The organism is Streptomyces sp. NPDC014727, from assembly GCF_043083485.1.
GTDB lineage: Bacteria > Actinomycetota > Actinomycetes > Streptomycetales > Streptomycetaceae > Streptomyces.
Genome location: NZ_JBIBYR010000016.1, coordinates 115,344 through 173,014, shown reverse-complemented (window position 1 = coordinate 173,014; position 57,671 = coordinate 115,344). Strand labels below are relative to the sequence as shown.

General features: G+C 68.6%; 43 protein-coding genes and 1 pseudogene (2 of these 44 cut by a window edge). 24 read left to right on the top strand and 20 right to left on the bottom strand.

Features of this window, described 5'->3' with window-relative positions:
* The 3 genes in view from ACF1B9_RS24700 to ACF1B9_RS24690 are tightly spaced (at most 25 nt apart) and all read left to right on the top strand, a layout consistent with a single transcriptional unit that may run on beyond the window.
* On the top strand, positions 1 to 862 hold the 3' portion of the coding sequence (locus ACF1B9_RS24700) for a carbohydrate ABC transporter permease (protein ID WP_391743451.1). The gene continues 41 nt to the left of window position 1, outside the view; only the last 862 of its 903 coding nucleotides appear in the window; the start codon falls outside the window, past its left edge; its stop codon occupies positions 860 to 862.
* Entirely contained in the window at positions 862 to 1,782 is a 921-nt protein-coding gene (locus ACF1B9_RS24695; RefSeq protein WP_391743453.1) for a carbohydrate ABC transporter permease, read from the top strand. Before ACF1B9_RS24700 ends, ACF1B9_RS24695 begins: the two co-directional genes overlap by 1 nt.
* A gap of 25 nt (positions 1,783 to 1,807) precedes the next feature.
* Entirely contained in the window at positions 1,808 to 4,693 is a 2,886-nt protein-coding gene (locus ACF1B9_RS24690; protein WP_391743455.1) for a fibronectin type III domain-containing protein, read from the top strand.
* A 62-nt stretch (positions 4,694 to 4,755) separates the two neighbouring features.
* On the opposite strand, the gene ACF1B9_RS24685 is transcribed toward ACF1B9_RS24690, so the two are convergent.
* Positions 4,756 to 5,739 carry a LuxR family transcriptional regulator gene (locus tag ACF1B9_RS24685; RefSeq protein WP_391743457.1) on the bottom strand — a complete coding sequence of 328 codons (984 nt, stop codon included), beginning with the start codon at positions 5,737 to 5,739 and terminating at the stop codon, positions 4,756 to 4,758.
* Between the two features lie 218 nt (positions 5,740 to 5,957).
* On the opposite strand from ACF1B9_RS24685, the gene ACF1B9_RS24680 reads away from it, so the two are divergent.
* The 6 genes from ACF1B9_RS24680 to ACF1B9_RS24655 all read left to right on the top strand — a co-directional run bounded on the left by ACF1B9_RS24680 (position 5,958) and on the right by ACF1B9_RS24655 (position 13,730).
* On the top strand, positions 5,958 to 7,370 hold the full coding sequence (locus ACF1B9_RS24680; RefSeq protein ID WP_391743458.1) for an aminopeptidase P family protein: 1,413 nt from the start codon (positions 5,958 to 5,960) through the stop codon (positions 7,368 to 7,370).
* 440 nt (positions 7,371 to 7,810) lie between these two features.
* Positions 7,811 to 8,848, top strand: coding sequence for an ABC transporter ATP-binding protein (locus ACF1B9_RS24675; protein ID WP_391743459.1), 1,038 nt, complete (start codon positions 7,811 to 7,813; stop codon positions 8,846 to 8,848).
* Positions 8,849 to 8,942: 94 nt separating this feature from the next.
* A complete protein-coding gene (locus ACF1B9_RS24670; protein ID WP_391743460.1) occupies positions 8,943 to 10,154 on the top strand; it encodes an ABC transporter substrate-binding protein in 1,212 nt (403 codons plus the stop codon).
* Positions 10,155 to 10,216: 62 nt separating this feature from the next.
* The gene (locus ACF1B9_RS24665; RefSeq protein ID WP_391743462.1) at positions 10,217 to 11,101 is read left to right on the top strand and encodes an ABC transporter permease; all 885 of its coding nucleotides are present in this window, start codon (positions 10,217 to 10,219) and stop codon (positions 11,099 to 11,101) included.
* Positions 11,102 to 11,154: 53 nt separating this feature from the next.
* Positions 11,155 to 11,970 carry an ABC transporter permease gene (locus ACF1B9_RS24660; protein ID WP_391743463.1) on the top strand — a complete coding sequence of 272 codons (816 nt, stop codon included), beginning with the start codon at positions 11,155 to 11,157 and terminating at the stop codon, positions 11,968 to 11,970.
* A 419-nt stretch (positions 11,971 to 12,389) separates the two neighbouring features.
* Positions 12,390 to 13,730 carry a phosphatase PAP2 family protein gene (locus ACF1B9_RS24655; RefSeq protein WP_391743464.1) on the top strand — a complete coding sequence of 447 codons (1,341 nt, stop codon included), beginning with the start codon at positions 12,390 to 12,392 and terminating at the stop codon, positions 13,728 to 13,730.
* A gap of 828 nt (positions 13,731 to 14,558) precedes the next feature.
* On the opposite strand, the gene ACF1B9_RS24650 is transcribed toward ACF1B9_RS24655, so the two are convergent.
* The 3 genes from ACF1B9_RS24650 to ACF1B9_RS24640 all read right to left on the bottom strand — a co-directional run bounded on the left by ACF1B9_RS24650 (position 14,559) and on the right by ACF1B9_RS24640 (position 18,589).
* A complete protein-coding gene (locus ACF1B9_RS24650) occupies positions 14,559 to 15,122 on the bottom strand; it encodes a CGNR zinc finger domain-containing protein (RefSeq protein WP_391743465.1) in 564 nt (187 codons plus the stop codon).
* Between the two features lie 123 nt (positions 15,123 to 15,245).
* Positions 15,246 to 16,874, bottom strand: a complete 1,629-nt coding sequence (locus ACF1B9_RS24645) for an ABC-F family ATP-binding cassette domain-containing protein (protein ID WP_391743467.1) — start codon at positions 16,872 to 16,874, stop codon at positions 15,246 to 15,248.
* A gap of 80 nt (positions 16,875 to 16,954) precedes the next feature.
* Entirely contained in the window at positions 16,955 to 18,589 is a 1,635-nt protein-coding gene (locus ACF1B9_RS24640) for an ABC-F family ATP-binding cassette domain-containing protein (RefSeq protein ID WP_391743469.1), read from the bottom strand.
* 382 nt (positions 18,590 to 18,971) lie between these two features.
* Between ACF1B9_RS24640 and ACF1B9_RS24635 the strand changes: the two genes are divergently transcribed.
* Positions 18,972 to 19,778 (top strand): methyltransferase domain-containing protein, encoded by an 807-nt coding sequence (locus ACF1B9_RS24635; RefSeq protein WP_391743470.1) that lies wholly within the window; start codon positions 18,972 to 18,974, stop codon positions 19,776 to 19,778.
* A gap of 185 nt (positions 19,779 to 19,963) precedes the next feature.
* On the opposite strand, the gene ACF1B9_RS24630 is transcribed toward ACF1B9_RS24635, so the two are convergent.
* Positions 19,964 to 21,799 carry a glycoside hydrolase family 15 protein gene (locus ACF1B9_RS24630; protein ID WP_391743471.1) on the bottom strand — a complete coding sequence of 612 codons (1,836 nt, stop codon included), beginning with the start codon at positions 21,797 to 21,799 and terminating at the stop codon, positions 19,964 to 19,966.
* A 762-nt stretch (positions 21,800 to 22,561) separates the two neighbouring features.
* Here ACF1B9_RS24630 and ACF1B9_RS24625 point away from each other — a divergent pair.
* From ACF1B9_RS24625 to ACF1B9_RS24615, 3 genes are all read left to right on the top strand, one after another.
* A complete protein-coding gene (locus ACF1B9_RS24625; protein WP_391743473.1) occupies positions 22,562 to 24,376 on the top strand; it encodes an ABC transporter ATP-binding protein in 1,815 nt (604 codons plus the stop codon).
* 467 nt (positions 24,377 to 24,843) lie between these two features.
* Positions 24,844 to 26,310, top strand: a complete 1,467-nt coding sequence (locus ACF1B9_RS24620) for a phenylacetate--CoA ligase family protein (protein WP_391743474.1) — start codon at positions 24,844 to 24,846, stop codon at positions 26,308 to 26,310.
* A complete protein-coding gene (locus ACF1B9_RS24615; protein WP_391743476.1) occupies positions 26,307 to 27,350 on the top strand; it encodes a hypothetical protein in 1,044 nt (347 codons plus the stop codon). The genes ACF1B9_RS24620 and ACF1B9_RS24615 overlap by 4 nt, the downstream gene beginning before the upstream one ends.
* 89 nt (positions 27,351 to 27,439) lie before the next feature.
* On the opposite strand, the gene ACF1B9_RS24610 is transcribed toward ACF1B9_RS24615, so the two are convergent.
* From ACF1B9_RS24610 to ACF1B9_RS24570, 9 genes are all read right to left on the bottom strand, one after another.
* Positions 27,440 to 28,204 (bottom strand): ABC transporter ATP-binding protein, encoded by a 765-nt coding sequence (locus ACF1B9_RS24610; RefSeq protein WP_391743478.1) that lies wholly within the window; start codon positions 28,202 to 28,204, stop codon positions 27,440 to 27,442.
* Entirely contained in the window at positions 28,201 to 29,001 is an 801-nt protein-coding gene (locus ACF1B9_RS24605; RefSeq protein ID WP_391743480.1) for an ATP-binding cassette domain-containing protein, read from the bottom strand. The genes ACF1B9_RS24610 and ACF1B9_RS24605 overlap by 4 nt, the downstream gene beginning before the upstream one ends.
* On the bottom strand, positions 28,998 to 29,825 hold the full coding sequence (locus ACF1B9_RS24600; RefSeq protein ID WP_391743481.1) for an ABC transporter permease: 828 nt from the start codon (positions 29,823 to 29,825) through the stop codon (positions 28,998 to 29,000). Before ACF1B9_RS24600 ends, ACF1B9_RS24605 begins: the two co-directional genes overlap by 4 nt.
* Positions 29,822 to 30,787, bottom strand: a complete 966-nt coding sequence (locus ACF1B9_RS24595) for an ABC transporter permease (protein WP_391743483.1) — start codon at positions 30,785 to 30,787, stop codon at positions 29,822 to 29,824. The genes ACF1B9_RS24600 and ACF1B9_RS24595 overlap by 4 nt, the downstream gene beginning before the upstream one ends.
* Positions 30,787 to 32,304 carry an ABC transporter substrate-binding protein gene (locus ACF1B9_RS24590; RefSeq protein WP_391743484.1) on the bottom strand — a complete coding sequence of 506 codons (1,518 nt, stop codon included), beginning with the start codon at positions 32,302 to 32,304 and terminating at the stop codon, positions 30,787 to 30,789. Before ACF1B9_RS24590 ends, ACF1B9_RS24595 begins: the two co-directional genes overlap by 1 nt.
* A 45-nt stretch (positions 32,305 to 32,349) precedes the next feature.
* The gene (locus ACF1B9_RS24585; protein ID WP_391743485.1) at positions 32,350 to 33,090 is read right to left on the bottom strand and encodes a DUF1684 domain-containing protein; all 741 of its coding nucleotides are present in this window, start codon (positions 33,088 to 33,090) and stop codon (positions 32,350 to 32,352) included.
* Positions 33,091 to 33,392: 302 nt separating this feature from the next.
* Positions 33,393 to 33,983: a DUF4232 domain-containing protein gene (locus ACF1B9_RS24580; RefSeq protein WP_391743487.1), complete on the bottom strand. Its 591-nt coding sequence runs from the start codon at positions 33,981 to 33,983 to the stop codon at positions 33,393 to 33,395.
* A gap of 153 nt (positions 33,984 to 34,136) precedes the next feature.
* Positions 34,137 to 34,313, bottom strand: a complete 177-nt coding sequence (locus ACF1B9_RS24575; protein ID WP_391743488.1) for a hypothetical protein — start codon at positions 34,311 to 34,313, stop codon at positions 34,137 to 34,139.
* Positions 34,310 to 34,912 carry an ABC transporter permease gene (locus ACF1B9_RS24570; protein WP_391743489.1) on the bottom strand — a complete coding sequence of 201 codons (603 nt, stop codon included), beginning with the start codon at positions 34,910 to 34,912 and terminating at the stop codon, positions 34,310 to 34,312. Before ACF1B9_RS24570 ends, ACF1B9_RS24575 begins: the two co-directional genes overlap by 4 nt.
* Positions 34,913 to 34,932: 20 nt before the next feature.
* On the opposite strand from ACF1B9_RS24570, the gene ACF1B9_RS24565 reads away from it, so the two are divergent.
* Positions 34,933 to 35,121 (top strand): substrate-binding domain-containing protein, encoded by a 189-nt coding sequence (locus ACF1B9_RS24565; protein WP_391795943.1) that lies wholly within the window; start codon positions 34,933 to 34,935, stop codon positions 35,119 to 35,121.
* Between the two features lie 7 nt (positions 35,122 to 35,128).
* Here the strand turns inward: ACF1B9_RS24565 and ACF1B9_RS24560 are convergent, their stop codons facing one another.
* Both ACF1B9_RS24560 and ACF1B9_RS24555 read right to left on the bottom strand, forming a co-directional pair.
* Positions 35,129 to 36,763 (bottom strand): amidohydrolase, encoded by a 1,635-nt coding sequence (locus tag ACF1B9_RS24560; protein ID WP_391743623.1) that lies wholly within the window; start codon positions 36,761 to 36,763, stop codon positions 35,129 to 35,131.
* A 286-nt stretch (positions 36,764 to 37,049) separates the two neighbouring features.
* Positions 37,050 to 37,187, bottom strand: a complete 138-nt coding sequence (locus ACF1B9_RS24555; protein WP_391743490.1) for a hypothetical protein — start codon at positions 37,185 to 37,187, stop codon at positions 37,050 to 37,052.
* Between the two features lie 103 nt (positions 37,188 to 37,290).
* On the opposite strand from ACF1B9_RS24555, the gene ACF1B9_RS24550 reads away from it, so the two are divergent.
* The 3 genes and pseudogenes from ACF1B9_RS24550 to ACF1B9_RS24540 all read left to right on the top strand — a co-directional run bounded on the left by ACF1B9_RS24550 (position 37,291) and on the right by ACF1B9_RS24540 (position 42,992).
* Positions 37,291 to 38,319, top strand: coding sequence for a helix-turn-helix domain-containing protein (locus ACF1B9_RS24550; RefSeq protein WP_391743491.1), 1,029 nt, complete (start codon positions 37,291 to 37,293; stop codon positions 38,317 to 38,319).
* A 90-nt stretch (positions 38,320 to 38,409) separates the two neighbouring features.
* Positions 38,410 to 39,241 (top strand): annotated as a pseudogene (locus tag ACF1B9_RS24545) (NAD(P)H-binding protein).
* A gap of 364 nt (positions 39,242 to 39,605) precedes the next feature.
* Entirely contained in the window at positions 39,606 to 42,992 is a 3,387-nt protein-coding gene (locus ACF1B9_RS24540) for a S8 family serine peptidase (RefSeq protein ID WP_391743492.1), read from the top strand.
* Between the two features lie 549 nt (positions 42,993 to 43,541).
* On the opposite strand, the gene ACF1B9_RS24535 is transcribed toward ACF1B9_RS24540, so the two are convergent.
* The 3 genes from ACF1B9_RS24535 to ACF1B9_RS24525 form a co-directional block, all read right to left on the bottom strand.
* Positions 43,542 to 43,913, bottom strand: a complete 372-nt coding sequence (locus ACF1B9_RS24535; RefSeq protein WP_391743624.1) for a DUF4440 domain-containing protein — start codon at positions 43,911 to 43,913, stop codon at positions 43,542 to 43,544.
* 325 nt (positions 43,914 to 44,238) lie between these two features.
* Positions 44,239 to 45,744, bottom strand: coding sequence for a long-chain fatty acid--CoA ligase (locus tag ACF1B9_RS24530; protein WP_391743493.1), 1,506 nt, complete (start codon positions 45,742 to 45,744; stop codon positions 44,239 to 44,241).
* 32 nt (positions 45,745 to 45,776) lie between these two features.
* A complete protein-coding gene (locus ACF1B9_RS24525) occupies positions 45,777 to 46,862 on the bottom strand; it encodes a TauD/TfdA family dioxygenase (RefSeq protein ID WP_391743494.1) in 1,086 nt (361 codons plus the stop codon).
* A 362-nt stretch (positions 46,863 to 47,224) separates the two neighbouring features.
* On the opposite strand from ACF1B9_RS24525, the gene ACF1B9_RS24520 reads away from it, so the two are divergent.
* The 7 genes from ACF1B9_RS24520 to ACF1B9_RS24490 all read left to right on the top strand — a co-directional run bounded on the left by ACF1B9_RS24520 (position 47,225) and on the right by ACF1B9_RS24490 (position 55,825).
* Positions 47,225 to 48,247 (top strand): AraC family transcriptional regulator, encoded by a 1,023-nt coding sequence (locus ACF1B9_RS24520; protein WP_391743496.1) that lies wholly within the window; start codon positions 47,225 to 47,227, stop codon positions 48,245 to 48,247.
* Positions 48,248 to 48,629: 382 nt separating this feature from the next.
* Positions 48,630 to 49,688, top strand: coding sequence for a 3-keto-5-aminohexanoate cleavage protein (locus ACF1B9_RS24515; protein WP_391743497.1), 1,059 nt, complete (start codon positions 48,630 to 48,632; stop codon positions 49,686 to 49,688).
* An 81-nt stretch (positions 49,689 to 49,769) separates the two neighbouring features.
* Positions 49,770 to 50,741, top strand: a complete 972-nt coding sequence (locus tag ACF1B9_RS24510) for a quinone oxidoreductase family protein (RefSeq protein WP_391743498.1) — start codon at positions 49,770 to 49,772, stop codon at positions 50,739 to 50,741.
* A gap of 39 nt (positions 50,742 to 50,780) precedes the next feature.
* Positions 50,781 to 51,698, top strand: a complete 918-nt coding sequence (locus ACF1B9_RS24505; protein WP_391743500.1) for a TauD/TfdA dioxygenase family protein — start codon at positions 50,781 to 50,783, stop codon at positions 51,696 to 51,698.
* 111 nt (positions 51,699 to 51,809) lie between these two features.
* A complete protein-coding gene (locus ACF1B9_RS24500) occupies positions 51,810 to 53,060 on the top strand; it encodes an MFS transporter (protein ID WP_391743501.1) in 1,251 nt (416 codons plus the stop codon).
* A complete protein-coding gene (locus tag ACF1B9_RS24495; RefSeq protein ID WP_391743503.1) occupies positions 53,057 to 53,641 on the top strand; it encodes an RBBP9/YdeN family alpha/beta hydrolase in 585 nt (194 codons plus the stop codon). The genes ACF1B9_RS24500 and ACF1B9_RS24495 overlap by 4 nt, the downstream gene beginning before the upstream one ends.
* A gap of 168 nt (positions 53,642 to 53,809) precedes the next feature.
* Positions 53,810 to 55,825, top strand: coding sequence for an acetoacetate--CoA ligase (locus tag ACF1B9_RS24490; protein ID WP_391743504.1), 2,016 nt, complete (start codon positions 53,810 to 53,812; stop codon positions 55,823 to 55,825).
* A 206-nt stretch (positions 55,826 to 56,031) separates the two neighbouring features.
* Here ACF1B9_RS24490 and ACF1B9_RS24485 read toward each other — a convergent pair whose 3' ends face one another.
* Positions 56,032 to 57,671, bottom strand: the final stretch of a protein-coding gene (locus tag ACF1B9_RS24485) for a S8 family serine peptidase (RefSeq protein WP_391743505.1). Its footprint extends 2,590 nt past the window's final position; the window shows 1,640 of its 4,230 coding nt (coding positions 2,591–4,230); its start codon lies off the right edge, out of view — the gene reads right to left on this strand; its stop codon occupies positions 56,032 to 56,034.

Genomic DNA, 57,671 nt, shown 5'->3' with positions numbered 1-57,671 from the left:
CCGGCGAGCCGCGCCCTTCGTCCTGCCGTTCCTCCTGCTCTTCGTCATCGTCTACCTGGTACCCACCGGGTACTCCGTGATCCAGAGCTTCTTCGCCGAAAAACGCTCCGGCCTCGGCCTGTCCGGAGCCGAGTCCGTCTTCGCGGGCTTCGACAACTACCTCCGGGTCTTCCATGACACGGACTTCATCTCGTCCCTGGGCCGAGTGGCATTCGTCGGTGTCATCCAGGTGCCCGTCATGCTCGCCCTCGCACTCTTCCTCGCCCTGCTCATCGATTCGTCCGCCACGAAGGGGCGCCGGTTCTTCCGGATCGCCTACTTCATCCCCTACGGGCTGCCCGGCGTGATCGCCGGTCTGGTGTGGTCCTTCCTGTACGCGCCCTCGCTGAGCCCCATCACCGGATACCTCGGGTCGATGGGCGTCCACTTCAGCTTCGTCACCGACGGCGCCCTGCCCTTCTCGATCGCCAACATCCTGACCTGGGCATGGACCGGCTACAACACCATCCTGCTCTTCGCGGCCCTGCAGGCGGTGCCCGAGGAGACCATGGAGGCCGCCGCGCTCGACGGCTGCTCCGGCTGGAAGGCCGCGCTGCTCATCAAGGTGCCGCAGATCCGACCGGCCCTGCTGCTCACTCTCGTCTTCTCCATCATCGGCACGTTCCAGCTGTACAACGAGCCGGCCACCATGAAATCCGTGGCACCGAACCTGTCGTCCACCTACACACCGATCATGGCCGCCTTGCGGTCGCTGTCGGCCAACGACTTCAACTACGCCGCCGCGCAGTCCGTGGTACTCGGCGCGCTGATCTGCGTGCTGTCCGTCCTTGTCTTCCGCGCATCGGCCAGGAGCGTCGACTGATGACCGCCACTGTGCAATCGCCCACCCGAACCGCGCCCGTGGCCCGGGAACCGAGGCCACGGCGCTCCCGGGCCCGGACCCTCACGACGGTCAACCCGGCATCGCGCCTCTTCGTGCTGGGCGTCATGACCCTCTTCGCCGTCTACTTCCTGCTCCCGGTGTGGTGGCTGGTCGTCTCCGCCACCAAGGGCACAGGAGAAATCTTCTCGGGCAACGGCTTCTGGTTCGGAGGGCACTTCGCCCTCTTCGACAACATCCGGACCCTGTTCGAGGCGCAGGGCGGCATCTACGCGCGCTGGCTGCTCAATTCGCTGCTGTACGCGGGCGGCGGCGGGATCGTCTCCACGGTCCTGGCGTCCATGTGCGGTTACGCGCTCGCCAAGTTCCCGTTCCCGGGGCGCGAGGCCGTCTTCGGCACGGTACTCGCAGCCGTGCTGCTGCCCGCACCCGTGCTCGCCATCCCCCTCTACCTCGTCTTCAGTTACACGGGGACCATCAACACCTTCTGGGCCGTGTTCATCCCGAGCATCGTCAGCCCCTTCGGCGTGTACCTCAGCCGGATCTACGCAGCGTCCTCGATACCGGACGCCCTGATCGAGTCCGGGCGCATCGACGGAGCCGGCGAGCTGCGCATCTTCGCGATGTGCGCGCGGCTCATGGCACCCGCGATGGTCACGATCTTCCTGTTCCAGTTCGTCGCGATCTGGACGAACTTCCTCCTGCCCTCGCTCATGCTCGCCGACACCTCGCTCCAGCCGGTGACGGTGGGCCTCGTCGGCTGGCGTGAGCTCCAGGGCTATCCCGTCAGCTACACCACCGTCGTCACGGGCGCGCTGGTGTCCGTCGTGCCCGTCGTCGCCATGTTCGTGTCGCTGCAGTCGTTCTGGAGCAAGGGCCTCGTCACGGGGGCCGTCAAGTAGCCCATCCACCCCGAAAGGATGATCCATGAACATCCTGACGCGAAGAGTGGCAGCCGTGTGTGTCGCTCTTCTTCTGGCGGTACCAGGCACCACCGCCGTAGCAGCCGACGACCCGCCGACGAACCTGCTCGCCGCGGACCTGGACACCGGATTCGACAGCGGCAAGAGCCCGCTGACCACGTCCAGCCCGACATCGGGGGGCATCCAGCAGATCGTGCAGGTCGACGGCGACAACGCCCTCGAACTCCGCGACGCCTCCCAGGGCACCAACCTCTCCAGCTACTTCTACCACCGATGGTCTACCGGCGCGCTGAAGGACCGTATCAACGCCGTCTACAGCGAGCCGGTCGGCAGCCCCGCCCGGCAGTTCGTCCTCCAGTACGACCTGGCGCGGAGCGCGGCCAGTGACAAGCCCGTCGCCAAGGACATCTACGCGCAGATCCAGTTCGGCAACTTCGACAACAACCTCGTGCCGCGGTTTCCGGTGCCCGCGGTGAGCATCACCACCACCTCCGCGTACACCGGCACCTCCGGCCACCTGTCGCGGGTCGACGACACCGCCCTCCCCGCGTACCGCTTCACGATCGTGCCCAACGGCGGGCAGCGGCTCATCTCCACGGTGGAGCTGGGCGTTTCGGTGCGCGTCGACACCGGCGGCACCGACGAGGCGATCACCGTCGACAACCTCGGAGTCTACGAGGTGGCCGGGGGCGTCACCGACACGGAGCCGCCCACCGCCCCGACCCGGCTGACCGCCGGCGTGACGTCCAGCAGTGTCTCGCTCGGTTGGGCCGCCTCGACCGACAACCTCGGTGTGACCGGGTACGACGTCCTCCGCGACGGCTACCAGGTCGCCTCCGTCAGCGGCACCACCACCTCGGCCGTCGTCACCGGCCTGATGCCCGCCACGCGTTACGACTTCACGGTGCGGGCCAGGGACGCGAGCGGCAACGTCAGCGCGCTGAGCGCGCCGCTCAGGACATCGACCGGGCCGTACGTGCCCGAGTCGCCCGCCCCGTACCCCGGCACCCAGGAGTCCCGGACGCAGTGGCTGTGGAACAAGACGAAGGCCATGAAGGAGGAGAGCGGCGCCGTCAACGTGGCCCAGTACACCGCGCAGCTCGCCGACCACGAGAACGTGACGACGAACCTCTCCAAGCTCGACGCCCAGTTCCAGAGCTACGACTACGAGCAGTACAAGACCGTGGCGAAGATGTACTCCTACCTCATGGTCGGAGACCAGTTCAGCCCGGACATGCTGGCGCACGTGCGCGGTTACTTCGCCTCGTACGGCTACGGGAAGCTCCCGCAGACCGAGAACCTGCGGATGAGCAACTACGTCACCGGATACCTCGTCGGCCAGTACTTCCCCGACCTCGCCGACCTCAACGGCAACTCCGGGGCACAGCTGAAGGCCGCCAACAAGGCGAACATCCTTGAGATGGTGAACGCGGGCGTGCGCAGCGGATGGGCGGAGTACCAGAGCCCCGAGTACACCTTCATGACGTACTTCTGCCTCAACGCCCTGTACCAGTGGGCCGACGACGCCCAACTGCGCCGACAGGTGAGGATGGCGATGGACGTGATGTGGTTCGAGTGGGCGAACGACTGGATCGACGGCTACATGATCTCGTCGGAGAGCCGCGCCAAGGGCGACCTGTCCTCCGTCAACGATCCGACCTGGCGGCCCGCGGACCACTCGACGCTCGCCTGGACGTACTTCGGCGCCCACCGTGCACAGCAGGGGGTCGGCGAATCCGACAACCCGGCGCCGTCGGCGTACCGTCCGAACCTTGAGTACGCCGGTCTCGTGGCCTGGTCGGGGACGAAGTACACGCCGCCCCCGACGGCGGTGGAGATCGGCCGGAAGACCGACAAGTCCTACACCGCACACAAGGCCAATCTCCAGAACTCCAGTGGCCACGCGATGGACATCTACCGCACCAGCTACGTGCGTCCCACTTGGGGCCTCGGCACCGAGGTCCACTACCGTCGCGTCGACAACTGGATCGAGGATCTGCCGGTCGTGCTCCGCTGGCACTCCGACGCCGCGAATCCGTTGTTCCGGCTGTCGGTCGACCAGGGCAACGCCTCGATCGGCGCCTATGACCAGCCTGCCAACCAGCGGGTGATGCAGGACGGTCCCACGGCGGTCGGCGTCTACAAGTCGTCGGGCGACCAGACCTCGAACTACATCAACGCGCTGTTTCCCGCCAACGGTTCGATTCGGGAACGGCGTGAGGTCGACGGATGGACGGTCGCCGACACGGGGCCGATGTACTTCGCGTACAAGCCGGCGAAGCCCGGAACCTGGTACCACCAGACACCGAACGACCCCGCGAACAAGGTGAAGACGACAGCCCAGAACCATCCGACGGCCACCCTCAGCTACAGCTATGACATTCTGCGCAGCCAGGCCGACAGCAACGGCTGGGTGCTGGAATCGGCGGACGCGTCCGAGTACGCCGATCTCGGCGCGTTCGCGCATGCCCTCACCACCTCCACCAGCCTTGACGTGAGCCATGTCGAGGAGGCGGATCCGCGGCTCGTGTACCACAGCCTGAGCGGGGACGACCTGGACATCACCTTCGACTCCGCGTCGGCGGCGCCGGGCGCCACCCATCTCGTGAACGGCTCACCTGTCGACTACGACGCGTTCAAGCTGTTCGACACCCCGTGGCTGCAGCAGGACAAGCGGGGCTCGACGTTCACCGCCTCGGTCGGTGGCGCATCCGTCGTCTACGACTTCGACCACTGGACCGTGACCGCCGTGGACCGCAAGGACCAGCACCGACTCGGCCGCCCCCGGTCCGACGACGCTCCGCGGATGGAGCGTGGACCCGGGCAGTGTCCGCAGGGTCACGGAGGGAGCCGGAGCTGCGAACGGACGAGGGGGACCACGGGTCGGTAGGGGACGGCTCGTCTGACGGATTCCTTGGCCAGGTCCTCGGCGTGGCCGGGAAGGGGTGCCGGTCACAACCATCCGCTGCGCTGGGCCTGCAAGGCCAGCTGGAAGCGGTTCTCGGCGCCCAGCTGGGCCATCAGGATCTGCAGGCGGCGGGACAGTGTGCGGCGACTGATTCCCATCTCACGGGCGATGACGTCGTCGTTCGCTCCACCCGCGAGGAGCCACAGCACGCGGCGGTCGGCGGGCGGCAGACCGCCTGGACGGGTGGTGCGGCCGTGGAACGGCAGGGCGCTCTGCCAGGACTGCTCGAACAGTGCCACGAGCGCGGAGAGCAGGCCGCACGGCTGCACGACCAGCATGGTGTTGTGTACGTCGGCCTCTTTGATCGACAACGACACGAGCGCGTACGCCTCATCGATGATCACGAGTTTGACCGGCACCGACGGCACCACCCTGGCCTGCTCGCCGGCCTTGATGCACGGTTCGATGACCTCCTTCAGATGGCCCGGATGCTCCAGCGACTCCCGGGAGTACACGACACGCTGCGTCACCCCTCGGGCGAGCGTGGCCAGCGCGTCGTCCGTGGCCCCGGACAACGGGAAGTACGGTGGTGACTCGAACTGCCGAATCTGTTCGCGGGCGCTCGCCCAGGCGTGACGAATTCTGGGGCCGATGGCGTCGCCGGTCACGACCTCGACGAGATGGTCGTTGTACGCGGCGAGCCGCTGTCGCCGGAACGACTCGAACGCGCCCCCGACGGTGATGCGCGACTCCTCGACCTCGGCCGCGCGGTGCCGGGCGAGGATCTCCAGGCCCGCTGCGGGCGGAACCGGGGCCACCACGTCCCCGCCCTCCTCGGCGGCACTGGCCAGACCGGCGTCCACCAGCACGTCGTACGCCGTGGCGAGTTCCGCGCCGCCCAGACCGGCCGCGGTTCCGATCGCACTCAACGGAGCGGGGGCCAGCTCCAGCAGCGCCAGATAGACCTGGACCGCCGCTTGGCCGATGCCCAGAAGCCGCAGGGCCTCGCCGAGTTTCGCGTTCGTCATACGCCGAATTATCGACGAGTCCTCGCGACACTGTGGCCGATCTGTGCCAGTGGCGGTCATGGGCACCAAGAGCGTGCGGTGCGGGTTACCGTCCGAGAGCCGCCGACGACCGGCGGTAGCGAGGGCGTCCGGGCCGCACCGGGAGGGAGCTCGGCCTGTCCGCAGGGCTCCCGCTGCCCCTCGCCGCCGAGGAACCCAACCAGAAGAAGGTGTATGACGTGGCGAAAGGGCGAAAGAACGGTCTCTACTCAGGGATCTCCGAGGAGCTGTCCGCTCTGATGCGGACGGGATGGGCGGACACCGAACGGCACGACCTGCGGCTCGGCGAGCAGGCTCCGTACGCGGCCCGCCGCCGCGCCGCGCTCTCCGCGCGCTTCCCCGGCGAACGCCTGGTGATCCCCTCGGGCAACCTCAAGGTCCGTTCCAACGACGACACCTACCCGTTCCGCCCGTACTCGGGCTATGTGCACATGACCGGAGACCGGGCCCGGGACGGCGCGCTCGTCCTCGAACCCCTTGCCGACGGCGGCCATGACGCCTACTGCTACCAGCTGCCGCGGGACAGCAGGGACAACGACGAATTCTGGGTCGGCGCCACGGCGGAGCTGTGGATGGGCCGACGGCGCTCCCTCGCCGAGTCGGAGCTCGTGCTCGGCCTGCCCTGCCGCGACGTCCGTACGGCGGCCGACGACCTCGCCGCCGCCTCCGGTACGCCGACACGGATCGTCCGCGGTCTCGACCCGTCCCTCGAGGCCGTCGTCACCACCGAGGAGGAGCGTGACGCCGAACTGGAAGAGGCGCTCAGTGATCTCCGCCTCGTCAAGGACGACTGGGAGATCGCCGAGCTCCGCAAGGCCGTGGACTCCACCGTGCGCGGATTCACCGATGTGATCGGTGAGCTCTCCCGGGCGGTCGCGTCGTCCGAGCGGTGGATCGAGGGCACGTTCTTCCGCCGCGCACGCCTCGAAGGGAACTCCGTGGGCTACGGATCGATCTGCGCCGCGGGTGAGCACGCCACCATCATGCACTGGACGGACAACGACGGCCCGGTGCGCCCGGGGGACCTGCTCCTTCTCGACGCCGGTGTGGAGACGCACACCCTCTACACTGCCGACGTCACGCGCACGCTTCCGATCAGCGGCACCTTCACGCCCCTGCAGCGCAAGGTGTACGACGCGGTGTACGAGGCCCAGGAGGCCGGCATGGCCGCCGTCAAGCCGGGTGCCGCGTACCGTGACTTCCACGAGGCGTCACAGCGCCACCTGGCGGCCCGGTTGGTCGAGTGGGGCTTCGTCGAAGGCCCGGCCGACCGCGCGTACGAACTCGGCCTCCAGCGTCGCTTCACCATGGCGGGCACCGGTCACATGCTCGGTCTGGACGTCCATGACTGCGCGCAGGCCCGGCACGAGGAATACGTCGACGGCGTGCTGGAGCCGGGCATGGTGCTCACCGTCGAGCCCGGTCTGTACTTCCAGCCGGACGACCTCACCGTGCCCGAGGAGTGGCGCGGCATCGGCGTCCGGATCGAGGACGACCTGGTCGTGACCGAGGACGGTCACGAGAATCTGTCGGGGGGCCTGCCGCGGTCGGCGGACGAAGTCGAGGCGTGGATGGCCCGGTTCGCGGGCTGAGTACGTCGCAGCAGGGGCCTGGTGCCTGGTGCCTGGTACCTGGTGCAGGATTCGCCGGATCGAACGGCTGCTGACCGGCAACGCCTGGGCATGGCGCGGGGGACCGGTCCGAAACGCCCGCTTCGTCGCGACGACCTGACCGCCCCGGGGCTCAGTGGGCCCCGGGGCGGCGGCACAGCAGTCGCAGGCGGAACTCGCCGACGCCCTCGATCCGCCGCCCGACAGCGCCCACGCCGGGTCCCGGTGTCGGCCGGCACAAAAACGGCTCTTCGCGTAGCGCGCAACTCGGGCTTCACGGGTTTCAACGGCAACCACCCTGTAAAGCTCGTGTGTTGACCCGTCCTCTACTGGAAGGCGGCATTGAGATTTGAACTACGGCTTCTTATGTTTTACCCGCGGCGCCCGACCAACGCTCAACGGCACACGAAAGGTTTCCGCCCATGGGAGGCATGGCGATCCGACTGCATGGGCTGAGCAAGAGCTTCGGCCGGACCGAGGCAGTGATCGGGGTCGACCTGGAGATAGCCGACGGTGAGTTCTTCTCGATGCTGGGCCCGTCCGGGTCGGGCAAGACCACGGTGCTGAGAATGATCGCCGGATTCGAGGCGCCCACGTCCGGCACGGTCGAGCTCGCCGGTCGCGATGTCACCCGTCTGGCACCCTTCGAACGCGACGTGCACACGGTGTTCCAGGACTACGCGCTCTTCCCGCACATGACGGCCGAGCAGAACGTGGCCTACGCCCTCAAGATCCGCAAGGTGCCGAGAAACGAACGGCTCCACCGGGCCCGGGAAGCCCTCGCGCAGGTTCGCCTCGAAGGCCTCGGCGGACGTCGGCCCTCACAGCTCTCCGGCGGCCAGCGCCAGCGCGTCGCTCTCGCCAGGGCACTGGTCGGCCGCCCCCGGGTGCTGCTTCTCGACGAACCGCTCGGCGCCCTGGACCTCAAGCTGCGCGAGCAGATGCAGGCCGAACTCAAGGCGATCCAGCGGGATGTCGGCATCACCTTCGTGTTCGTCACCCACGACCAGGAGGAGGCCCTCACGATGAGCGACCGGATCGCCGTCTTCCGACAGGGCCGTATCGAGCAGACCGGCACGCCCGCCGAGATCTATGAGCGGCCGGCGACCCCCTTCGTCGCCGGTTTCGTCGGCATCTCCAATCTGCTCGCAGGAGATGCTGCCGAACGGGTCGTCGGCTCCTCGGGTACGTACAGCATCCGGCCCGAGAAGATCCGCGTGCTCAAGGAGTCCGCCACACCGGACGAACCTGAGCACTCCACCGCGACCGGCACCGTCGTAGAAGTCTTCTATCTCGGCGACGCCACCCGATTCCTGGTGGAGCTCGATGCCGGAGGGAGCCTCACCGTCCTTCAGCAGAACCTGGAGACCTCTTCCGAGGACGTCGCGGCCCGCCGCGGGGCCCGGGTCAGGCTGCTGTGGCAGGACCACCACACCTTCCGGGTCCCCGAGGCGCAGTGACCGCAACCCCGCGGCGACACCGTCAGACCACACCGCATGCCGCAGTGAGATGACGCACCGCCCGCACGTCCCGTCCCGCTCCGCCCTCATACCTATGGAGAGACTCGTGCGCCTGAACCGACCCCTCAAGGCCGCAGTCGCCATCGGCGCGCTGCTCCTGGTCACCGCCTGCGGCTCCTCGCACTCGGGCAGCGGCCGGTCCTCGACCGGACTCGTACCCCCGGACCTCAAGGCGCAGTCGAAGCTCGGCAGGACAGAGGGCCGGGTAGATCTGATCGCCTGGGCCGGGTACGTCGAGGACGGATCGAACGACCCGAAGGCCGACTGGGTCAGCGATTTCGAGAAGCGGACGGGCTGCCAGGTCAATGCCAGGACGGCCGCCACCTCCGACGAGATGGTCAGCCTCATGAAGACCGGCGGCTACGACGCCGTGTCCGCCTCCGGGGACGCCTCACTGCGTCTCATCGCCTCCGGAGACGCGGCCCCCGTCAACACCAAGCTCGTGCCCAACTACGCCGACGTTTTCAAGGGGTTGAAGAACCAGGACTGGAACTCGGTGAAGGGCGTCTCCTACGGCATCCCGCACGGCCGCGGCGCCAACCTCCTCATGTACAACACGGAGAAGGTCAGGCCCGCCCCCGACTCCTGGTCCGCGGTCTTCGACAAGGCGTCCGCGCACAAGGGCAAGGTCACCGCGTACGACTCACCGATCTACATCGCGGACGCCGCGCTCTTCCTGAAGGCCACACAGCCGGACCTCGGCATCAAGAACCCGTATGCCCTGGACCAGAAGCAGTTCGGCGCGGCCGTGGACCTGTTGAAGAAACAGAACGCGAACATCGGCGAGTACTGGAGCGACTACCTCAAGGAGATCTCCGCCTTCAAGAGCGGTGACTCGGTGGTGGGCACCAGCTGGCAGGTGATCGCCAACCTCGCCCGGTCCGAAGGCGCCAAGGTGAAGGCCGTCCTTCCCCAAGAGGGATCCACCGGCTGGTCCGACACCTGGATGCTCGCGGCCAGGGCCAAGCACCCCAACTGCGCCTACAAGTGGTTGGACTGGATCATCTCACCCAAAGTGAACGCGCAGGTCGCCGAGTACTTCGGTGAGGCCCCGTCCAATGCGAAGTCCTGCGCCGAGACCGCCGACAAGAACCACTGTGCGACGTTCCATGCCGCGGACGAGGGGTACTGGAAGAACGTCCACTACTGGAACACGCCCATCCCACAGTGCCTGGACGGCCGCACCGATGTCACCTGCGTCCCGTACGCGAAGTGGGTGCAGGCCTGGAACGAGATCAAGGGCTGAAGCCGATGATGACGCAGACCAAGGATCGAACCCGGCCATGAAGCAGAGCAGGGGCTGACCTCATGACCGATTCCGTCGCAGCCGCCGGACCCGTCCGGAGGATCGCCGGGGCCCTGCACCGCCGGCCCCGGTTGCGGCTGTCCCTGCTGCTGACCACTCCGCTGCTGTGGCTCGTCCTCGCCTACCTCGGCTCGCTGGCCGCACTGTTCCTGTCGGCGTTCTGGACCACGGACCCCTTCACCTCGAACGTCGTGAAAGTGTGGTCCACCGACAACTTCGCGGCGCTGTTCACCGAGCCGTTGTACCGGCAGGTGGCGCTGCGCAGCATCGGTGTGGCGCTCTGCGTCACCGTCCTGTGTGCCGTGATCGCGTTCCCGGTCGCTTTCTACACGGCACGGGTGGCCCGACCCAGGTGGCGGCCGCTGCTGGTGGTGGCGATCCTCACGCCGCTGTGGGCGAGCTATCTGGTGAAGGTGTACGCCTGGCGGCTGATTCTCTCCGAAGGCGGGCCGCTGGACTGGTTGCTGCGGCCCTTCGGGCTCAGCGGGCCGGGCTATGGCCTGCCCGCCACCGTCATCGTCCTGACCTATCTCTGGCTGCCGTACATGATCCTGCCGATCCATGCGGGACTTGAACAATTACCCCCCAGCCTGCTCGATGCCTCCGCCGACCTCGGTGCCCGTACCGCCCGCACCTTCCGCTCCGTGGTACTGCCGATGGTGTTGCCGTCCGTCGCCGCCGGATCGGTCTTCACCTTCTCACTCAGCCTCGGCGACTACATCACCGTGCAGATCGTCGGCGGCAAGACCCAGTTGATCGGCAACCTCGTCTATTCCAACGTGACGCTGAACCTGCCCCTGGCCGCGGCAGTCGGCACCGTCCCGGTGATCGTCATCGTGCTCTATCTGCTCGCGGTCCGCCGTTCGGGTGCGCTGAGCAGTTTCTGATCACGGCCGCCACAGCCATCTCCGATCACCGTCGGCTTCGAGGAGCTCACGCCATGCGACTCTCCCGCTCCGCACGCATCATGGTGCGTATCGCCGCCGGGCTGGGCTTTGCGGTCATCTATCTTCCGCTGCTGCTCGTCCTGTTGAACTCCCTCAATCCGGAGCGCAGTTCAGGCTGGCCGCCAACCGGTCTCACCTTCGACTGGTGGGCCGCGGCTTGGCGCAGCGGCGGCGCCCGATCCGCCCTGCGAACCTCAGTCGAGGCGGGCCTCGCGGCCACAGCGATCGCGCTGGTGCTCGGCACACTGATCGCCCTCGCCGTGCAGCGCCATGCGTTCTTCGGCCGCGGAGCGATCTCGTTCGCCGTCGTCCTGCCGATCGCGCTGCCCGGCATCGTCACCGGAATCTCTCTCAACTCGGCCTTCCACACGATGCTTGAGCCGCTGGGCGTGGGCCTCGGCTTGTTCACGGTCGTCGTCGGCCACGCCACTTTCTGCATCGTCGTCGTCTTCAACAACGTTGTGGCCCGGCTACGCCGCATGCCCGGCAGCTATGAGGAAGCTGCCGTGGATCTCGGCGCCCACACTTTCCGCGCCTTCGCCGACGTCACGTTCCCCCTGATGCGGTCGGCGCTGCTCGCCGGCGGGCTGCTGGCCTTCGCGCTGTCCTTCGACGAGATCGTGGTGACCACCTTCACCGCGGGCCCCGGTGTCCAGACCCTCCCGATCTGGATCTTCAACAACATGACCAGGCCCCAGCAGGCCCCGGTGGTCAACGTGGTCGCTGCGCTGCTCGTCCTGCTGTCCGTGATTCCGATCTACGTCGCTCAACGACTGTCGTCGGACACGGCCTCGGGCGGCAGGGTCTGAGGCGTACAACAACCGGCGGACGTTGCCGGCTGGTGGATTCGCCGGGGTTTCTGCCGGTGAGTGACCTGCAGATCTGCCCTGAATTGGCGTAACGCCCCATTTCAAACCAAACGCTACTTCTCCGGGTAAAAATCCTTTAAGGGTTGCTGGGCAACCCGTGCCGCTCTCGAGGTTGCCGGGCGTCGGGAGTTTCGCGGTCATTCCCGAAGCGCTGAACGCATCGAGCCGGGAGCGGTCGGCCTTCTCGCCACCCAAGACCAGTGAACGCACCCGTACCGCTCCGATAGCATGATCGAACTCACGACGAACGCCCTCATTGCCGTCCCTCGCCGGAAAACGATGCAATCCGGCACGAAGGGCGATCTATTCAACTAACATCTAACAAATCGGCCAAACAATTGATATCTATAAAATCGCGAATGTCTTCGCGAATAAACAGCAGAATTACTTTCGCTGCCTGGCGTCGATCACGGGCGATAGTGTGGGCCACGGCGGGTGTGGTGGTCCTCGGCTTCCTCGTCGCGCTGGAGTTCGCCGCACGTCACTACGGCTTGCCGGGGCCGATCGTCAGCCAGGCACAAGAGGTGGTGATCGCTCCCAAATCGGGTTTCCTGCTGTACGCCAGCATGGCGCTGATGATGCTGGTGCTCACCTGGCGGGAACGGTTCATCGCGGCTGGTGTCGCGATCGGTATCGACGTCGCCTTCTTGCTGGTGCGGTGGGCGGCCGATATCAAGGTGACCGAAGGTCACCCCTTCGGTAACGGCGCGTTGTGGGTGATTTTGGGCTATGCGGTCATCGCTGTCACGCGTCGCACCGGCTCGGAACGTGCCCTGCTGTTGAAGGGCGTCGGACTGGGCCTGCTGCTGGTGGCCGGCCGCAAGACCGGCGATACCTGGCTGCTCATCACGTCGAAGACCCGCCCGGCGGTGCTCGACCAGTACGTGGCAACCGCCGACCACGCGCTGGGCAACCCGTCGTGGCTGGTAGGCCGGATTGTCGCGGCCACCGGCTCGATCGGCGACTACTTTCTCGACTCCGTCTACACCCAGCTTCCGGTGGCCGCGGTCGTCGTCGCGATGTACCAGCTACGGCACGTGGCGGTCGAGCGCCGCTTCCCGGGGCATCACCTGGTGCGCACCTTCCTGGTCATCGGCCTCCTCGGGCCGGCCATCTACATGATCTTCCCGGTGGTCGGACCGATCTTCGCCTACGGTGCCGACGGCGGGCACTGGGCGGTGGCGGACCTGTGGCCGGGCACGCCGCCACCGATCACCACTCCGCACCACATGCCATTCGACGAGATCACGCCACGCAACTGCATGCCCAGCCTGCACACGGCGTGGGCTACCGCGATCTTCCTTCATTCCCGTAAGGGCCCGCGGGTTCTGCGATTCGCAGGCGCGTTCTGGCTGGTTGCCACGCTCGGCGCAACGCTGGGGTTCGGGTACCACTACGGCGCGGACATCATTGCCGGTGTGGTGTTCACGCTCACGATCGAGGTGGCGCTGCGCTCGCACGAACGCGGCTGGGACCGGCCGGGAGTCCAGCTGGTCGCCCAGGGTTCAACGGTCTTCGCCGGGCTCTTGGTGTCATATCGCTATCTGTCGATGGAGATGGCCGAATACCCGTGGGTGTTCGGGCCACTTCTTGTTCTGGCGATGGCATCAGTGATCCACGGCTACGTACGGACCACCAAACTGTGGGAGCCGAAGGCCGAAGCGGTGCGACAACCGGAGCCGCAACCCGAACCGGCGTGAGCCGTGCTGCATCAGGAGGCGTGCGAACTCCGGGCGCGACTCGTGTCGGGCGCCGATCGTCCTGATCTGCGACTTCTCCCGCCCTCGCGCGGTTTGTCGGACGCCGGAGCCTCGTCCCTGCGCCGTTCGCACGACGGTCCGCACTGATCGGGGCGAACTGTCGGGCCCAGGAAGGGCGCGAGTACGCCGTGGCCCCGGCCGGGTTCGCGTAGTCGCCGTCAGCTGAAGTTCGAAGCCGCCGGACCGTACCCCGACAGCACCACGGTCGACGCCAGCTCCGGACCTGTGCGCCGGTCGAGCCATTTCGGCCCGAGGGAGCGGGCCGCTGCCGGACGGCAGCGGGGTCGGGGGACGCGGGAACGGAGGGGGCGTGCCGAGGTGCGTCGGTGGGACGGTCGGGGGTTCGGGGCGGCGCAACACGCCGCCCCAGCCGCCCGTCCCCGTCCCCACGATCACCCTCGACCTGGCCCTGGATCCCTTCACCCCGCCCGGTGACGGCTCCGCCTATCGCGACCGCTCTGGGGCTGTAGGCAGCCGCCGGCCTGCCTGACCTGCCCCGTCCCGGCCGGGGCCCCACCTGGCAGTACGTGACGGAATGCCGCTGGTCGTGACGCCGACAGTGCCGAGCGGCTGTGTCGGGAGGTTGCCGAGCGGGTGCCGGTGTCCCTGTCCTTGTTCGGTGGTCGGGGTACATGGCGCCGCCGCGGCAGCGGGGCTCGCCCTGCGCCGACTCGGACGGGGGCTGCTGGAACGGGGCCGCAAAACCGCGTACCGCTCGATGCTGGCGGCGCCCAGGATCTCGGCCGGCGGCGACGTGCCGCCTCCGGGTCACTTCCCGGCCGAGATGGGTGCCGTCTTCTTGCGGGCGCGGTAGGCCGCCGCCTTGATCTTGTTACCGCAGGACTCCATGCCGCACCACTGCCGTCGCATGCCCCGGGAGCGGTCGATGTAGACGCGGGTGCACTCGGGGTTGCCGCACTCCTTGAGCAGGGGCACGTCCGGGCCGCTGAGCAGTTCGACGGCCTGCCGGGCCACGGTGGCCAGGGCCTGCCTGGGCGTCGCGTCGGTGTGCCGGCCCGTCCGGGTGAGCTGCGGCGTGGCCGGGACCTGGCGCGCGGCGGCGTTGAGCACCGCGAGGGCCTCACGGTCGAAGTCCTCGCCGAGGCGGCGGTTGGTGACGAGGCGGTAGACAGCCTCGCGCGCCGTGATCGCCTCCCGGACGTCGCTCTCCTCGCCGGGCGTGATCGTGTCCACGAGCCCGGACTCCAGGTACCAGGCGTTGAGCCGGTCCGGCGTCGCGAACATCTCGAACCGGATCGAACGCCGGGCGCGCAGGGTGGCCGCGAAGTCGAGTACCGGGTGCCCGCACACGAAGACGTGGTCAAGATTCACATCACCATCCTGACAGGTGACATCGTGAGGCCCAAGGCTCGTCACTGTTCCAGCCGGTGTCGGGTGCACGTCGTCCCCGTCCACCGGAGCTCACCCCGATGGACCGGCGCTCGCCCCCTCCCGTTACTCCGGTCCCACCTCCAGCCGCAGCTCACGGCCCTGCCACCGGCGGCGCAGCCAGCGGTCGTGGCTCGCGACCACGATCGCGCCCGGGCCGCTGCCCAGCGCCGCCTCCAGCTCGTCGCACAGACGCGGCGAGAGGTGGTTCGTGGGCTCGTCGAGCAGCAGCAGCTGGGTCGGCCGGGCCATCAGCAGCGCCAGCGCCAGTCGGCGGCGCTGCCCCACCGACACCTGCCCGACCGGCTTGTCCAGGTCCGCCTCGGCCAGGAGACCGAGGCGGACCAGCGGCACGTTCTCGGCCCGCTCCGGCCCCAGTTCCAGCGCGTAGGTTTCCCGGACCGTGCGGTCGGGCCGATCGAACACGGTGTCCTGGGTGAGCAGCCCCACTGTCAGCCCGCGACGCCTGCGCACCTCGCCCTCGGCCGTGAGGCGTCCGGCGAGCACCGAGAGCAGGGTCGACTTGCCCGTCCCGTTGCCGCCGGTGACCAGTAGCCGCTCGGTCGCCGACAGTTCCAGCCCGGACAGGGCGAGCCGCCCCGGCACCCGGACGTCCCGCAGGGACACCAAGGGTTCCGGGCCGCCCGGCGTGCGCGTGGCCGGCCGTGGCGCCGCGAACCGCAGCGGGGGCGGCGGCTCGGCGACCCGGGTGCGCTCCAGCTCGTCGAGCCGCCGGCTCGCGCTGCGCACCCGGCGGGAGATCTGGCTCTGCACGCGGCCCGCCCGGTGGCCGTAGCCCATCTTCTCGTTGTCGCGCGGTCCCCGGTCCGGGGCGACCCGGCGAGCGGTCACCCCCGCCGCATGCCGCAGAAGCTCCATTTCCTCCTGCTCCTCGGCGTACCGGCGTTCCCAGCGCTCCCGGTCGGCGCGCTTCTCACCCACGTAGGCGCTGTAGTTGCCTCCGTAGCGGACCGGTCCGTCCACCGCCGGATCGAGGTCGATCAGGTCGGTGCACACGGCGTCGAGGAACGCCCGGTCGTGGCTGGCGACGACCACGGCCCCGGGCAGGCCGCGCAGCTGCTCCTCCAGGAAGGCGGCGGCGCCGTCGTCGAGGTGGTTGGTCGGCTCGTCGAGCAGCAGCGTCGGCGGCCGCCGCACGAGCAGCGCCGCCAGGGCCAGTCGGCCGCGCAGCCCGCCGGACAGCGAGCCGAGCGTCCGGTCGTGGCCGAGCGTGCCGAGACCCAGCCCGTCGAGCACCAGGGCCGCCCGGCGGTCGGCGTCCCAGGACTCCCGGTCCTGGGCGTGCTCCAGCCGCTTGCCGTACGCGGCGAGCAGATCCGGGTGGCCCGGGTCGTCCTCTGGGACCCGGGCCAGTTCCTCGCCGAGCCGTTCGAGCTGCGCGAGGTCCTCGCGGGCCTCGCGCAGCGCCTCGTCCAGCACCACGGCGAGGGTGGATTCGGGGCCGAACGGCATTTCCTGGTGCAGGAAGCCGAGGTCCGTCGGGCGTGACACGCTCCCGGCGTCGGGTTCGTCCACGCCGGCCAGCACCCGCAGCAGGGTGGACTTGCCGGCGCCGTTCTCCCCGATCAGGCCGATGCGGTGGCCGGGGGACGCGGTCAGGGACACGCCGTCGAGGACGCGACGGCCGCCCAGGTCGCGGACGAGTTCATGGGCGAGCAGAGCGGGCTGGGGCACAGGGAGCCATCCAAGGTGATCGGTGGTACACCCGCCGGGCACGGAGGCCTCGGACGCGGGCTGCTGCACATGCCGGCGGTTCACACTGCCGGGGCTCCCGTCGCCGCGAGCGTTCCTTCGGCCAGCCGCAGCCAGCGGTTCACCCCGATCTCGGCGAGGAACCGCTCGTCGTGGCTGACCACCATGAACGCGCCCTGGTAGGAGTTGAGCGCGCTCTCCAACTGGCCCACGCTGACCAGGTCGAGGTTGTTGGTCGGCTCGTCGAGCAGCAGCAGCTGCGGGGCCGGTTCGGCGCACAGGACGCAGGCCAGGGTGGCACGCAGCCGTTCGCCGCCGGAGAGCACGCCGACGGGCAGGTGCACGCGGGGGCCGCGGAACAGGAAGCGCGCAAGCAGGTTCATCCGCTCCGCCTCGGGCCGCTCGGGCGCGAACGCCGCGAAGTTCTCGGCCACCGTACGGTCCTGGTCCAGCAGGTCCAGGCGCTGGGAGAGATGGGCGACGCGGCCGTCGCCGCGCGTGATCTCCCCGCTGTCGGGGGCGAGTCCACCGGTGATCAGCCGGAGCAGCGTGGTCTTTCCGGCGCCGTTGGGCCCGGTCAGGGCGATGCGCTCGGGCCCGCGTACGGAGAGGTCGATGCCGTCCCCGGCGAACACGTTCCTTCCGTCGTGGCGGACCTGCATCCCCTTGCCGAGGAAGAGGTTGCGTCCTGAGGGCACCTGAGTGTCCGGCAGGTCGAGGACGATGCGCTGCTCCTCGCGGAGAGCGCGCCCGGCCTCGTCGAGACGGGCCTTTGCCTCGCCGACCCGGGATGCGTGCATCTGGCCGGCCCGGCCCGCGGACTCCTGTGCGCCGCGCTTCATGTTGCCGGCGAAGATGCGCGGGAGCCCGGCGTTCTTGAGGTTGCGGGCGGCGTTGCTCGCGCGGCGCTCGGCGCGTTCACGGGCCTGCTGAAGCTCCCGCTTCTCCCGCTTCAGGTCCTGCTCGGCGTTGCGGACGTTCTTCTCGGCGACCTCCTGCTCGGCGCGCACGGCCTCTTCGTAGGCGGTGAAGTTGCCGCCGTAGAAGCGCAGTCGTGAGCTGCCGAGCTCGGCGATGCCGTCCATGCGGTTCAGCAGAGCGCGGTCGTGGGCGACCAGCAGCAGAAGTCCCTTGAAGTCCGCCAGCACGTCGTACAGCTTGTACCGGGCGTCCCGGTCGAGGTTGTTGGTCGGCTCGTCGAGCAGCAGGACGTCAGGACGCTTCAGCAGTTGTGCGGCGAGGCCGAGCGAGACGACCTGGCCACCACTGAGGGTGCTCAGGCTACGGTCGAGGGCCAGGCCGACCAGCCCGAGACGGTCGAGCTGGGCGCGGGTGCGCTCCTCGATGTCCCAGTCGTCGCCGATGGTGGCGAAGTGCTCCTCGCTCACGTCACCGGACTCGACGGCGTCCAGGGCACGGATCACTGCGGCGATGCCGAGCACCTCGGCAACGGTGAGGTCACCGGTCAGGGGAAGGCTCTGCGGCAGATAGCCGAGCGTGCCGCTGACGGACACCGACCCGTTGGCGGGCCGCAGTTCACCGGCGATCAGCTTGAGAAGGGTGCTCTTGCCGGAGCCGTTGGGGGCGACCAGGCCCGTGCTGCCGGTGGTCAGGGTGAAGGACAGGTCGTGGAAGACAGGAGTGTCGTCGGGCCAGGCGAACGACAGGTTCGAGCAGACGACGGTGGCGTCGGACATGGGAATGACCTCAAGAGGGCTGGGGGCGAAGACAGCTCCGCCCCGGGCAGACATGGGGAAAATGGGTACGACGAACGGGCCACTCCGGCGGCGCTCCTCGGCGCGTCCGGTGGCCGTCAGATCCGGATCTCACCCGGAGATGTCGTCGTCACCCACCACGTCTGCGACTCCTCGATACACGGTCAACGTCGTTGGCAGCTTAACAGCCCATCACTCCGTCCTGCCGGAATTTCCGCTCCCGCCGGTCACCGCGCTCCGGACGCATGCGTTGACAGCCCGATCGCACCCATGCCGACATCGTCACCTGTTAAGCCGGTGACGGAGCTTCCTCTGGCGGCGGCTGGGCCGAGTCGAGCCTGCGCCCGTCTGCCAGAATCGCCACATGGCTGACCACGACACCGCCCGCGGCTACCTCCTGGACAACAGACAGTCGGAGGCGGGCATCCGTTTCGGCGCCCTCGCAGAGTTGTTCGACCCGGTGACGTTCCAGCACGTCGACCGGCTCGGTATCGGTGCCGGCATGCGGTGCTGGGAGGTCGGCGCCGGCGGTCCCTCCGTGCCCCTCGGGCTGGCCGAGCGAGTCGCCCCGGGAGGCCGGGTGGTCGCCACCGATATCGACGTGTCCTGGACCCGGGACATCGAGGGTGGCGGGATCGAGGTGCTGCGGCACGACGTGGCGGCCGACGCGCCGCCGCCCGGCGGCTTCGACCTCGTGCACGCCCGGCTGGTCCTGGTGCACGTCACCGATCGCGCCGAGGCGCTGCGCCGGATGGTCCAGGCGCTGCGCCCCGGCGGCTGGCTGCTCCTGGAGGATGCCGACCCGGGGTTGCAGCCGCTGCTGTGTCCGGACGAGTCCGGTCCCGCACAGCAGCTCGCGAACCGGCTGCGATCCGGCTTCCGCGCCTTGATGGCGGCACGCGGCGCGGACCTCGCATACGGTCGCACCCTGCCCCGGCTGCTGCGTGAGGCCGGGCTCGACGACGTTCAGGCCGACGCGTACTTCCCGATCACCTCGCCGGCCTGTGCCGTCCTTGAGGCCGCGACGGTGCGACAGATCCGCCGTCGTCTGGTGGCGGAAGGGCTCGCCACCGACGGGGAGATCGACCGCCACCTGACGAACGTCGCCACCGGACGCCTCGACCTCGCCACAGCCCCTATGATCTCCGCGTGGGGACGCCGCCGCCCGTAATCCCTCCCCGACCGCTCGGCAGGCGGCTCCGGGAGGCCGCGCCCGAGGCAGGGCCGCCGAGCAGCGAGCTGTCGTCCGGCCGGGCCGCGAAACCGTCGGGTCCGGGCCCGACGGGACCGCTCGGGCGCACGAGGTACCGGACCGTCGACCCCGGTACCGGGTCGAGGACCGGGAGCAGAGCGGACTCAGCCCAGCGCCTTGTCGAGGTTGAACGCGGCGCTGATGAGTGCCAGGTGAGTAAAGGCCTGGGGGAAGTTGCCCACTTGTTCGCCGGTGCGGCCGATCTCTTCGGCGTACAGCCCGACGTGGTTGGCATAGGTGAGCATCTTCTCGAAAGCGAGCCGCGCCTCGTCCACGCGCCCGGCCCGTGAGAGCGCCTCGACGTACCAGAACGTGCAGATCGAGAATGTGCCCTCCTCACCCCGCAGTCCGTCCGGGCTGCTGTGGGGGTCGTAGCGGTAGACCAGGGAGTCGGACACCAGCCCGTCGCCCAGGACGTCCAGAGTGGAGAGCCATTTCGGGTCTGTCGGAGAGATGAACTTCGCCAACGGCATCATGAGGACGGCGGCGTCGAGGACGTCTTCGCCCTCGTGCTGGACGAATGCCTTCCGCTCGGCGGACCAGCCACGCTGCATGATTCGCCGGTAGATCGCGTCGCGGGCGTGGGCCCATCGGGGCATGTCCGCGGGCAGGCCCCGATGGGTCGCGATACGCATCGCCCGTTCGATGGCGACCCAGCACATCAATTGCGAGTACAGGAAGTTCTGGATCTTGCCGCGGGTCTCCCAGATGCCCTCGTCCGGCTGGTCCCAGTTGTCACAGACCCAGTCGACCACGATGCCGACGGCGTCCCAGTGGTCACTGGTCAGCGGCTGTCCCCACTTGTCGTAGAGGTAGAGCGAGTCGATGAGGGCCCCGTAGATGTCCAGTTGGAGCTGGTTGACGGCATTGTTTCCGATCCGGACAGGGGCCGACCCCAGGTGGCCTTCCAGGTGGGTGAGCTCCTGTTCGGGAAGTTCACTGCGGCCGTCGATGCCGTACATGATCTGCAAGGGGCCGCCGGAGCTCTCTTTCAGGCAGATGTTCGAGGACAGGAAGCGCACGAAAGCCTCGGCCTCGTCGGTGAAACCCAGCCTGAGCAGCGCGTAGATGCAGAACGCGGCATCCCTCACCCACACATATCGATAGTCCCAGTTGCGCTCGCCGCCGATCTGCTCGGGCAGGCTGGTCGTAGGGGCAGCCACGATGGCGCCGGTCGGTGCATACGTGAGGAGCTTGAGCGTGAGCGCGGAGCGGTGCACCATTTCCCGCCAGCGCCCTCGGTATCGGGAGTGTGACAACCATGTGCGCCAATACCGCACCGTGGCGCCGAACAACTCTTCCGCCTCCAGCACCGCACAGGACCGTGGCTCCACCTTGCCGCCGATCCTGTCGAGCGCGAAGACCGCGGTCTCGCCCTCGTCCAGAGTGAAGGAGGAAACGGCGTCCCGACCGTCGATCTCGACCGGAACGCTGGACGTCAGCGCCAGCGTGAGATCCGGGGAGTCGAACACGGTATGACCTTGCTGCGCACTCACCGTGTGTGTACGCCGGCCGTAGTCGAACCGGGGAGCCACGCGCGCGGTGAACGGCATCGAACCGCGCACGCAGAGAACCCGCCTGATCAGGCGGTGGCGGTCCGCCTCGCGCGAGTCGTCGACGATCGGCATGAAGTCCTGGACCTCGCCGACACCGTCGTCCGCGAAGAACCGGGTGATCAAGATGTTGGTGTCGGGGAAGTAGAACTGCTTCGTCCGAGCGGGCACGTCCGGTGCGAGCTCGAACGCCCCTCCGCGGTCGGCGTCCAGGATCGCCGCGAAGACGCTGGGCGCGTCGAAACGCGAGCAGCAGTACCAGTCGATGGTGCCGTTCGTACCGACGAGGGCAGCGGTTCGCAGGTCCCCGATCAGGCCGTGCTCGGCGATGGGCATGTAGCGCGGCGCATCAGCCCTGCAAGGGCGGAGGCTGTCACCCGTGATCATGTGACCTCCCCGGCGCTGGGAAGCGGGAATGGGTTGGCTTCAGGCTACCTCCGAGCCGTTGCAGGCAGCCAACGGGCCGTCCGCCCGTTGCCTCATGAGCCCCTCCAGGACCGTGTCGGCGAAGTGCTGGGGTTCGGCGGTTCGAAGCACCAGGTCGCGGCCGGGGAACGGTGGAGGTCCTCGACGCTGCGTAGCCGAACATGTCCGGACGGTTGGTGTTTCCGGCTGGCTACGACTGCGGCCCGGGAACGCGGGGTCGGCCGCCGGGGAGGCGGTCGGCCGTAGACGACGGCCGTGGGCGGGAGTGGCAGGGTTCACGTGAGGGTGGCGGGGCCGCGAGCGCCCCGTCGACGCAGAAGCAGCGGGATCCGGCTGTGCCGTGCGGCCGGATCTGCCGGATCCGGGCGAGTGACTCCGGCGTGGGCCCGACGTGCGGGGCGGCGACGATCGCGGCGAGGCGCTGCGGACGGCAACGGGGCCCTACCCGTACATACCCGTACACGACGTCGCCGCCGGCTGAGAAAAACTCTTGGACTCCGCGGGCGCCGTCGCGGGACACTGAGGTTCCTGGCCCGGCCTCCTCGTGCGCGCATGTATGCGTTGCCACGAGTTGCGCGGGGCTCTGCCGTCGTGCCCCGCCTGCCGAAAGCCGGCCCGAGCGAGGGCGCTCGATCGAAACCGAAGCTCCGCGCGGCCAGTGAGGCAACGGCCTCTCCCCGCAGAAGCACATGGCGGGCTGTCGCACGACCACACAGGGTTGGTATGGGATCGCCTGAATCGCACAGAGCGCCGGGCAGGGGCCCGGTGCTGCTCGCACTTCGTTACTACGGACGGGAGTTGAACCGGCTTCGGTGGCTGACGGTGCCTGCGATGCTGTTGCCCGCGCTGGGCAACATCGGCATCAACTACGTCGCGCCGCTGGTCGTCGCGAAGCTCGTCGGCCGAATCGCCGACGGCGCCGGTACCACCATCGGCTCGACGCTGCCGTACGTCCTCGGCTTCGCCGGCGTTCTCCTCCTCGCGGAGACGTTGTGGCGCGTCGGCCTGCACTTCCTGAACCGCCTCGATGCCCTCGGCATCGAGCACTTGTACGTGATCGGCATGGACGAGCTGTTCGCCAAGGACGCCGCGTTCTTCCACGACAACTTCGCCGGGTCGCTGACCAAACGAGTCCTGAGCTTCGCCTCCCGCTTCGAGGAGTTCGTCGACACGCTGACGTTCTCGGTCGTGGGCAGCTTCGTGCCGCTGGTGTTCGGGTCGGTGGTGCTGTGGCACTACGAACCGCTGCTCGTTGTAGGGCTCTTGGCGATGATCGCGCTGACGGCGCTGTGTGTGGCGCCTCTCATCCGTCGCCGTCAGGCGCTCGTCGACCAGCGTGAGGAGGCGATCGCCCAGGTGTCGGGCCACGTCTCCGACAGCCTGATGAACATGGACACGGTCCGGGCGTTCGCCGCCGAGGGACGCGAGGCCGCCGAGCACCGGTCCCGCGTCGCGGAGTCGCGACGGCTCTCGTTGCGTTCGTGGGACTACGGCAACCTGCGCATCGACACGCTGGTCGCGCCGATGTCCGTGCTGACCAATGCGATGGGCCTGCTGCTCGCGGTTACTCTCGGCGGGGGTGGGCACGGCGTGGAGACGGTCGTTCTCGCCTTCACGTACTACACCAACGCGACGCGGATCATGTTCGAGTTCAACCAGATCTACCGCCGCCTGGAGAGCTCGATGACGGAGGCCGCGCAGTTCACCGAACTGTTGCTGACACCACCGACCGTGCTCGACCCGGCGTCGCCGGAGCCGCTGCTGTCCCAGGCCGCGGATGTCCGCTTCGAGCAGGTGAATTTCACCCACGCGGGTGCGGAGCCGCTCTTCGAGCGCCTCGACCTGGCCGTGCCCAGCGGGGCGAAGATCGGCCTCGTCGGCCGGTCCGGCGGTGGCAAGACCACGCTCAGCCGACTGCTGCTGCGGATGACGGACATCGACGGCGGCCGGATCCTGATCGGAGGTCAGGACATCAGCAGACTGCGCCAGGCCGACGTGCGCAGCCTGATCGCCTATGTGCCCCAGGATCCGGCGATGTTCCACCGCACGCTGCGGGACAACATCGCGTTCGCCCGGCCGGACGCCACCGACGCCGAGATCCGCCGTGCTGCCGCCGCGGCGCACGTCACGGAGTTCGCCGACGCGCTGCCGGACGGCTTCGCCACGATGGTGGGCGAGCGTGGTGTCAAGTTGTCCGGCGGACAGCGCCAGCGGGTCGCGCTCGCTCGGGCGATCCTGCGCGACGCGCCGATCCTGCTGCTCGACGAGGCGACCAGTGCTCTGGACTCGGAGAGCGAGATCCTCGTCCAGGAGGCGCTGTGGCGGCTCATGGAGGGGCGGACGGCGCTCGTGGTGGCGCACCGCCTGAGCACGGTCGCCACCATGGACCGGCTCGTAGTCCTGGACCGCGGTCGGATCGTCGAGCAGGGCACGCACCAGGAACTGCTCGCGTCGGACGGCGCCTACGCGAAGCTGTGGCAGCACCAGTCGGGCGGCTTCCTCGACGACACCTCCGCGCCGCAGGTCGACCTGACGTGAACACGAGCCCGGTGGGTGTGGCCGGGTGTTTGCCGCAGTGGCATGGCAGGCGAACGCGGTGGAGGCGACCTGTTCGGCGCCGTTGAGGACGGCCCCGCCGGGGAGGTGCTTGCGCGCCAGGTACCCGGATCGTGGACGCGTCGCTCAACCCGGGCGCCGAACTATGGGGTGGGGGACCGCGTGACGGTCTGCGGACCGGCGGTCAAGCGGTTGGCACAGGCCATTGAGGCATCAACTCTCTTACTCTAGTCTCTCGTTCACCGAACGGCCGTTCTCGGCCGGGAGTGCGCCACCAGGAGCCCAGCCGCCCGTCGGCGGCCCGGAAAAGGGAGATCCAACATGGTCAAGCACTACATCAAGTACGCCTTCAGCACGCTCACCGCGGCGATGTTCGCCAGCATGGTCTGACGAACGGCCCCGGCCTGGACCGGGAATTCCGTCCCCGGTCCAGGCACCAGGAGGCCATCGTGTTCGGCACCGCCCTCAGTCAACTCCGGTACGGCCTGGCGATCCTGCGCAACCGGCCAATCCGCCCACAGGACCTCGAACGCATTGCCCGTGACCTGGTCACGACCCTGGCCGAGTTCGGCGAGCCCGGAGCGGACTCCGCGCTGCTGCCGGGGCAGGCCGGGGCCATCGACCCCGCCGTACGGCGAACCGTGACCGAGCGCAGCCTGCGGGCCACCGCACGGGCCGCCGCACGGCACACGCCCTACTACCGCCGGGCTTTCGACAGCCTGGGCCTCGACCCGGACACACTCACCCCGGAGACCTGGGACCAGGTCCCGGTGACGTCCAAGTCGGCCTTGCGTGGCCTGCCGGCCGCCTTTGTCTCCGCCGCGTCCGTCCCCGCGCTCATGGCGCTCACCACGGGGACCAGCGGCACTCCCACCACCGTCTGGTACTCCCGGGCGGAGGTGGAGACAGCAGTGGCCATGAGTACCGTCTCGGCCGTGCTCGGCCTGGGTCTGCGGCCCCGGCACACCATGGCGTACGCAGGCTGTTCCCGGGCCACACTGCCGTTGCTCAACGTGGAAGAGTCGGTGACCCGGATCGGCGCCTCATTCCTCCAGATCGGCACCGTGGACCCGGCGGTGGCGCTGGACCGGCTCGCCGCCCCGCTCGGACTGCGGGGCAAGGCCCCGCAGATCACCCACCTGACGATCTCCGCGTCCTACCTGTCCGCCCTGGTCGAGGAGGTGGAGCGGAGCGGCTGGCGGCCTTCGGACTTCGGCCTGGAGTTCATCGGTGTCGGCGGGGAAGTGCTCTCCGAACCCCTGAAGGAGCGGGCTGCGGCCGCCATGGGGGCCAGGATCTCCACGACGTACATGATGACCGAGACACTGCCCTCCGGCGGCACGTCGTGCACCGAGGGACATCTGCACCACACCACCGAGTTCGGGCACCTGGAAGTACTCGACCCCGTCACACATGAGCCGACGCCGCCGGGTGGCGTCGGCACCATCGTCCAGACACCTTACGTCCCCTACCGGGACTGCACCCTGCTGCTGCGGTATGCCACCGGCGACCTCGTCCGACGGCCCGAGGCCGAGCCGGAGTGCGAACTGTCGCACCTGCCCGCGACTTCGCCCGTCCTCGGCCGCTGGTCGGGACCGCTGAGCCGCTCGGTGCCCACCCGATCGGTGCTGGACCTGCTCGAAGCGGAGCCGGACATCCCTCTGCCGGCCCGCTACGTCCTGGAGGAAGGCCGACAGGGACCGTTGCTCCATGTCCTGGTCCGTCGACTGCCCGGCGCCGCCCTGCTCGGCAGGCTGGAGGACCGGGCCACCGCGGCCGGCCTGGCCCTGGCCGCGATCGTGCTCCACGACGATCCAGCCGGGCTTCCGCCGACCGGGCCGGTCCGTGCCGACCTGCGGGAGCACACCTTCGAGTCGGCCCGTCCGGTCGCCGTGCGCGTCGCGAGCCCGGCGTGAACGCCGCCGCCCTGGTGGGCCTCAATTGCTGCGTCCTGGCGGTGACAGCTGCGGGCGCCGCCTACTTCGGCCGGGTGCGGATGCCGCGCCCGCCGGTCGGCAGGTACGAACTGCCCGATGTCGCGGTGATGTCCGCCGTGGTGGTGGTTGCTCCGCTGCTCTATCTGGTGCTGCCCCGGGCCGCGGTGGCGACCGTCTTCGGCCTGGTCCTCTGCGCGGCACTGCAGTTCACCCTCTCACCGCTGACCGGCGGGGGCCGGGCCTGGGCGGTCGCGTCGGCCTCGGTCGCGACCACCGCAGGACTCGCGTTCGCGAACCGGCCGCTCGCCGTGACGGTGCTCACCGACGTACTCCTCGCGGTGGCCGTGGTGGGGGTGGCCAACATGTGGGTGCAGAGCGGTATGCGGTCCGCCCACGCGGCGTGGTTCGCGGGCGCACTCGCCTGCTACGACCTGGTGGCCACCGGCCTCACCTCGCTCATGGACCGGTTCGCCGACCAGGTCATGGGGCTGCCGTTCGCCCCGCTTCTCGCCGTGACACGGGGAGATCCACCAGTGGCCCTGGGACTGGGTGACCTGCTGCTCCTGGTGCTCTTCCCGCTTACGGCGGTCAAGGCGTTCGGGCGGGTTGCCGGACTGGTCGCGGCCGGGGTCGGGCTGGCGGTGTCCGGAGCCGTCAGTCTGCTGTTCGGACTGGGAGCGCTGACCGGGGCATTCCCGCTGCTGACGGCGCTGGGGCCGTTGATCGTGCTGCAACACCTGTTCTGGGTGCGGGCCAAGGGCGGCGAGCGGACTGTCGCCGAGTGGCGGGCCGGAATACCACGCCCGGCATCGGCAGCCGTGTCGACGGAACCCGACCCCGAACTTCTCCGGGCACTCGAACCCGCCGGAGCGGAGGAGTTGAGTACACAGCCGTCCGAGGGGGACTGGCTGGCCGTCATCGACGGTCGGGTGGTGGGCTCCGGGACATCGCCGGGCCAGGCCCGCAAGGACGCCGGTCTCCGCGGCTTCGGCTCCGTGCCCGTGGTGCGCCAGGTCTGAACCGGGCCCGTACATCGCGGTACACCGCGTGAGCACCACCGGGGGATCCGCAGTCGGCTGCGTGAGCGCCGCGGGCGCGGACCGACCGGTCAAGCGGGCAGTCGCGGCACGCTTTCGACGAGGCGACGCGTGTACGGGTGCGCGGGAGCGCCCAGTACCTGCGCGGTACTTCCCTGTTCGACGATGTGACCACGCTCCAGAACGGCGGTGCGTTCGCACAACGAGGCGACCACCGACAAGTCGTGGGAGACCATGACGAGAGTCAGGCCCTGCTCCTGCTTCAACTCGTTGAGCAGGTCGACGACCTTGACGCGCGTGGTGACGTCGAGTGCGCTGACGGGCTCGTCGGCGAGCAGCACTCGTGGGTCGCACACGGTCGCGCGGGCAATCGCGATGCGCTGGCGCTGGCCGCCGGAGAACTCGTGTGGATAGCGCTCCGCCGTGTCGGCCGGAAGCCCGACCCGCTCCAGGGCGTCGGCCACCTTGGGTACGGCGGTGACCCGGCTGTCGATACCGAGGGAACGCAGTGGTTCGGACACGATGCTGCCGACGCGCTGACGCGGGTCCAGCGACGAGTACGGGTCCTGGAAGACGCACTGCACACTGCGCCTGAACCGCCGCATCTGCTCGCTGTCGCGCGGTTTCAGCTCCTCGCCGTCGAACCGGACGGAACCGGAGGTTGCCCGGGCGAGCCCGAGCAGCAGCCGCAGCAGAGTCGTCTTGCCGGCGCCCGATTCGCCGACAAGAGCGAGGCTCTGCCCGGTCTCGACGGCGAGGGAGATGTCCTCGACGACGGGTGCGGTGTGTCCTCGGTAGCTGAAGGAGGCACCGTTCAGCTCCAGTACCGGCGTCATCGCGTACTCCTCAGGTCCAGAGCTGATTCCAGCTGCCGCGCGCTTTCCACCAGCGCCTTGGTGTATTCCTCGCGCGGGGTACGTACGATCTCGCGGACGTCGCCCTCCTCGACGGCGCGGCCGTCCTTCATGACCAGGACGCGATCGGCGACCTTCGAGACGACCGCGAGGTCGTGACTGACGAAGAGAACGGCCATGTCCCGTTCCCGTACGAGGGTGTCGAGCAGGTCGAGCACGTCGGACTGGACGGTGACGTCGAGAGCGGTGGTCGGCTCGTCCGCGATGAGCAGCTTCGGATCGCAGGCCAGTGCCATGGCGAGTGCGATGCGTTGTCGCTGTCCGCCGGAGATTTCGTGCGGGAAGGCGCGGGCGATGCGATCGGGCTCGGGCAGCCGCACTTGCTCCAGCGCCGTTGTGACAGCCCGCTTCAGCTCGGCGCCCTTCAGCCCTCGCCTTCTGGTCAGCGGTTCGGCGATCTGCCTGCCGACGCGCATCAGTGGATCGAGCGCGGTCAGTGGCTCCTGGAAGACGATGGCGGCGTCCCGGCCCCGTACACCCGTGAGCTGTTTCTCGCTCGCGCCCACGATCTGGGTGCCGACGAGCTCGGCGCTGCCGGTGGCCGTCATGCCGTCGGGCAGCAGGCCGAGCACGGCGAGCGTGGTCAGCGACTTCCCGGAGCCCGACTCACCGATGAGGCCCAGGCGTTCACCGGGGGCCATGGTCAGCGAGAGACCGTCGACCAGGGTGCGCCCGTCGGCCGCACGGATCGTGAGGTCGCGTACGTCGAGGACGTTCATGCGCGCCTCCGCCGGGTCGCAGGGTCGAGGGTGTCGCGCAGTCCGTCGGCGACGAGGTTCACGCCGATGACGAGCAGGACGAGAAGGATGCCGGGAGCCAGCGCGCCTGCCGGGGCCGTGGTGAAGGTGGCCTGTGCCTCCTGGAGCATGCGGCCCCACGAGGCGTTGGGCGGCGGCGCTCCCAGCCCCAAGTAGGACAGGCCGGCCTCGGCCAGCACGGCGAGCCCGAACTGGAGGGCCAGGTTCACCACGAGCGTCGGCCAGATGTTGGGCAGTACGTGCCCGGCCACGATCCGCGCCCACGACGTGCCCGACGTGCGCGCGGCCGTGATGTAGTCCTGAGCCAGGACGCGCTTGACCAGGATCCGCACCAGCCGTGCCACGACCGCGCTCTGCGCGAGACCGATCGCCAGCACGGCGGACCCCAGCGTGGCCGAGCGGGCGGAGACGATGAGCATCGCCAGCAGCAGCGTCGGGAAGGCGATCAGGATGTCGAGGAACGCGGAGAGCGTATCGTCGAGCCATCCCTGCGCGAACGCCGCGAGCACACCCAATGCGCCACCGAGCGTGGCCGCGATGAGGACCGATCCCAGGCCCGCTTCGAAGGCGATACGGGAGCCGGTCATCAGCTGGGTGAACAGATCGCGGCCGAGCTTGTCGGTGCCGAGCAGATGGCCCGCACCCGGGCCCGTGAGCCGTCCGCCGGACGTGTCATCGGCGGCGTACGGAAGCCAGAAGAGCGAGACCAGCGCGAGGACGGCGATCAGACCGGCCAGGGCGCATCCGACGGTCAATGTGTACGAACGCTTCGCCGACCGCTTCATCGGACACCTCCCGAGAGCCTGCCGCGCAGCCGCGGATCGATGATCCGCTGTGTGAAGTCGGCCGCGAAGCCGATGATCAGCACCGCGAGCGTGGAGACGAACAGCACACCCTGGATCACCGGGTAGTCGTGTTGCGCTATGCCGGTCGCGAGCAGCGAGCCGAGACCGGGCAGCGCATACACGGACTCCACGACGACCGCGCCCAGCAGCGTGGACGCCAGCTCGATGCCGAGGATCGAGATCACCGGTACGGAGGCGTTGCGCAGCCCGTGCCGCCACACGGCCCGCCCGAACGACGAGCCCATGGCTCGTGCGGTACGCAGATGGTCGCTGCCCAGTACGTCGAGTGCGGCCGACCTGACGTAGCGGATCAGGGAGGCGCTCATCACGAGGGCGATGGTGACGACGGGCAGGGTGAGGGAGCGGATCGCCTCGGCCGGCTGTGCCCAGCCGTCCTGCGGGAAGCCGCCCGCGGGAAGCCAGCCGGCGTTCAGGGCGAAGACGGCTATGAGGATCATGCCCAGCCAGAACACAGGTACGGCGATGCCCAGTTGGGACACTCCATTGAGCAGGGCGCCGTACCAGGTCCGGCGCCGGTGCGCGGCCACGAAGCCCACCGGAACGGCGATGAGCACCGCCAGGGCGAACGCGGCCAGTGTGAGCGGGACGGTGACGTTCAGCCGGGAGCTGATCTCGGGCCCGACCGGCAGCGAGCTGACGAACGACGTACCGAGGTCGCCGCTCGCCAACTGCCCGATCCAGTGGATGAACTGCTCGGGCAGTGGCCTGTCGGAGCCGATGGAGTGCCGTGCCGCCGCGATCTGCTCGGGGCCGGCGCCCACCGAGGTGAGCGCGTTCGCGGGGTCGCCCGGCAGCATCCGCAGCAGCACGAACAGGACCACGCTCGCGAGCGCCAGCGAAACCAACAGGAAGGCGAGGCGGCGCAGGAGGTACCGGCCCATCAGCCCTTCTTGATGTCGTAGGCGAAGAACTGGGAGTTGAGGCCGTTGACCGGGTAGCCGGACAACTTGTTGTTGGCCACGACGATCTGCGGGTACAGGTACAGCCAGTCGCTGGCCGCGTCCTCGGCGGTCTTGCGGTTGACCTTCTTCAGGAGTTCGGTCTGCTCAGCGGTGGTGGACGCCTGCTCGGCCTCCTCGACCCACCGGGTGACCTGCTTGTTGTCGTAGCCCCAGTAGAAGTCGGGGGTGCCGTACCAGACCAGATCGCGGTCGTTGACGTGCTCCTGGAGCGTGGCCGTGAAGTCGTGGTTCTTGTAGACCTTCGTGTACCACTCGTCCGGAGTGATCGTGTTGATCTCGACGGTGATGCCGACCTTGGCGAGCTGCGACTTGATGAAGGTCGCCGCGGTGGGGTGCGGGTCGTAGTTCGGGGTGTCGAGCGTGAAGGAGAAGCCCTTCGCGTATCCCGCCTCGGCGAGCAGCTTCTTGGCCCGCGCGGTGTCGTAGGCGTTGACCTCGGTGAGGTCCTCGTACCACGGGTCGGTGGGCGGCACCATGGAGCCGATGGGCTTGCCGTAGCCGCCCCAGACGGACTCCAGCAGCTTCTTGTCGTCGATGGCCGAGGAGACGGCCTGGCGGACCTTGACGTCCGTGAACGGCTTGGCCTTGTCGTTGAAGGCGAGCAGCAGCTTGGTCGTCGAGTTGCCGTCGTTGACCTTGTAGTTCTGGTTGCTCTTGAACTGGTCGAGGGCATCGGGCGACTGCTCGCTCGTGACGACATCCACGGCGTTGGTCAGGAGCGCGTTGTTCAGAGCGGTCGCGTCCTTGTAGTAGTGGAAGACGACCTGCTTGTTGGCGGCGGCATCACCCCAGTAGCCGGCGAACCGGTCGAGGCTCAGTGCGGAACCGCGAGTCCACTTGTTGAGCTTGTACGGGCCGGTGCCGTCCTCGGTCGTCTTGAGGCCCTTGGCCTCGGAGTTGATGATCCAGACGTAGGAGAGGTTGTAGACGAAGGAGATCGACTTCTTCGACAGCTGAACCTTCACCGTGTGCGCATCGGGCGTCCCGACGGACTTGATGACCTCAAGATTGCTCTTGCGCGCGGACTGCGAATCCTTCGCGATCACCTTCTCCAGGCTGTACTTGACGTCCTGGCTGGTGAGCTTCTTGCCGCTGTGGAACTTCACACCGTCGTGCAGGGTGAAGGTGTACGTGAGCCCGTCGCCGCTGACCTTGTAGTCCTGGGCGAGCAGATTCTCGACCTTGCCGTCGTCGGTGAGCTTGAACAGCCCTTCGTACACGTTTCCGTTGAGCGCCTCGGTGACGCCCTGGCCGCCGCCCGCGGTGTTGTCGAGGTTCTGCGGCTCGTAGAGCGAACCGATGTTGATCGTGGCGTTCTTGTCCTGCGCCCCGGTGCCGGCGCCGCCCATGTGGGAGCCTCCGCCGCAGGCTGTGAGGGTCAGGGCGAGGGCGGCGACGGTGGCTCCGCCGTACAGGGAGGTCTTCTTGATGCTCATGAGGAGTACGCGCTTTCGTGCTACGAGGCGGGAGGGCGGAATTGATCAGTGCTGCGCGGCGAAGCCGTCGCGGAAGACGGGGCGCTTCTCTCCGGCCTCGACCGACAAGTGGAAACGGTTCTGCCGGGGCGGCATCGGACAGTTGTACTGGTCGGAGAATCCGCAGGGCGGCACGAAGGCACGGTTGAAGTCGAGCAGGACGCGGCCCTCACCGGTGCGGGTGACGAAGAGGAAGCGCCCGGCGCCGTAGGTGATGTCGCCGTTGGTGGGGTCACCGAAGACGAGCAGCAGGGTGCCGTCGTCGTCGAAGGCGCTCAGTGTGTAGTCCCGGCCGTCCAGGGTGAGCTCGATGTCTCCCGGCACGACGAGATCCCGGGTGCCGCCGTTGTCCCGGATGTGCTCGAATCCGACCCGCCTGGCGCCTGGCACCGGGGTGTACGAGGCCTCCAGCACCCAGGCCGGGTCGTACGGGAAGACATCGGTGCGGTCGAAGTTCTGGATCGCGGGGGACTGTGCGTCCCAGAAGCGGAGACCGTACTCGGGCCGGCCGGTGACGAAGTCGGTGCGCTCGACTGTGGTGACGGTCACGGAATCCGGCTGTCCCTCACGTGCCGCGTCGAGGTCGGGGCGCTCGCCGGCCGGGGCCCAGCGGGTCTCGACGAGAGCGAGATTCCCGGTGGCCGAGGTGACGGAGCGCCGCCGCTCGGCGCGCCACGCCTCCCAGTCCGCGGCGGGGTCGGTCGGCTGGTCAGGGACTGCGGCGGCGTGGGACACGGCATTACTCATTCACATAGACGTTCGTCGGCAGCCACGCCACGAATGTCACGCTGCGTGAACTTCAACCCAAAGGATCCTCTTTATCCTCCATAAGGCGAGCTAATGTCAAATTCGATCACAGAGTGAGACCGGGGCGGAGTCGAGCCCGGCGTCGCCGCGAAGGGACTGGGGCACAGTCCGACCCGGAGCGCAGAAGGGTTCGCCTCGCGGAGCGGTGGACCCTCGGCCCCCGCGATGCCGTCGCGGCCGGTGGCCGCGGCGTCGGCCGAGAGGGCGTCGCGATGTCGCCACCCCGGCCGGTCGCCCTTGCGTCAGCCGCCCACCGCTGTCGTCCTGAAGAGGCCGCCGCAGATGAGGGGTTGGGAGGTGCGCAGGGTCAGGGCTTCCCGGGAACCGGGTGGGTAGACCCGGAGATAGTCGGGCCGGTCCCAGCACCCCGAGCCCTTGATCCCGCGGTTGAGGGTGTGCAGGGTGACTTCGGCCGAGTCCCCGGCCCCGATGACGGTGACCCGGCCGGCGGCGCCCTCCCGTTCGGCGGGTTCGCCGATCACGCTGCCGTCGCGCCTGATCAGGGAGACCCCGGGGAAGCCGGTGAGGGTGCAGGAGTCCGAGGACTTGTTCACCAGCGTGAGCCGGTAGTGGATCTGTCCCGCCCCCGCGTCGCCCTGCCGCAGGCTCATGGTCAGCGCCTCGGCCGTGCACCGCCCCGGACTGCTGCTGGTGGGCGGGGCGGACGTGGCGGCCGAGGCGCTCGGGGTGGCGGTTTTGGCGGGCGCGGGCTCACCGGGGGCGATGGGCGCGTCCGGGGCGGTGCTGTCGCGGGCCGACCTGCTCGATCCGGCGGGTTCGGCCGAGGGGGAGGCGCCGTCGTTGCAGCCGGCGGCGCCCACGGTGAAGGACACGACCACCACCGGGACGAGGGCGTACCGGCGGAGTCCGCGCCTCCTGGCGGCCGGTCCGCGCCCGCGCGGACGGAAGGATCGTGCGGATGGTGGCGTGATGGTTCGCGCAGTGGAGTCCATGGCTCTCGCCTGCTCGCTTCCGTGCCTCCCGAATCATCCACCCCGGCACGGGAGTAGGGTTCCGGACCGCGGACCGCGCCCGGCGGGAGCGAGGCCGACGGTCTCGACGGCCTCGCCCCGCGGCGTGACGCCGTCGAGGATGGGCCGGGCCGCCTGCTCGCCGGGCAGGCGTACGCCGAGCCCGTCGATCTCCAGTGCGGGGGGTCTCATACGCGGTCATGGCACTCACCGCTCCCGCTTCGCGGTTCGATCGGCGAGCCCTTCGCCGACGATGCCGAAGGCGACCACGGCGAGGACGATGCACGCGGACGGCGCGAGCGCGGCAGCATCGCCCCCTGCTGGACCGCCGACTGGCCTTCGTTGATCATGGCTCCCCAGTCGGCCGTGGGCGGCTGCACCCTGAAGCCGAGGAAGGACGGCGCGGCGAGATCCATCAGTACATAGCCGAAGTTCATCGCGGACTTCGCGAACACGGTCGGTGCGATGTTCGGCAGCAGATGACGCAGGCAGATCGTCCAGCCCAACCAGCCCTGCACGCGGTACGACTCGATGTAGGCGCTGGCCTTCGCCGGGCGGGCGATATCTCGGACCAGGCGTCCGACGTACGGGGTGTAGGCCACCACCGCCATGGCGATCACGGGCGCGGCCGTGCCTGAGCCGAGGACAGCTACCAGAACGATGGCCAACAGCAGTCCGGGGATCGCGAAGGCCAGGTCCATCGACCGGGACAGCAGGGCGTCGGCCCAGCCACCGCGCCAGGCGGCGACCATGCCGATGAGCGTGCCCAGGAGGGTCGAGACGCCGACCACGAGGAGCGGCCTGAGCAGGCCTGAACGAGGACGACACGGCTGAGCACACCGAACCTCCGATCTCGACGCTGAGCCTTCAGCCCCGGAAGGTCGCCGAGGCCGGGATCGAACTCCTCGTCGCCGCCCTGGAGAACGGCGACGAAGAGCCCTCGGGCGTGCTCGTGCCGACGCGCCTGCTGGTCCGGGAGTCCTCGCGAGGGCCGTCCTGAGCCCTCCTCAGGCGGAGTACACCAGCGTGCCGCCCACATAGGTGCGCAGGACCCGGGCCTCGGCGATCTCCTCCGGGGGGAGCGTGAAGATGTCCCGGTCCAGCACCACCAGGTCGGCCAGGTGGCCTGGGAGCAGACTGCCGGTGTCGTCGTGCCCGTTCACATGTGCCGAGCCGGCGGTGTAGGCGGCGACCGCGGTGGCGAGGTCGAGGCGCTGCTCCGGAAGGAAGACCCGCCCGTCGGTGGCCTCGGGCTCCATCCGGTTCACCGCGACATGGATTCCGGCGATCGGATCGGGGCTGCTCACGGGCCAGTCGCTGCCCGCGGCCAGGGTGGCTCCGGCGCGCAGGAGGGAGCCGAACGGGTACTGCCAGGAAGCCCGTTCGGGTCCGAGGAAGGGGATCGTCAGTTCGTCCATCTGGGGTTCGTGTGCGGCCCAGAGCGGCTGGATGTTGGCGATGGCGCCGAGCCGTGCGAAGCGAGCCAGATCGTCGGGGTGGACCACCTGGAGGTGGGCGAGATGGTGGCGGTTGCCACGCCGCCCATGGGCCTCGACGGCTGCCTCGACCGCGTCCAGGGCCTCGCGTACCGCCCGGTCGCCGAGCGCGTGGAAGTGGACCTGGAAGTCGTGGGCGTCGAGCTCGGTGACGTACGAGCGCAGGGCGACGGGGTCGACGAAGCTCAGACCCGAGTTGGCGGTGGCACAGCCGCAGCCGTCGAGGTAGGGCGTGGTCATGGCAGCCGTGAAGTTCTCGGCGATGCCGTCCTGCATGATCTTCACCGCACTGGCCCGGAACCGTCCGTGGCTCAACTGCTCCCGCTGGGACAGCAGGTCGGCGATCTGCTCGGCCCCCCGCTCGCGGTCCCACCACAGGGCCCCGGTCACCCGGGCGGTGAGCGTGCCTTCACGGGCGGCCGTCAGATAGGCGTCGGACGGGTCCGGATTGCCGCCGAACACGCCCAACAGGGCGTCCTGCCAGCCGGTGACGCCGAGGGAATGCAGCAGTTTCTGGGCCCGCAGCAGACCGGCGAGGCGGTCCGCCGGCGTGCTCGGCGGAACGATCCGGGAGACCAGGGCGGTGGCGCCCTCCTGCAGCATTCCGCTCGGGGTGCCGTCCGGCTCGCGCTCGATCCGGCCGTCGAAAGGATCGGCGGATTCCCTTGTGACACCGGCCAGTTCGAGCGCACGGGTGTTGGCCCAGGCGCCGTGGTGGTCGCGGTTGGTCAGAAGGACGGGGCGGTCCGGGATCACCGAGTCGAGGAGTTGCCGGGTGGGCAGTCCGCCGTCGAAGCTCTCCATGGACCAGCCGCCGCCCGTGATCCACGAGCGATCCGGGTGCGCGTCGGCGTAGGAGCGTATGCGGGTGAGGTAGTCCTCGACGCCCACCGTGCCGGTCAGATCGCACTCGGCCAGTTCCCTCCCGCCGAACACGGCGTGGATGTGGGAGTCCTGGAAACCGGGGAGAAGCAACTTGTCCTGGAGATCAATGACTTCGGTGTCCGGGCCGATCAATTCGCGCACCTCGTCATGGCCGACGGCGGTGATGCGCCCCCCGGTGACGGCCAGGCTGCTTGCCCGGGTGCGCGCGGGATCGCCTGTGTGGATGGGGCCGCGGGTGAAGATCAGATCGGGCTGGGCCATGAGGTGCTCCGAGGCGGGAGGGAGGGTGCGTCGAACGGTCATGCAACCGAGGTTTCCCTTTGAATGTCAATGCTGTTGTCGTAAGGCGCGCGCCCGCAAGCCGAGATCCCTCAGGTCGAAGCGGGGGTGTCGGTGGCCTCCGTGACTGCGCGGGCGTCCGCCTTCGGGCGAGACCGGCGTACACCTGGGTGCGGGTGAAAGCTTCTTCGGCGTCGAGCAGCGGTTGGAGGACGGCGGTGTCGGACGTCACGGCCTCGGCGGGGGAGCAGGCTCGCTTTGTCGGTGATCAGCAGGAGTCCGGGGACGGTGCCGGGTGGGATTCGCGGGCGAGGAGCGCCATCAGGACCTCGCGCACGTCGGCGTCGAGCAGGCTGGAGCCCGGGTGATCGGCATCCTGGCCGGAAGGGCCAGGCCGACAGCCCATGGCGACAACCTGACAGAGGGATAGGGTTCGGCTGAGAAGAATCCGCTCGGTGCACGTGAGCTGCGCCAGGGCCGGACTGGGTGGCTGCCCGAGGAGGAGCCGGATGCTGCAGGCGCTGGGATTGGGCCAGGCCGAAGAAGCCATCTACACGGCACTGCTGGCCCGCCCGACAGCCTCCGCGCAGGACCTCGCCCGGCAAGCCGGACTTGAGAAGGCCGAGAGCGTGCGCATCCTGCTCGACCTGGCGGCACGCGGCCTGGTGGCCGTCGCCACCGAGGCCGGGAGTGGGGCCGCCGAGTCGGCCGATTGCGAGGCCGGTCTCCAGCCTGCCCGCTACCGGCTCACACCGCCCTCAGTGGCCCTGGCCCCGCTCCTGGTCGAGCAGCGCAACGCGCTGCACCAGGCCGAGACCGCATTCTCGATGGTGACCGAGCAGTACCGCAGTACCGCCGCACACACCGCGGGCGGCGTCGTGGAGGTGGTCGTCGGCGTGGAGCAGGTCGCACACCGTTTCCACCAACTGCAGTGCGGCGCCCAGCGGGAGCTGCTTGTCTTCCTCGTCGGGGCGCCCATCGCGGTGCCGCGCGAGGATACCGACACGTCGGAGAGTTCCGCGCTGGACCGCGGGGTCGACTTCCGGGTCGTGGCTGCCAAGAACTACCTCGACGGGCACGAGGTTGTGCGGGACGTGCGGGCGGCCGTCATGGCGGGCGTCGAGCTTCGCATGGTCGATTCGCTGCCGCTGAAGATGGTTGTGTCGGACCGGGAGCGCGCGATGGTGCCACTGGACATGGCGGAATCCGGCGGTGAGCCCAGCGCAATCGTGGTGCACCGCAGCGGCCTGCTGACGGCCCTGGTCCATCTCTTCGAGAAGGAATGGGCCCAGGCCCGGCCGATGTACACCACTGCCACGGGCGTGCGCGAGGAGCCGGCAGCCGATCAGCAGCCGACAGAGGAGGAACTGGAGGTCCTGGCCTTGTTGCTGGCAGGGATCTCCGACCGGCGGACGGCAGCCCAACTCGGCCTCTCCATACGCACCGTGGAGCGGAGGATCCGCCGTCTGATGGACGTCGCGGGAGCGGAGTCGCGCCTGCAACTCGGATGGCACGCCGCACGTGCGGGCTGGCTTTGACCTCCTCTTCGGCCTGAGAGCCGAGGCCCTTCGATCCGTTGGTTGTCCCCCCTGCGAGGGTGTCACCGCATGATGACAGGAGAAGACCTCGTGATCCTCGTGACCGGAGCCACCGGAAATATAGGAAGTGCCCTCTTGCAAGAGCTCCAGGTGTTCGGCGCCGGACCGTTGAGGGGCTCACCCGTGACATTGCGCGGGCGGCGTTCCCAGAAGGGGTCGAAGCCGCTGCGGGCGACTTCGCTGAGACAGCCTCGCTGAAGCCCGCATGGGAGGGGGTTGGATCGCTGTTCGTCGTGTCACGCATGGGTTCGGGCGCCGAGATCATCGAGGCGGCCCGGCGGGCAGGCGTGGAACACGTGGTGCTGGTCTCGTCCATCAGCGTCCAGACCCATCCGCACCTGGGCCCCGCAGGCGAGAACCTGACTGTCGAGCAGCTGCTCAAGGACAGCGGCATGACGTGGACGATCCTGCGGCCGACGCAGTTCGCCTCGAATGCACTGTGGTGGGCGGGCACGATCCGCGAGCACGAATCAGTCCGTGTGCTCTATGCGGACATCGGCCTCCCCACGATCCACCCCGCAGACATCGCATCGGTGGCGCGGGTGGCGCTGACCGAGTCCGGCCACCAAGAGCGGACATATGCGCTGACCGGCCCGGAGCGGATCACAGCACGGCAGCAGGTCGGGACCGTTGCGGCAGTACTGGGGCGAGAAGTGCCGTTCACCGAGATCAGTCGACAGGAAGCCCATCGTGAGATGGCCGTCTTCCTGGGCGACGAGGCCGCAGACGCGGTGCTCGACCTGACGGAGGCGATGTCAACGACGAGCTGCTCACGGTGCGCGACACTGCGTCCCAGATCACCGGTGCCCCGGCCAGGACGTTTCAGCAATGGGCCTCGGAGAATGCCACCGCCTTCCGCTGAGCCGCCCGATCCTTAGCACGTTCATCGTGCCCCGACAGCGGGGTGGCGGTCTCCATCCGCATCGCTTCGGCCTGCCGACCCGAAGGAACCCGTCACGGGAAGAGCTTGAGGGAGGCCGGGGCCTGCTGGGATGTGCCCGCGCGCTCCCCTCGGTGAGATCACCCGGGCGAGCGCCAACCCGGCGAAGCGTACTCCCACCTGCCGGGCCCGAAGATCCCTTGAGCCGACGAACCGATTGATGTGACCGCGTGGCGGAATACCGACACGGGGGAAACCCGTCACGCTCGGCAACCCTAAGTGATCCGTTTGTCTGCCAGGATGCAGCCGCAGCATGGCATGTTCACGGCGTCAAGTAGGGAGACTCATGCATCCCATAGCGCGTATAGCCTTGGGCGCGGCGACCGCCGCCGTCCTGGCCGTCACCGCAGTCACTCCTTCCGGGGCGGCGGATACACCGCCTGACGGTGCCTCGGGGAAGCCCATTGTCGGCGACAGGACCGCAACAACGGGTGGCAAGCAGGTGACGGTCACGCTCATCACCGGCGACAAGGTGTTGGTGACCACGGACCCGTCGGGCCACAGCTCGGCGGCCGTGCTGCCCCGCGAGGACGGCACACAACCGATTGTGCAGACCTTTCAGATGGGCAAGGACCTCTACGTCTACCCGGAGGGTGCCTCCCGGGCGATCGCCGAGGGCAAGGTCGACGAGCAGCTGTTCAACGTCACTGGGCTCATCCGCCAGGGATACGACGACACGCACACCGACACGCTGCCGCTCATTGCCACCTACCGGGACAGCGTGAACGTAGCCGACAGCGCGCCGGCGGCCCCTCGCGGGTCCGAGCGGGGCCTGAGCCTCCCGGCTGTGGACGGCGTCGCGCTCAAGGCCGGCAAGGATACGACCGCCACCTTCTGGCAGGACATCACCAACACCCGCTCACGTTCAGGCTCCACGCTGAAGAAGCTGTGGCTGGACGGCAAGGCCGAGGCCACACTGGACCGGTCCACCAAGCAGGTCCACGCGCCGGAGGCCTGGGCGGCCGGCTACGACGGCAAGGGCACCAAGGTCGCCGTGCTGGACACGGGCGTGGACGCCGAGCACCCGGACCTGGTGAGCCGGGTCGCCGCGTCCAAGAACTTCACGGACTCCAAGACCACCGACGACCGGGTGGGCCACGGCACCCACACCGCCTCCACGGTCGGCGGGTCCGGAGCGGCCAGCGACGGCCGCAAGAAGGGCGTCGCCCCCGGTGCCTCCCTGCTCATCGGCAAGGTCCTCAACGACAGCGGCTACGGCCTGGACTCCTGGATCATCGCGGGTATGCAGTGGGCCGTCGACCAGAAGGCCGACGTTGTCTCCATGAGCCTGGGCAACCCCACGATCGGCGACTGCACCGACCCGATGGCCCAGGCCACGAAGGAACTGTCGCAGAACACCCACACCCTGTTCGTCGTCGCCGCCGGCAACGCCGGTCCGGGCACTGAGACCGTCTCCTCGCCCGGCTGCGTGCCCGGGGTGCTGACCGTGGGGGCCGTCGACCGCGACGACACCACCGCATGGTTCTCCAGCCGCGGTCCGGTGGCCGTCACCCACACCCTCAAGCCCGAGATCGCCGCCCCCGGCGTCGACATCTCGGCGGCCAACGCGGGCGGCCGAGGCATCTACGCCTACCAGACGATGTCCGGCACCTCCATGGCCACCCCGCATGTCGCGGGCGCCGCGGCCGTCGTCCGCCAGGCCCACCCGGACTGGACCGCGCAGCAGATCAAGGCGGCCCTGGTCTCCTCCGCCCGCACCGGCGGCAAGGTCGCCGGCGCCGACCAGACCGGCGGCGGGGTGCTCGACGTGTTCGGCGCGGTGAACCAGAAGGTGCTCTCCGCGCCCGCCGTCCAAGCCGGCAGCTACAACTGGCCGCAGGACGCCTTGGACCGCACCACCGCGCAGGTGCCCTTCACCAACACCAGCGGCAGCGACCTCACCCTGAGCCTGAAGGTCAGCGGTGTGCACGGCAACGACGGCAGCGACGTCAACTCCGGCATCATCGAGCTGGAACAGGGCAAGGTGACCGTCCCCGCGGGGGCCACCACCCAGGTGCCGCTGCGGATCGACCCCACCGCCCGCCTCAAGGCCGGCCAGTACGGCGCGGTCACCGGCCGAATCATGGCCACCGGCGGCGATGTGCACGCCTCCGTGCCCGTCACGCTCTACGTCCAGCCGGAGACGGTCACCCTCCGGGTCAAGGTCATCGACCGCAACGGCAAGCCCGCGGCCGGCCCCTCCTCTCTGGACCTGGTCAGCCTCGACGCCGACAAGGGCGAGCGCCGCATCAACAACGGCGCGGCCGACCAGACGTACAGCGTGCGCCCGGGCGACTATGCCCTCAGCAGCTTCGTGGGGAGCTATGACGCGAACAACGCGCCCGAATCGGTCAGCTACCTCGCGAACCCGCAACTGCGGATCACCCATGACACCACCGTCGTGCTCGACGCCCGCAAGGCCCACCGGCTGAGCCTGGACACCGACCGCCCCTCGAAGGTGAACAACACCACGTTCAGCTACGCCCGCGCATGGGACGACACCTGGCAGCTCACCGGAACGCTCATGTCCGGCAAAGCCGTTCAGAAGTTCTACGCGGACGTCGACGGACGTGCCAAGAACGGCACCTTCGAGTTCCGGCCCACCTGGCGTGCGACCGGCTCCGAGGACGGCTCGCCCTACGTCTACAACCTGTCGTTCCCGACCGAGGGGCCGCTGCACTCCGACCAGGTCTACCGGCCGAAGGACTCGAATCTGGCCCAGGTCACCGAGAAGTGGAACGCCATGGGCAAGGAGGCCGACTACATAGACGCGATGTTCGTCCGCCCCTCCGGGAGCAGCAACACCGTGGTCTCCTTGAGCCTGTTCGAGACGGTCCATGTGCCCGGTACCCGCACCGCCTACTACACGACCGGCGGCGACGCCTGGTGGCACAGCGCGATGACCAGCTTCCCGTGGGCCGCGTTCCTGAACGACCAGGAGCGCACCTACCAGCCCGGGCAGCGGAGGACCGAGGAGTGGTACGCAGGCCCCCTGCGGCCGGCCGCGCCGCGCGACACCGACGGCAACCTGGCGCTGGCCGCCGAACGGCAGGGCAACCTGATCGGTATCCAGAGCGCGCTCTGGCTCGACGGCTCCGGGGATCACTGGTCCTACGGTGCGTCCTTCGGCGACCTCGGCAACCTGCAGCTGAAGCGCAATGGTGAGCAGATCGCCCAGAGCGCCTGGCCGTACGACGTGTTCGAGGTGCCGGACGAGGACTCCGCGTACGAGCTCACCCAGCACCTGTCCAAGATCGACACCTCGGACCGGAACTGGCTGCGCTCCACCGATGTCAGCACCACCTGGAGCTTCCGCTCCCACCGGGAGCCGGACGTCTACTCGCGCGGACTGCCGATCCTCTTCCCGGCGTACGACCTGCCGGTGGACGGCATGAACACCCTGCCCGCGCAGAGCGGGATCAAGGTCGGCCTGTCGGCCGAGGGCCACGCCGGATACACCCCGGGCGCGATCACGGCGGCCTCGCTGTCCTACTCCTACGACGGCGGCACCACCTGGATCCAGGCGCCGACCGAGCAGCGGGACGGCAAGTGGACGGCCGTCCTCGACAACACCGGCGCCGCCGGCAAGCAGGTCACGATGAAGGCCACCCTCACCGACGCCAACGGCAACGCGGTCACCCAGACCATCACCCGCGCCTACGACGTCCGGTAGGCACACGGTCCGGCCGGCCGGTCCCCCGCAGCAGGGGGCCCGCCCGGCCAACCACCTGCTGCCCCACCCTGATCGTCAGGGCGACTGCAACCGTGCTCGAGGTGACGAGGCCGCTCACCGTCTCCCGGAAGCGGACGTCTTCCTCGTGATGGCGACCCGCCGCAACGACGCCCTCGTCACCCGTCGGCGACTCGACCACCGCATCAACGAACCGATTGCGGATCTGCCCCCGCTCGCCGTCCTGGCGTGGCCGGGGCCCAGATCTCCGGGTGGTGTGAGGACAGCGGGCAACGGCTCCTCTCACGCGTGTTGAGAACGCCGTCGTCGATCGCTCCGAGCAGGCGCACTGCGACCGGGGACATCCCGGGCGCGGTCAGCCTTTGCCAGACTGCTCCGAGTCATCCACAAAACTGCACACCTGGCTGTGCGCTGCTGTCCGCCCTCGTCGGCGCGGGGAGCGGGGCGGACTCACGACGGCTCCTCAACTCCTTTGTCACGGGCAACCGTCATGGCGTCCCCGCCCGTGCGGCGCGCAGAGGAGGACAACCCCTATACGTCATCCCAGGCCATTGAGCTCATCCTCCAACCGACAGGTGTCCGGATGAACTGGGTCGTCTTGCGGCCGGATCCCTCGAACCACTCGCCATTGAGGAAACCGGACTTGCGGTACTCGCTGAATCGGTGCGCGATCGACCCGAAAATCTCGGTCCGCTCGGCAACTTCCCATTCGGAGAACTCCGTCAGCGTTCCGTCTGTGAGGATCTTCTCCCGGGGCTCGACGAACGCGTCGAGGTGGTAGATCACCGGCTCGTCCCCGACGTTCTTGATAATCATTCCTTGTGGAATGAACACCTCACGGACAGCACCCACGTTCGGTCGACTGCCGCCGGTGTTGGTGAACGCACCGAGGAAAGAGTTCATCAGCTGGTCGAGCTCGGCCTTGACGTCGGACACGGATCCCCTCCCGCAAGTGAAGCACCTCGCGCCTGATCGTCGCCCAACGCCGGCCTGTCGGCAAGGTCGACGTACTTGGTCCTGCTCCCAGGGGCGGGGCAGCCTCCATGCACTCGGTGAGTGATGCTGCGAAGAACAATGGCCTGCCCGGCCCCGGGCAGGCCGCCGATGGTGCTGCCCGCACCCGCACCTACGTCCGGGACTTGATGCAGGGCCTCGCGGTGCCGGTCGAGAACCGTTACGGACTGCGCCCCGCGGCGCGGCAGAAGAACAAGATCGCCGCCAGATCGGTTCAGTCGGTGGGCGCCTTCTGCTCGACGACGATCTCCCGCTTGACGATCTTGCCCGTTGCTCCCTTGGGGAGTGCGTCGGTGAATGTGACGATCCGCGGATACTTGTAGGCCGCCACCCGCTGTTTGACATGGTCGCGTATTTCATCGGCCGTGATCCGTGCACCGTCCCGGAGGGTCACGACAGCGGCTATCTCCTCTCCGTAGGTCGCGTGCGGCACGCCGACTACTGCGGCCTCGGCGACGGCCGGGTGTTCGTAGAGAACCTCCTCGATCTCACGTGGGTAGACGTTGTATCCGCCGCGGATGATGAGGTCCTTTTTCCGGTCGACGATGAAGTAGTAGCCGTCCTCGTCGACCCGGGCCAGGTCGCCGCTGTGGAACCACCCGTCCCGGACGGCATCCGCGGTCGCATCGGGACGATTCCAGTAGCCCTTCATCACGTTGTCGCCTCGGATCGCGATCTCACCCACCTCGCCCGGGCGCACCGAGGTGCCGTCGTCCGCCACGAGCTTGAGTTCGACCCCGCGGATCGGGAGGCCGATCGAGCCGGCCTTGCGTGGCCTGTCCGGGGGGTTGAACGACGCGACAGGCGAAGTCTCCGACAGTCCATAGCCCTCCAGTACCGTGACGCCGAATGTCTGTTCGAAGTCGTGCAGCACCTCGACCGGCAAGGAAGCACCGCCGGAAACGGCCAGGCGCAGTCGCGAGAGGTCGTGGCCGTCGGGGATCTCGGTGTGGAGCAGGGCTGTGTACATCGTGGGGACGCCCAGGAAGATGGTGGCCCCGTCGTGATGCATGATCTCCAGCGCCTTGGCCGGCTCGAACCGCGGCAGCAGGGTCAAAGTGGCGCCCGCGGCGACGGCAGTGTTGAGAGCGCAGGTCTGCCCGAAGGCATGGAACAGCGGCAGGCCCCCGAACAGCACGTCGTCCGGCCTGACGTGGAGCAGCGTCTCGGTCGCGGTGGCCGCGTTGGTCATCAGGTTGCGGTGGGTCAGCTCGGAGCCCTTCGGGGTTCCTGTCGTGCCCGATGTGTAGAGGATCACGGCAGTGTCGTCCTCTGCCCGGTCGGCGACGTGGGGCATCGGCTCGGTGGCCCGCACTTGGGTGTCGAACGTCGGCGAGTCGGTGACCAGGCAATCGGCCCCGACTTCCGCCGCGGCCATTGCGACCTGGTCCGCGCACTGCGGGAGCGTCACCACGATCCGCGATCCGGAATCCCGGAGAGTGAAGGCCATTTCACGGGCCTTCAACAGCGGATTCATCGGTACCACCACGCCACCGCAGCGGAGGATGCCGTAGTAGGCGACCGGGAAGCAGGTGACGTTGGGCATGACCAGCGCGACGCGGTCGCCCGGCCGGACGCCCTTGGTCTGCAACAGTGCCGCGAACCGGGCGCTCGTGTCGTTCAGTTGGGCATAGGTGAGGGCGATCTCACCCTGGCGAACGGCGACGCGGTCGCCGTCGGCCCGGGCGGATTCGGTCAGGAGCGTGGCGAGGTTGTTCATCCGGTTTCCTCTTCGATCTGGATGGGCGACGGTCACCGTTGGTGCCGGCAGCCGCCGAGGCCCACGGAGTTCTGTGTCGCGATCACGTCGCGGGGGGCAACCCCGCCGCGGTCGGGACCGCCACCGGTGCTCTGCGGACCTCCCCAGAAGTCGGGCGGCAGGCCGCGTCCCTGGCGCGCGGTCAGCCACAGCCGCAGGACGTGGCGCTTCAGTTCGGGCTCGGCGAAGTCCTCATATTCCGTGCGGGAATGAAGAACCGCATGGTTGTTGAGGAACAGCAGGTCGCCGACCTCGAAGTCGACCTCGAGCCGGAGCTCCGGTGACCCTGCCAGCGCGTCGACGAGGTCGAAGAGTTCCACGTCCTTCGGCTCCAAGCGGGGAATGTCAGGAAAGCGCTGTGCGGATTCGAGGTAGCAGCGGTTGTAGCGCATGCTGAGCTTGCCCCCGCTCCAGGACACGAGCGGGACCGCGGCGTACGGGCGCTCGCCAGGGGCTTGCTCCTCCCGCAGGTCGAGGAAATGTGGGCGGTACAGGCGCTCGAGCAGATCCGGTCGCCGTGCCAGGACGGCATTGCAGACAGCTGCCGAGCTGACGACGGAGGTCCGTGCACCGGAGCGGGCCGCTTGCAGGCACAGCAGCCCGAGGGCATCGGATCCGTCGGTGTGGAACGGCAACCTCGCTCTGGTCTGGTACCCGCGCGTTCCCGGGTCGGCAAGGCTGCGTCCGGTGTCCCGGGCGTGGCCCAGCATGTGGCCTGATGCGTTCTGCGACACCGGAACACCCAGATGCTGGCCCACTCCCCAGAAAATGGTGCTCGCCGCCGCCTGGCTGTATCGCTCGACCGGAATGCGTTTGACGAGCACGAATCCGCGTCCGTTCTCCAGTACGTCGGCGATGCGTTCCAATTCGTCGGCCAGGGTCGGCAGCGGAAAGTCGCCGGCGGTCATCTTGAGTAGGGGAAGGCCCCGCGCCCGCACCGCTCGCAGGGCCGCCTCCAGCTCGTCGATCTGAGCCGGCGTGAGCCGCAGGACCCATTCCTCGGAGTCTGCCAGGTCCGGACCCGCCCACACGGCCGGCCCGGTGCAGGGCCGACGCAGCACGTTGATCACGCTTGTCATGGTGACCTCCCTCAAGTCGTACGTGTCTCTTCGGACTCGTGTGCAGCTCATTGCCGGCTGGAACAGGAATCGTGCGTACGACCTGTCGCCTTTCTTTGTGGAATATTTCTGACGACTTCGGTGCTTTTCATCGCCCCGAATCCTTGATCTGCGGGAAATTCCGTTCCGCCTTTTCAGGGCTGGTCAGCACTTGAACTTTTTGCGATGGTGCTCTCCGTTGGATTCCGATCGGCCGGGACGCCGTATCCAGACGGAGGACCCCCACCGCAGTGGTGCAACGCTAGGTCACGACGTGGCCCATGGCTTGACGTGACGTGACATCTCACTTATCACTTGGGGACAAAGCCCCCTGGAGCGCGCCCATGAAGCCTCTTGTCCGCAATGCAGCGCTGAACAGCTGTGTCGAGGTCAGCCAGTCGCTGGGCATCGATCCGCGGGCCCTGATGAAGCGTGTGGGCCTGGACCCTGTCGGCCTCGCGGTCCAGGACAGATGGATCCCCGGCACGGCGGTCACCCAACTGCTCGAACTCTCGGCGGCGGCCTCACGGCGCGGGGACTTCGGCCTGCTCCTTGCCGAGCGACGCAGCTTCTCCAATCTCGGCCCCATCAGTCTGGTCCTGCGCGACGAGCCCGATGTCCGCAGCGCCCTCGAACTTCTCGTCCGCCATGAGCACATGTACAACGAGATGCTCCGCAGCCGGCTCTCCGGGGCGAACGGCCTGGCCACCCTCAAGGTGAGCCTCGAGCTGGGTGAGGCCGTGGGCGCCCGCCAGGCCACGGAGCTGGCCGTGGGTGCCTTCCACGGGGTCCTCCGCAGCTTTCTCGGTGCCCGGTGGCAGCCGTTGTCCGTGTGCTTCACGCACCACGCGCCGACGGATCCCGGTACTCACCGGCGTCTCTTCGGTCCCGTAGTGGAATTCGACCGCGAGTTCAACGGGATCGTCTTCTACGCCAGCGATCTCAAGGCTCCCAACCCCATGTCGGACCCGCTGCTGCGGACCTACGCCCGGCAGTATTTCGAGTCCATCGCGGTCTCGAAGGACACCACTGTGCTGGACCGCGTGCGCGAGCTGATCGAAGTCCTGCTGCCCACCGGGCGCTGTTCGATCGAGCAGGTCGCAGACAGCCTCGGCATCGACCGGAGGACGATCCACCGGCACCTCGCGGCCTCGGGCGAGACGTTCTCCGCCGTTCTCAACGCCATACGTACCCAGCTCGCGGAGCAGCTCGTGGCGAACCCGCGCCGCTCGTTCACGGAGATCTCCGGGCTTCTGGGATTCTCGGCACCGAGTGCTTTCTCGCGCTGGTTCCGCGAGCGGTTCGGCTGCAGCCCGAGGGAGTGGCGGGTCCGCGGCACCGGGCAGCGGCCTTCCGGCGAGGAGTGACCACCAAGGTTTCTGCAGACGCGCGGAACGGCCGCTCACGCCCTGTCCCGGCATGACCCTGCCCGGGTCCGGGGACGACGGCCGCGACGGCAAGGCATGTCCCCAAGCGGTAAGTCTTCTGTCACCTTCGGTCAAGCGCGCGCGCTGGCGCGCCCTTAACGTTGCCTCACCGCAAGGGACATGGCCGATCCCACGAGGACGGGCAGAAATCCTGCCCGCAGCCGAATGTTCCCTCCCGGGCCCGCTGATCGTATCCGAGCCCCCGGCGAGCCCGGGAACCCGTCTGCATTCCCGCGTCCGCTCCTCGCAAGCCCTTGGGCCTCGCATCGAAGTCAGTGATGCGTGCGGCGAGTGAAGACCCATCCGACAAAGGAGATGGACCGTGCACTTCTTCGACGACTCCCTGTATCCGGAGAACCAGGAGAGGCTGGTCATCCAGGCCGCGCCCTACGGGCCGGAGTGGTTGCCCGGTGACGCCGACGACCTACCGCTCACCATGGACGAGCACGTGCAGGCGGCCGTCGACTGCTACAACGCCGGCGCCACGGTGCTGCACATCCACGTGCGCGAGCTCGACGGCCACGGATCCAAGCGCATCTCCATGTTCAACGAACTGATGGCCCGCCTGCGCGAGGCCGTGCCGGACATGGTCCTGCAGATCGGCGGGTCGATCTCCTTCGCCCCCGAGGACGAGGGCGGCGACGCCAAGTGGCTCAGCTACGACACTCGCCACATGCTGGCCGAGATCACTCCCAGGCCCGACCAGGTGACGATCGCGATCAATACCAACCAGATGAACATCGTCGAGCTCTTCGACGACGAGGACATCGAGGGTACGTCGATCGCCAAGCCAGGCTACTACAAGGCCTATCGGGACATGGTGGTCGAGGCAGGGCCGGACTTCTACCTCGAGCACCTCACGCGGCTCCGTGCCAACGGCATCCAACCGCACTTCCAGCTCGCCAACATGGCGCAGCTGGAGACCGTGGAGCGGCTGATCCGCAAGGGCATCTACAGCGGTCCGCTGGTGCTCAACTACGTTGCCATCGGCGGCGGGTTCGCCGGCCGGCACCCGGCGGATCTGATCGAGTTCATCCGCCGTGTCCCGGACGGCGCCGTGCTCACCATCGAGGCATCCATGCGCGCGGTGGCGCCGATGAACGCGATCGGCATCGCCCTCGGCACGCACGTGCGGGTGGGCAACGAGGACAACCTGTGGCGGCACAAGGGCGAGCGGATGTCTTCCGTGGAGCAGGTCGAGCAGATGGTCAAGATCGCCCATGCGCTCGGGCGTGAGATCGCCACCGGGCAGGAGGCGAAGAAGATCTACAAGATCGGCGAATGGTACTCGGACGCCGCCGAGACCCTGGACCGGCTCGGCATGGTGCCCAACCGCCGCCCCGGCCGGCGCGGTTCCATGCTGCGCGACCTCAAGAGCTGACTCGACCCACTGGCGGCGGCCAGGGTTCCCGCCCCGCCGCCGCCCCGCACAGCCCCCACACACGAGCAAACGGAGCACGTCATGGCACATGCCATTCGATTCCATGAAACCGGTGGCCCTGAGGTCATGCGGTGGGAACAGGTCGTCGTCGGCGACCCGGGTCCGGGCGAGGTACGGATCCGGCACGTCGCCGTGGGACTCAACTTCGCCGACACCTATTTCCGCACGGGCCTGTACCCGGCTCCACTGCCTGCGGGGCTCGGCGTGGAGGCCTCGGGTGTGATCGAGGCCGTGGGCGAGGGGGTGTCGCATGTCGCCGAGGGCGACCGTGTGACCTACACCGGCAGTCCGCTGGGCGCCTACAGCACGGAGCGGGTCATGCCCGCGGATTCACTGATCAAACTGCCGGACGGGATCGGCTGCGAGACAGCCGCGGCGATGACCATGCGCGGACTCACCTCGGCGTACCTGCTGCGCCGGATCCACCCGCTGAACTCCGGCGATACCGTGCTGCTCCATGCGGCGGCCGGCGGCGTCGGTCTGATCTTCTCCCAATGGGCGAAGCTGCTCGGCATCACGGTGATCGGCACGGTCTCCAGCGAGGAGAAGGCCGAGGTCGCCCGCGCCCACGGCTGCGAGCACATCATCTACTACCGGCGCGAGAACGTGGCCGAGCGGGTGCGTGAACTGACCGACGGCAAGGGCGTCCCGGTCGTCTTCGACAGTGTAGGCAAGGACACCGTCGCCGGATCCATGGCATCGCTGCAACGCCGCGGCCTGCTGGTGTGTTTCGGCACGTCCTCCGGGGTCCCGCCGCTCGACGCCATGCAACTGGCCATCCATGGCTCGCTGTTCGTGACCCGCCCCGCGCTGGCCGACTACATCGCCGAGCCCGCGGAGCGGGACGCCCTGGCCGGGGAGCTGTTCGGGCACGTCGCGGCCGGTCGCATCAAGATCGAGACCAACCAGCGCTACGCCCTTCAGGACGCGGTACAGGCCCATCGTGACCTGGAAGCGGGACGGACCACGGGATCTTCCGTCTTCGTCCTCTGAGCCCGCCGTGCCCCGCACGTGACCCCCAGGAGTGAGCACATGCCCCAGACCGTCCGTCCGAAGGAAGACACGCCCGCCCTGGTGCGTCCGGGCGTCCTGCGTACCTCGATCAAGGTTGAGCCGCTGACCTGCACCATCGGCGCCGAACTGTCCGGTGTGAACCTCGGCGACGCCGCGCGCGACGGCGATCTGTTCGCCGACATCAAGGCGCTGCTGCTGCAGTACAAGGTCTTGTTCCTGCGGGACCAGGACATCACGCGCGCCGAACACATCGCCTTCGCCGGGCGCTTCGGCCCGCTGGAGGACCATCCGGTGGTCGGCAGCGACCCCGACCACCCGGGGCTGGTCCGCATCTACAAGGACCTGGACAGCAAACCCGAGCACTACGAGAACGCGCTGCACTGCGATGCGACCTGGCGCGCGTGCCCGCCCATGGGCGCCGTGCTGCGCTGCGTGGAAACACCAGAAGTGGGTGGTGACACGATCTGGGTCAACATGGCTGAGGCCTATCGCAGGCTGCCGGAGCACATCAAGACGCAGATCGCGGACCTGCGCGCACGGCACAGCATCGAGGCGACCTTCGGAGCCGTGATGCCGACGGAGCAACGCCACCAGCTGAAGGCCCGCTTCCCGGATCCGGAGCACCCGGTGGTGCGTGCCCACCCGGAGACCGGCGAGCAGATTCTGTTCGTCAACGCCTTCACCACGCACTTCGTCAATTACCACACGCCCGAGAACGTGCGCTTCGGCCAGGACTACGCCCCCGGAGCGGGCAGTCTCCTGAACTACCTGATCAGCCAGGCGGCAGTCCCCGAGTACCAGGTGCGCTGGCGCTGGCAGAAGAACAGCGTCGCCATCTGGGACAACCGCTCCACCCAGCATTACGCCGTCCAGGACTACTGGCCCGCCGTGCGCAAGATGGAACGCGCGGGGATTGTCGGCGACCAACCTTTCTGAGCCCCTACCAGAGACAAAAAGGTGATGCCAATGGGAGTGCACACTGCCGGCACAACGGTGCCAGGGAGGTCTCCCACCGCACCGGCTGTATCCCGTAGCTATGCCTGGCTGGTGTTCGCCCTCGGTTTTGGGCTTCTGCTGTCCGACTACATGTCGCGACAGGTTCTCAACGCGGTTTTTCCCCTGCTGAAAGCGGAATGGCTGCTTTCCGATGCCGAGTTGGGCTCTCTCAGCGGCATCGTGGCCCTGATGGTCGGAGTGCTCACCTTCCCTCTGTCCCTTCTGGCGGACCGCTGGGGCCGGGTCAGGATCTTGGTCATGGCCGCGACCGCGTGGAGCCTGGCGACCCTGGGCTGCGCCATTTCCGCGAGCTACGGCCAGATGTTCCTGGGCCGGTTCATGGTGGGCGTCGGAGAGGCGGCCTACGGGAGCGTCGGCATCGCGGTGGTTCTCAGCGTGTTCCCCATCGGTTTGCGAGCCACGCTCTCCGGAGCCTTCATGGCGGGGGGTTCGTTCGGATCCGTGCTGGGCGTGTCGGTCGGCGGTGTGATCGCCCAGGAGCACGGCTGGCGCTGGGCGTTCGGCGCGATGGGAATCCTCGGACTGGTTCTGGCCGCGGTCTACGGCCTCGTGGTCACCGAGAAGAGGCTGGGCCCGGCGTCCATACGCGACAGCGCCGTGTCCGGCGAACGCGCCCCCATCCGGGCCCAGCTGCCGCGTCTGTTCTCCTCGGTCTCCGTGGTCTGCGCCTACATCGGCAGCGGGCTGCAGATGTTCATCGCGATGGCCCTGCTCGCGTGGATACCCAGTTTCCTCAACCGGTACTACGACATGCCTCCTGCGAAGGCCGGCCTGGCCGCCGGGGTCTTCGCGCTGATCAGTGGCATTGGCATGATCCTCTGTGGGATCGTCGCGGACCGCCTCAGCCGGAAGGCCGCGGCCCGGAAGTGGATCGTTGCGATCGTCTGCGCTCTCGGGTCGTTCGTGCTGCTGATGGTGGGATTCCACTTGCCGGTCGGCTTGCTGCAGCTCGTGTTGATCGCGGCCGGGACCCTGGTGGCCGGCGGCACCGCCGGTCCGGCGGCCGCCATGGTGGCCAATCTGACGCCCGCCGCCATTGCGGCGACGGCTTTCGCCACCCTCACTCTGGCCAACAGCCTGCTCGGGCTGGCCCCCGGGCCCGCGGTGACGGGCATGCTCGCGGACCACCTGGGCCTGCTCGGCGCACTGCAGGTGATCCCGCTCGTCGGGCTCGCGGGCAGCGTGGCCTTCACCATAGGCAAGTTCTCCTACGAAAATGACCTGCGCCGCCTGGGGCTGCTCCCCGGGCCGGCGCTCAAGACACCGGAGTTGCAGTCATGATTCTCAGCGCTCAGCCGACGGTCGTCATCGTCCCCGGACTGCGCGATCATGTGCCGGACCACTGGCAGACCGTCCTCGCCGACAAGATCGCTGACGCCCGAACCGTACCCCCGCTGGAGAAGGACAGGCTGAGCCGCGATGCCCAGGTCGCCGCACTGGACGAGGCGCTGTCGGACATCTCCGGGCCCGTCGTGCTGGTTGCCCACAGCGCCGGGGTGATGACCACCGTGCACTGGGCGCAACGACACCGGCGTCCCGTCAAGGCCGCACTGCTGGCGGCGCCGCCGGACTTCGACACGCCGCTGCCGGAGGGCTATCCCACCCCGGAAGCCCTGCGTGAAAACGGCTGGATGCCGACGCCGCGGACACCCCTGCCCTTCCCCAGCATCGTCGCGGCGAGCACGAACGACCCCCTGGCCGCTGCCGATCGCGTCGCTGATCTCGCCCGGGCATGGGGGAGCCGCCTCGTGGACCTCGGCCCGGTCGGACACCTCAACCCTGCCTCCGGCTACGGCGCATGGCCCCGGGCGGAGGAGTTCGTCCGCGAGCTCGGCCGACCTTCGTCCGACATGTCCGCCTGACCGACGACGGCTTTCCCTCACGGCTCTTTCCTGCCCGCGCCGGGCAGGAGGGAGCCGTGTGCCGCCGCACCCCTCGTTGCAGACATGTCGGTGCGTCCCGTAGGCGCTTGCCCTGGCCGGACTCTGCGCACCGTCCCCCACCCGCACGACCCGCCCCTGGAGGCGCTGATGAGCACCGATGCCGACCTGCTGTGTTCCCCCAGCCGCTCGACGGCCGAAAGTTCCAACATCGCCGGCTTCATGCGCTGGCTGAGCGAAACGCGGGGACTGTCCTTCTCCGGCTACCCGGAGCTGTGGCGGTGGAGCACCACCGACGTGCCCGCCTTCTGGTCGGCGGTATGGGAGTTCTACGGCCTCGGCGCCGTCAGCGGCTACGACGAGGTGCTGGCCGACGCGTCGATGCCCGGAGCCTCCTGGTTCGGGGGAGCGCGGATGAACTTCGCCGAGCAATGCTTCGCCCGTGCCACCGACGAGCGCCCGGCCTTGATCAGTGTCTCCGAAGGCGGCGTTCCGGTGGAGACGTCGTGGCGGCAGCTCGGACGCGATGTCGCCGCTGTTGCCGCATCCCTTCGCGAGATGGGTGTGGGGCCCGGTGACTGCGTCGCCGGTTACCTCCCGAACACATCGCATGCCGTGGTCGCGTTGCTGGCCAGCGCCGCTGTCGGCGCGGTGTGGACCGTGTGCTCGCCGGACTTCGGTACGTCCAGCGTGCTCGCGCGGCTGCAGCAGGCGCAGCCGACGGTTCTGGTGGCCGCCGACGGCTACTCCTACGGGGGGAAGAAATTCGATCGGCGTCCGGCGGTCGCTGAGATCGCGGACGGTCTGCCCACGGTCCGGCATCTGATCGCCGTCGGCCATCTCTCCACGTCCTCGACCTCCTCATCGTGGTCGCAGCGGCCTCAGCTGGAGCAGCACACATGGCCCGCGCTTCTCGACAACCAGGCCGGACTCACCTTCGCCGACGTCGCCTTCGACCACCCCCTGTGGATCTTGTGGTCATCGGGCACCACAGGCGTACCGAAGGGCATCGTGCAGGGTCACGGCGGCATCGTCGTCGAGCTGCTCAAGGCCCTCGGTCTCGGCGTCGACCTGCGGAGCGACGACCGCTACTTCTTCCATACGTCCACCAGTTGGATGGTGTGGAACTTCATGGTCGGCGGCCTGCTGCACGGTGCCACGATCGTCCTGTACGACGGCAGCCCCACGTACGCCGGCGTCAACGGCGTCTGGAAGGTGGCCGAACAGACGCGCGCGACGATGGTCGGCGTGGGAGCGGCCTACCTGGTCGCCGCAGAGAAAGCGGATGCGCACCCAGCAGCCGAGATCGATCTGAGCGCTCTGCGGTCCATCCTGCAGACCGGCTCATCGCTTCCCGGCAGCACGTGGCGCTGGGTCTACGACCGTCTGGCCCCCGAAGCCTGGCTGCAGTCGATCTGTGGAGGGACCGATGTCTGCTCGGTTCTCGCGGGGGGCTCCCCGCTGCTGCCGGTGCGGGTCGGCCGGATCCAGTGTCCCGCGCTCGGCGTTGCCATCGCCGCCTGGGACGCCTCCGGGCAGCCGCTTGTCGGGGCCCAGGGGGAGCTGGTGGTGACCGCACCGCTTCCCTCGATGCCGTTGCACTTCGTCAACGATCCGGAGAACCGGCGCTATCTGGCGAGTTACTTCGATGTCTATCCCGGAGTCTGGAGGCACGGCGATTGGGTCACGGTCGAACCGGACCTGTCGGTCGTGGTGGCGGGACGATCGGATTCAACACTCAACCGTATGGGCGTGCGCATGGGGTCCGCCGACATCTACGCCGTTGTCGAGCAGCTTCCCCAGATCGCGGACAGTCTGGTCATCGGCGCCGAACTGCCGGACGGCCGTTACGTCATGCCGCTCTTCGTCGTCCTTGCCGAAGGGGAATCAGTCGACGACACACTCCGGAGTGCCATCGCGACATCGATCACACACACGCTCTCACCTCGGCACGTGCCGGATGTCATCGTTCCGATAGCTGCCGTGCCGCGCACCTTGACCGGGAAGAAGCTGGAGGTCCCCGTCAAACGCATCATCCAGGGAGCCCGCGCCGCTGATGTGAGCGCCGAGGGTGCCGTCACCCACCCCGAGATGCTGACCTGGTTCGAGGGGTTCGCCACCAGGATCCCTTCCGGAAGCCGACACGGCCGCCGGGACGGCAGGTGATCTCCATGCCCCTTCCTGGGACAGACCGCGCCCGGCGTCGGCGGGGTTCCGCGGGCGCGTCCGTTCGCGTGCGGCCGATGCCGGTGACCCGGCTCAGGCCGGTAGCGGCCCGGCCATCGAGGTCATTGCGCTCACCCACCGACCGCGTCAACGCGTGGATCGGACGCCCGGACGGAGGTTCCGTCCGGGCGCCCGATCCGTAGTGATCAGTGGCGCAGGTCGAGACGGTGCACGCCGCCGTCGACGGTGCCGACGTAGAGTGCGCGGCCGTCGGGGCTCGCGGCCAGTTTGGTGGTGTCGGTGTTCTGCAGGCCGGTTGAGATGTTGTGCCAGCTCAGACCGTGGTCGGTGCTGCGCAGTACGCCGCGGCCGCCTTGCAGGAGACCGCTCGCCCCGGAGCTGGTGGTGGCCGCGTAGAGCGTGTCCTTGACCCGGAGCAGGTCGGAGACATGGATCGCCAGAGCGCCGGTGTCCGCGGTGCGGAAGGTCCGGCCGCCGTCGGTGCTGACGCGGACACTCGCACCGCCGATGACCAGGCGCCGTCCGTCGAGGTCGATCGCGGTCACCGGGCCGTCGGCGACCTTGGTGACGGTCACCCCGCCGTCGTCGGACCGGTAGAGACCGGAGGTGTTGCCGAGCCACAGACGCAGCGGATTCGCGGGGTCGCCCGCGATGGTGTCGAAGGAGCGCTCGTGGTAGAGGTTCTTCCACGTCGCACCGCCGTCACTGGTGGCGAACAGCCCCTGGCCCAAAAGGCTTCGGAAGCTGACCATGACCCGGTTCGGGTCGGCGGGGTGGACCAGGAGCGCCGTCGGCACCTCCGCCGAACTGCCCCTGTTCTCCCAGGTGGCACCGCCGTCGGCGCTGCGCTCGACGGTGAATGAGCCGAACGCGGTGCGCCGCACCTTCCAGATCGCCTTCGGATCCTTGGCCGACACGGCAAGTTGCGGGACGGTCACGCCCCTCATGCCCTCGCCGCCCGACCGGCCCCACTCCGGGCTCGCGACGGGAAGGGCGGTGCGGTAGACCGCGCTGTCGGTGGCGGCGAGCAGATGTCCGTCACTGACAGCGAGATCGTTGACGGTCAGTCCCTGGACGCCGATCCGCCGATAGCCGGTGCCGTCCGCGGCACCCCGGTAGAGACCGTCCTGCTCGCTGGAGACGGTGACGGAACCGTCGGCCCAACGGTCGTAGTCCACTGGTAGCGCTGCGCGCGACGGCGCGGCGACCCTGGTCCACGTCCGACCGTGGTCGAGGCTGAGACGGCCGCTGCCGGACACCGTGCTCAGGTACAGGTCGTCACCCGAGATGGTCAGGCGGAGGCCGCCCTCCGTCATGGACAGCAGGGTGCTCCAGGTCTCCCCTCTGTCACGGGAACCGACAACTCCCCGACCCGGGACATACACCGCCACGACCGATGAGTCGGCGGCCAGCCCGCCGACGCTGCTGCCGGACGGCTCGAAGAGCAGACGTGCTTCGCCGGGGTTGCCCGAGCCGATGCCGGAGCGGGCCCAGACACCGTGGTACGTCGTCATGTAGAGGGTGTCACCGGTGACCGCGGCGGCGGTGACGGCGCCGGTCACTCCGGTCGCATACGTCGTCCAGTGGTCACCGGCGTCCGTGCTGACCAGCAGTGCGTCCGAGGTGATCGCGACCAGGGTACGGGTCCGTTCGTCGGCGGCGAGCGCCGCGATGCGGGTGTCCGGGACGTCGAGCGTGCGCCAGGTCCGCCCGTTGTCATCGGTGCGCAGGATGGCGCCCCGGCGGCTGCCGTCGTGAACGCTGTTCACGGCGTACCACCAGCGGTCGGGATTCTTGGCGTCCACCACGAGCGGACCCGTGCCGT

Coding starts and splice junctions, on each gene's coding strand:
- ACF1B9_RS24585 (WP_391743485.1), bottom strand. CDS start 33,090: ATGAGTAATGCCGTGTCCCACGCCGCCGCAGTCCCTGACCAGCCGACC.
- ACF1B9_RS24520 (WP_391743496.1), top strand. CDS start 47,225: ATGAAGCCTCTTGTCCGCAATGCAGCGCTGAACAGCTGTGTCGAGGTC.
- ACF1B9_RS24555 (WP_391743490.1), bottom strand. CDS start 37,187: ATGGGCTGTCGGCCTGGCCCTTCCGGCCAGGATGCCGATCACCCGGGC.
- ACF1B9_RS24665 (WP_391743462.1), top strand. CDS start 10,217: ATGACCGATTCCGTCGCAGCCGCCGGACCCGTCCGGAGGATCGCCGGG.
- ACF1B9_RS24560 (WP_391743623.1), bottom strand. CDS start 36,763: ATGGCCCAGCCCGATCTGATCTTCACCCGCGGCCCCATCCACACAGGC.
- ACF1B9_RS24690 (WP_391743455.1), top strand. CDS start 1,808: ATGAACATCCTGACGCGAAGAGTGGCAGCCGTGTGTGTCGCTCTTCTT.
- ACF1B9_RS24530 (WP_391743493.1), bottom strand. CDS start 45,744: ATGAACAACCTCGCCACGCTCCTGACCGAATCCGCCCGGGCCGACGGC.
- ACF1B9_RS24635 (WP_391743470.1), top strand. CDS start 18,972: ATGGCTGACCACGACACCGCCCGCGGCTACCTCCTGGACAACAGACAG.
- ACF1B9_RS24495 (WP_391743503.1), top strand. CDS start 53,057: ATGATTCTCAGCGCTCAGCCGACGGTCGTCATCGTCCCCGGACTGCGC.
- ACF1B9_RS24505 (WP_391743500.1), top strand. CDS start 50,781: ATGCCCCAGACCGTCCGTCCGAAGGAAGACACGCCCGCCCTGGTGCGT.
- ACF1B9_RS24640 (WP_391743469.1), bottom strand. CDS start 18,589: ATGTCCGACGCCACCGTCGTCTGCTCGAACCTGTCGTTCGCCTGGCCC.
- ACF1B9_RS24610 (WP_391743478.1), bottom strand. CDS start 28,204: ATGACGCCGGTACTGGAGCTGAACGGTGCCTCCTTCAGCTACCGAGGA.
- ACF1B9_RS24590 (WP_391743484.1), bottom strand. CDS start 32,304: ATGAGCATCAAGAAGACCTCCCTGTACGGCGGAGCCACCGTCGCCGCC.
- ACF1B9_RS24675 (WP_391743459.1), top strand. CDS start 7,811: ATGGGAGGCATGGCGATCCGACTGCATGGGCTGAGCAAGAGCTTCGGC.
- ACF1B9_RS24695 (WP_391743453.1), top strand. CDS start 862: ATGACCGCCACTGTGCAATCGCCCACCCGAACCGCGCCCGTGGCCCGG.
- ACF1B9_RS24525 (WP_391743494.1), bottom strand. CDS start 46,862: ATGACAAGCGTGATCAACGTGCTGCGTCGGCCCTGCACCGGGCCGGCC.
- ACF1B9_RS24660 (WP_391743463.1), top strand. CDS start 11,155: ATGCGACTCTCCCGCTCCGCACGCATCATGGTGCGTATCGCCGCCGGG.
- ACF1B9_RS24605 (WP_391743480.1), bottom strand. CDS start 29,001: ATGAACGTCCTCGACGTACGCGACCTCACGATCCGTGCGGCCGACGGG.
- ACF1B9_RS24655 (WP_391743464.1), top strand. CDS start 12,390: ATGTCTTCGCGAATAAACAGCAGAATTACTTTCGCTGCCTGGCGTCGA.
- ACF1B9_RS24625 (WP_391743473.1), top strand. CDS start 22,562: ATGGGATCGCCTGAATCGCACAGAGCGCCGGGCAGGGGCCCGGTGCTG.
- ACF1B9_RS24685 (WP_391743457.1), bottom strand. CDS start 5,739: ATGACGAACGCGAAACTCGGCGAGGCCCTGCGGCTTCTGGGCATCGGC.
- ACF1B9_RS24670 (WP_391743460.1), top strand. CDS start 8,943: ATGGAGAGACTCGTGCGCCTGAACCGACCCCTCAAGGCCGCAGTCGCC.
- ACF1B9_RS24540 (WP_391743492.1), top strand. CDS start 39,606: ATGCATCCCATAGCGCGTATAGCCTTGGGCGCGGCGACCGCCGCCGTC.
- ACF1B9_RS24600 (WP_391743481.1), bottom strand. CDS start 29,825: ATGAAGCGGTCGGCGAAGCGTTCGTACACATTGACCGTCGGATGCGCC.
- ACF1B9_RS24510 (WP_391743498.1), top strand. CDS start 49,770: ATGGCACATGCCATTCGATTCCATGAAACCGGTGGCCCTGAGGTCATG.
- ACF1B9_RS24575 (WP_391743488.1), bottom strand. CDS start 34,313: ATGAGACCCCCCGCACTGGAGATCGACGGGCTCGGCGTACGCCTGCCC.
- ACF1B9_RS24535 (WP_391743624.1), bottom strand. CDS start 43,913: ATGAACTCTTTCCTCGGTGCGTTCACCAACACCGGCGGCAGTCGACCG.
- ACF1B9_RS24550 (WP_391743491.1), top strand. CDS start 37,291: ATGCTGCAGGCGCTGGGATTGGGCCAGGCCGAAGAAGCCATCTACACG.
- ACF1B9_RS24490 (WP_391743504.1), top strand. CDS start 53,810: ATGAGCACCGATGCCGACCTGCTGTGTTCCCCCAGCCGCTCGACGGCC.
- ACF1B9_RS24630 (WP_391743471.1), bottom strand. CDS start 21,799: ATGATCACGGGTGACAGCCTCCGCCCTTGCAGGGCTGATGCGCCGCGC.
- ACF1B9_RS24595 (WP_391743483.1), bottom strand. CDS start 30,787: ATGGGCCGGTACCTCCTGCGCCGCCTCGCCTTCCTGTTGGTTTCGCTG.